This window comes from Arenibacter aquaticus, from assembly GCF_003957295.1.
GTDB lineage: Bacteria > Bacteroidota > Bacteroidia > Flavobacteriales > Flavobacteriaceae > Arenibacter > Arenibacter aquaticus.
The window spans coordinates 230,687-275,972 of record NZ_RQPJ01000003.1; the positions used below are offsets into that span (position 1 = coordinate 230,687).

The following is a 45,286-nucleotide window of genomic DNA, read 5'->3' on the forward strand; positions in this document are numbered from 1 at the left end:
ACAATTCCGTTAGGGTACCCTTAATAGTCTTTGATCCACGCTTAAAAAAGCAAAAAGACAATGATGCCCTAGCATTGAACATTGATGTCCCCTCAACTATCCTGGACTTGGCGGGGGTAGATACACCTAAAGCGTGGCAGGGCAAGAGCCTGATGCCGATCATTAGAAATCCTAAAACCGACTTTGAACGGGACACCGTTTTAATAGAGCATCTATGGGAATTTAAGGACATTCCCCCTAGTGAAGGAGTACGGACAAAAAATTGGAAATACTTCCGTTATGTGAATGACCAATCCTTTGAGGAGCTTTATAATCTAAAGGACGACCCACAGGAAACCAATAATTTGGCGAAAGACCCAAAATATGCTGATAAACTGCAATCTTTTCGAAAAAAGACGAATAGCCTAATTCTTGAACTTTCCGACGAATATTCAAAAGGCCCGTCCAATTTAATCGTGGAATGGATTAGAGATACTAATGGGGTTACTATAATTGATTCCAAACCAGAATACGGTTGGGTGGTCCCCAAGGGGGCGGTTTCCCAATCGGCATACCAAATATTGGTGTCATCCTCCAAAGAAAACATCAACAATAACATAGGTGATATTTGGAACAGTGGGGAAGTGAGAAGCAATAACTCAACTGATATAGAGCATGGCGGAGCCCAATTAAAAAGTGGGGAGACCTACTTCTGGAAAGTACGTATATGGGATCAGGTAAATCGTCTTACTCGCTATTCCCAAACACAATCGTTCACTATGGGGAGCCCAAAAGCCACCATCACTACCCCAAATAGTTTTCAAGTTGATAAAATAAAACCTAGAGTATTCGAAAAAAGAGGTGATAGTTATTTTATGGACTTTGGTAAAGATGCCTTTGCAACCCTAAATTTCACATACAATGCCAAAACCGCGCATACACTAACTGTTCGTATAGGGGAACAATTGGAGGGGGAAAAGATTAACAGGACTCCCTTTAAAAGGAGCCATATAAGGTATCAGGAAATTAAAGTGGCAGTGACACCCGAACAAACCCAATACCAACTTCAAATTAAACCCAACAAACGTAATACCTTACCGGGCAAAGCATTGCCATTACCGGAAGGGTTTCCAGTATTGATGCCTTTTAGATACGCAGAAATAGAAGGATCACAAGAACCTTTGATCGCAGAAAATTTTACCCAATTGGCCCATCACAGTTATTGGGAAGAAGATGCCAGTAGTTTTAAAAGCTCAGATGATATTTTGAATCAAGTCTGGGATCTTTGCAAGTATTCCATAAAAGCCACTACATTCAACGGACTATATGTTGATGGGGACAGGGAACGCATTCCTTATGAGGCCGATGCTTATTTAAATCAACTAAGCCATTATACCACCGATCGAGAATATGCCATTGCCAGGCAGACCATAGAATATTTTATGGAACACCCTACATGGCCTACCGAATGGCAGCAGCATGTAGCGCTAATGTTCTATGCCGATTACATGTATACCGGCAATACGGAACTTATAGAAAAATATTACGATCAATTAAAATACAAAACCCTTTATGAGCTTGCGAACGAAGATGGATTGATTACCTCCAAAAAAATGACCCCGGAATTAATGGCCAATCTTGGATTTCCAAAGACCATGAAGGAAACCTTCAGGGATATAGTGGATTGGCCCTCTGCAGGTTGGGGCGGGGATCCCAACAACAAAGGGGAACGCGACGGTTACGTATTTAAGGATTACAATACCGTAGTGAATGCATTTTACTACCAGAACATGAAAATAATGGCTGAATTTGCCAAGGTTTTGGGCAAGACTCAGGAAGCCTTGGATTATAAATTAAGAGCTATAAAAGCAAAGAAGGCTTTTAACGAAAAAATGTTTGATGCGGAGCGTGGGATATACATTGATGGGATTGGTACGGACCATGCTTCCCTACATGCCAATATGATGCCCTTGGCCTTCAATATGGTTCCCCAAGAACACATAAAGTCTGTAGTAGAGTTTGTTAAATCTAGAGGGATGGCCTGCAGCGTGTATGGTTCCCAATATTTAATGGACGGCTTATACAATGCGGGAGCAGAAGATTATGCCTTGGACCTATTGACCGATACCAGTGACAGAAGTTGGTATAATATGATCCGTATCGGCTCTACCATTACCCTGGAAGCATGGGATTTAAAATATAAAAATAACCTGGATTGGAACCATGCATGGGGGGCTGTCCCTGCCAACGCCATTCCACGTGGACTTTGGGGTATACAGCCCAAAACACCCGGTTTTGGCATTGCCACCATAAAACCTCAAATGGGTAATTTAAAGAATAGCAGTATTGAGGTCCCTACCATTAAAGGAACCATAAAGGCTGATTACAAAAATGTAAGTTCCCGCCAGCAATTATACACCATTGAAATCCCCGCCAATATGGTAGCCGAATTTAAATTGACAAATGCTGCGGGAAAAGAACTGATGCACAACGGAAAAAAAGTACCTACGGCCTTTGGTTCGGTGAGGTTAACCCCTGGCAAACATGAAATAAAATTGGTAATTAATTCCTTTTAAGGGAAGCTGTACCATTGGCAATTGAAAACCCAAGGTTAATAATAAGTTGTATCTATTTGATTGCAATAAGTTATAAATATAGAAAGGTATTTTATTTTACAAAGTAGAAGTTTTGTAATTGGATTAGGTCCTCTTTTATTGCTAAAATTTGAAAATATATTTCTTTATAATCTAAAAAATGCGTGTCCCTGGACACGCATTTTTTAGATTAAGGCTTATTACACAGCTATAAAAATTTGTTAATGGGTGTAAGGTACCGTACCGGTCTCATCTACCGGATATCCCCACTTTTTTATGTATTCCATACCTGGAAGAAACTCATCTCCCGTCTCTTTTAACCGCTGGGCCAGTAGACTCTCCAGGTCGTCTTGTAATGCTGTATACCCCTCGTTGCCTATCAGGTTATTTAATTGGTAGGGATCATTAACATTGTCAAAAAGCAACCATGGCCCGTTTAAATCCCTGGCATAGGTGTATTGTTGGGTCTTAATGGCCCTGTACTCCCTACCTCCTTTAGTTACCCTATTCCATTGTCCAAAAGGTTGTACACAGCTTAGTAAAGTAGCACCTCCCATCTGTTTCCTGCCTTCCATATAAGGCCTATAATCCAACCCTTCAACGGTACTGGGTATGGAAATATCACATAGGCTTAGTAGTGTAGGCATAATATCTTCAGAATTCATCAGGGCATCCCTTTCCCCAGCTGCAATGTTTAGCTTTTCAGGAAGGTAATAAAGCATAGGTACCCTGGCCGATTCCTCATAAGGTTGCTGCTTTTTATAGGCACCATGGGAGCCCAATAGGTCTCCATGATCGGCAGTAAACACAATGATGGTATTTTCAAATTGTCCGGATTCCTTTAGATTTTTTATCACCTTGCCAATCATGTCATCCAATGCCGCTATATGTGCATAATAACCCGCCAAATCTTTTTTTGCCCGCTCCTTTAGGCTATCCGGTACATTTCTGCGGAGTTGAATCTTTTCCGGATCAAATCGGTTCCGGTATTCCACTGGGGCAGTATGGTATGGTGCGTGTGGGGTTCCGTAGGAAAGAATCATCATAAATGGATTCTCGGTAGACTTCCTTTCCTTGATATAGTCTATGGCAGCATCGGTCTGTTCAAAGGTGTCATAGCCCTCCCAAATTTTTCTATTGGGGTCATCGTTGTCATAGTACACAGATTTGTTGTAATCGTGGGTGCATTCGTTGCCTTTCCAGAACTTAAAGCCCTGTCTCCTTTGTCCAGGGGCAACATTCTGCAGCCTTCCATGACCGTCCAAGTGCCATTTACCAATGTATCCTGTATCATAACCTTCCTTATTAAACACTTTCGCAATAGTCACCGCATTGGTATCCAGCTGCACATCGTTCATAAAGACCCCATGGGTCAATGGGCGCTGTCCGGTTAATAGTGATGCCCTAAATGGGGAACAGACCGGCATACCGGAAACCGCATTTTTAAAATTAACGCTTATGGCCGCCAAACTATCCAAGTTTGGAGTACTTATATTGGGGTCTCCAGCATAGCCCGTTGCCTGTGCACGCCATTGGTCAGTAATTAGGATCAATACATTGGGAGGTTCCTTTTCTTGGGCTGCTACGGCCTTCTTCTTTTCTGCACAACTCCCAATAAGGAGGATACCTAATATAGTGATTAAATAACTGCTTTTTTTCATGCTTATTCTTATTTATAATTTAGGATTCCAGGAGGCTTCAATCTTGTTTTTTAAATCATTTACAACTTCTGGTTTTTCATTTGCCAGGTTTACTTGTTCAAAAGGGTCTTTAAAAATATTGTATAGCTGGATTTCGGTATTACTCCCCTCTATTTTTATGTATCACAGGCAGTTTTTGCCCCTAATCTTAACTATGTGAATTTTCAATACCCGGCATGGCAACAAAAAGCACTGTAAGATTGGTCTTCCTATATCATTAACATAATAGTGCACATTGGAAATAGAAATTAATAAAACAATATTAACTTTCGTTCCCAACAAATGCATCCTGTACTATGCTGTATAAACTTTCTTTAGTGATTATTGCACACTTAACCAGCACTGTACAGGATACGTAAATTTACTTCATGGTTTATTTTTATCAAAATTGGAACTCAGCTAGTTTTAGTTTGTTTACATGAATACATAAAAGAAATTAATATGATAAGAAAAGCATTTAAAATGAAAGTCTACCCAAGCCAAATAGAGGAATATACCAAAAGACACAATCCTATTTGGAAGGAACTTGAAGAAGTTTTAAAAAATCATGGGGTTCATCATTACAGTATTTTTTTCGATAATGAAACCCATTCACTGTTTGGTTATGCCGAATTGGAATCCGAAGAAAAATGGCATGCAATTGCGGATACCGAAATTTGTAAAAAGTGGTGGGAATACATGGCAGACTTAATGGAAACCAACCCGGATAATAGCCCGGTTTCGAAAGACTTAAAAACTGTTTTTTATCTTCCATAAAATCAATATTATGGTGAATCTACCTCCCAGATTTTAATATATCTAAAAAAGCCACTATATTAAGCCTATAGCCGATGGTTCTCCAATTTGTTGCCCGTAATAAAAAGGGAGTCCTTTCCTTGGTGATGTTTGTCAAAGGCGTAAGCTGCGGGGAATGGCGTCCAATACAGTAAAGTAGATTAAAAACTAAACACCTTATCCTATGACCAACCAAAAAAAGACCCTTGGAGAATTTATTTTTGAAAATCAAGCTGCCTTTCCATATTCTACGGGTGAGCTTTCCAAACTTATAAACGCTATACGGCTGGCTGCCAAAATTACCAATCACGAAGTAAACAAGGCTGGGTTGGTAGATATTTTGGGCGATGCCGGCAATACCAATATACAAGGCGAGAACCAACAGAAATTGGACGTTTATGCCAACACAAAATTTATTCAAACCTTAAAACAACGGGGTATTGTTTGTGGTATAGCCTCTGAGGAGGAAGAAGACTTTATTGCCGTAAATAGTCAGGATGGTAAAAACAACAATCAATATGTGGTGCTTATTGATCCCCTTGACGGCTCATCCAATATTGACGTCAATGCCTCTGTTGGAACAATTTTTTCCATTTATAGAAGAATTTCACCTGTTGGGCAGCCCGTTCAATTAGAAGATTTTCTTCAACCGGGTAAGAATCAGGTTGCCGCTGGTTATATAATGTACGGTACATCAACTATTTTAGTATACAGTACAGGCAATGGCGTAAATGGCTTTACTTTAAATCCCGCTTTGGGAACCTTTTATCATTCCCATCCCAACATGCAATTCCCGGAAAATGGCAACATCTATTCTGTGAATGAGGGGAACTACGTTCATTTTTCCGATGGAGTAAAGAAATATATCAAATACTGCCAAAAAGAAGAAGGCGATAGACCGTACACTTCAAGATATATAGGTTCTCTTGTTTCGGATTTCCATAGAAATATTATTAAGGGAGGTATATATATGTATCCTAGGATAGGACCAACTCAAAAAGGCAAGCTACGGTTGACCTATGAATGCAACCCTATGGCCTTTTTAACCGAACAGGCCAATGGTGCCGCCTCTACTGGTTCCGGAAGAATTCTTGATGTAGAACCTAAAACGCTTCACCAACGGGAGGCGCTATTTTGTGGAAATAAGGAAATGGTTAAAAAACTGGAAGCCTTTATTGCCGAAAAAGACTAGATATGGCTTTTCCAGCTCGGGGTTGACCCGCACTTTTCTTAAGAAAAATATTGGCACAGTAAGTATGTATATTCCAAAGGAGGGTTAGAGATACCCACTGTGCCAATAAACTTCTATAGGCGTTTTTTCGAATTTCTAAATTCTTCTATTTCCTCTGAGGTAGTAGGTAATTTAGGGCCTAGTATACGACTACCGTCATTGGTGATCAAGAAATCATCTTCTATACGAATACCTCCAAAATTTTTGTATTCTTCCAACCGTTCATAGTTGACAAAATCCATAAATTTATTTTCGCTCTTCCTAAGCTCCATCAATTCCGGGATAAAATAAATACCGGGCTCCACTGTTAGAACCATACCTTCTTCCAAGGCCCTGCCCATTCGAAGGGATTTAAACCCAAACTCCTTGCTTTGTTTTAATTCATCGGTATACCCCACATATTGCTCTCCCAAATTCTCCATATCATGAACATCCAATCCCATCATATGCCCCAATCCACACTGAAAAAACATCGTATGGGCTCCAGCTTCAACAGCCTTATCCGGGTCTCCCTTCATTAAGCCCAATTCCGTTAGCCCAACTACTATTTCCTTACAGGCAGCTAGATGCACATCCCTAAACAATTGTTTAGGTCTTAGCATTTCTGCAGCTGTTTTGTAAGACTTATAGACTATATCATAAATTTCTTTCTGCTTGGCACTGAAGGTTTTGTTCACGGGGAAAGTCCGTGTCATATCTCCTGCATAGCCCGAAAAGTTTTCCGCCCCACAGTCACATAGCACCATATCCCCTTCTTTTAGGAGGTTCCCCCTGTAATGGTTATGCAGAATTTGTCCGTTAATAGTAATTATTGAAGGAAATGAGGTGTTATTACCATTGGCCATGGCAATATTCTGAACGGCCCCAAACAAATCGGCTTCTGTTAATCCTGCTTCGGCCATTTCCATGGCTTTATAATGCATTTCTGCCGTAGTATGTACCGCTTTTTCAATTTCTTCAATCTCGGCATCAGACTTTATAGATCGTAGTTTTACCACTGCTTTTATAAATTCTGCCGATACATTTTTTGAAACTTCATCCGATGGCAAATTCAATAACTCCGATAATTTCAAAATATGTTCTGGTCGATAAGGAGGTAAAAAGTGAATCTGCTGTCCCTTGTCATTTGCAGCGCTTAGATATTCCTCCAGCATTTTGGAAGGGCTCACACTACTAACCCCTACTTCATTGGCTTGTTCCTCCAAGGACCTTATGGGGCCGGTAAAAACAACATCATCTATAGATAGATTATCACCAAATATAATTTCGGTGTCGTTATCCAGATCAATTATTGCGTTCAATCCCGCTAATTGCAGCCCAAAGAAATATATAAAGGTACTATCCTGCCTATAAGGATAGGTGTTGTGCTTGAAATTTATGCCACATTCCCCGTTCCCTAAGAATAGAAGTACACCACTCCCCATTAACTCCTTTAACTTTTTCCTTCTCGTTTTATATTCTTCCGTTAAAAACATGGTACCTTTTATTGTTTTGGATTATAAATCCCAAAATTAATGATATTGCTCCTTTAATTCCCTGTATATAGACCGAATATACTATTTTCCACCAGCGGGTAAGTTATTTTTCCAATAACGTTCCATTGTCTGCCTAAGGTGATACGAGGTGTTCTCCCTTTCATATATAGAATGGGCGCGCATTGGGTAAGACATCATATCAAACATTTTGTTATGCTTTATCAGTCTGTTGACAAGCATTTCAAAACTTTGATAATGCACGTTATCATCTGCTGTTCCGTGAATGATCATTAGATTCCCTTCCAAGTTTTGCGCAAAGTTAATAGGAGAACCATCGTGATATCCTTTTGCGTTATCTTCCAATAACCCCATATATCTTTCTTGATAGGTAGCATCATACAGTCTTTGATCGGATACAAAAGAAACTGCCAATCCAGACGAATAGATTTCTGGATATCTAAACAAGCAGTTCATGGTCATTTGGCCACCGCCACTCCATCCCCAGATCCCTACCCTCTTGGAATCCAAGAAGTCATAGGTTCCCAATATTGCCTTGGCTGCCTTACTTTGGTCCTCTGAAGCCAAAATCCCGATCTGACCATAAATGGATTTGCGCCATTTATTGCCCCTAGGTGTTTTGGTACCACGGTTGTCCACACTCATAACAATATACCCTTGTTGGGCCATATATTGATCCCATAGACTTCCTCCGCCCCAATTGTCCTGCACTGTAGAACCTGCCGGCTCACCGTAAACATAAAACAACAAGGGGTATTTTTTGTTAGGATCAAAATCCTTAGGTTTTATCATCCAAGCATCAAGCACCTCATCTCCTATATCTACCTTAACAAACTCCTTTGGATTTAATTCCAAAGCGTCATACCTTTCCTTCAATTCCTTATTATCCTCCAATACTCTTCTTTCCTTATGATTAGGCAAGCTCACCAAAGAATATATTGGTGGGGTAACAGCATTTTGAAATATTTGTATTCCCCATTTTGCGTCATTGGATATTTGATAGGAACTCTGACCCGATTGGTCAGCTGGTGTTATCCTTTCGGCTTTTCCCTTTCCGTCTATACGACTTCTGTATAAATATCTTTGTGTATAATTATCCGGTGAAGCAATATAGTACACATACCCTCCCTTAGGATCAATACAGTTAATCTTGACCACATCAAAATTTCCTTTTGTTATTGGCTTAATCTCCTTGCCATCCCTGGATACTTTATAAAGGTGTAACCAACCGTCCCGCTCACTAGACCAAGTAAAGTACTTTTCATTATCCAACCAACGTACATCGTCATGTATATCCAAGAAAGCATCATCCTTTTCGGTCAATATATTAGTGAGTTCCATAGTATGGATATCACCAATATAAACCATATTGGTATTTTGCCTACGGTTTAACTGTTGGATCATTACCTCATTGGAATTGGGGATAAAATCCATACGGGCCAAATAATTGTTCTTGGCATCACCGGGAACTTTGAACCATTTTGTTTTGCCATGATCAACCGATACTACCCCTACCTTAACCGTAGAAAGTTCTGTTCCTACCTTTGGATAAGGCATTGGAATAGGTTTTGAATAAATGGAATCTACATTGTTGATCATATAAAATGTCCCAACATCCTTGGTATCGGATTGCCAATAAGCAATATTTTTTCCATCAGGACTCCACCTAAAGCCGTCCCTACAATTTAATTCCTCTTCATACACCCAGTCGAAAGTACCATTAACAATATTGTCACCACCGTCCGTGGTCAATGGTTTTATGGTATGGCTTTGCAGATCCTCTGAATAAATATTCAATTCGCTCACATAGGCCACCTTGGAAGCGTCCGGGGAAAATTTAGCGAACATTAAGGTTGCCGTGGGCAAGGATTTACCTAACCTGGTCAATTTGTTGGTTTTCAAATCCAACACCCAGTAATCTCCACGGGTATGGTACCTCCAAACTTTACGGGTATTGGTAAAAAGAAGGAGTTTATTATTATCTAGGGACCATTGATAATCTGAAATGGTAATAGGCGTGTTTTCGTTCTCCGGAATTAATTTGGAAGCGGAAACCAATACAGACCTAGCGCCACTTTTGGCATCGTAGCGTACAATATCCCTACCTCCAATTTCTTTGTTTACCTCAAGTGTGGAATACCCCTTGTTGTCCTTCATCCAGCGGACAGGACCAAATCCCTTTTGTCCGTAAATATTCTTTTTATATACATCCTGTAACTTCAACTCGGCCCCTTTTTGTGCTTGGGCCGTACCAATAAAAAATAAAAAGCAAAGTATGCTTCCCAAAATCCCTTTTCTCATAACTTTTATTTTATTCTAAACACTATTTTTTATTAATCCAAATCATGACTCCGTTTCATTAAAAAGCTCATGATTTTTATAACGCAACAATATTACAAAGACCCTATTCAGGGCCTATTGCACATTTTAGCAAATGGTGATACTATTTTAGAGTCCGTCCAAAGAATTTGGCTTGGCGCACATATATACACTTGGAATACACCTAACAAGCAGCTTGCCACATTTTTAATTATTAAAATTGGAGCGATATTCCATAGGGGACATACCTGTATATTTTTTAAAGTGTTTATGAAAATTGGAAAGGTTATTAAATCCACTTCCATAACCACAGTCAGAAATACTGTAATCGTTATTATGCAGGAGTTCGCAAGCGCTACCAATCCTAACTTCCGTCAAGTATTGAGAAAATGTTTTCTTGGTCTTGGCCTTAAAAAACCTACAAAATCCGGTTGGGGACATATGGGCCAATTCGGCAATTGTGGAAAGGGTTATTAAATCCCTGTAGTTCTCTTTAACATATGCACAAATCTTTGCAATTTTAGGATCTTCCTCTACCCCTATTTTGCTGGGGGCCGCCTTGGAGGACAACACCGTCACATTATTGTCCCTTGAGGCTTCATTTAATAACTTTAAAAACAACAAAAACCTACTTAACCCTGAACTTAAAGTAAGCTCCTGAATATAATTGGCCAAATAAAGTGCACTATCCCTTTTAACCTTAATACCATAATGGGAGGAATCCAACAGTTTATTGATCCGATAGGCCTCCGGTACATTTCGCAGGGACTCCTTGACCTTATCCTGATCAAAAAATAAGGAGATAGCCTTAGATCCCCCATGGACATTACCCTCAGCAGCATCAGAGGTCTTTAATGCATGTGGCAAATCCCTACCGAAGAAATACACATCCCCTTTTTCATAGGGAACCACCTTATCCGAAACAAAAAGATGTCCGCTTCCCTCTTGAATCATGGTAATCTGAAATTCCTTATGAAAATGAATTTGCGGATAAAACTTACTTACATTCCACTTTTCCACCACCGGCGTCCCGCTCTTGGGTAATGAAACATTATAGGGCTGTGCGTTCATATGATATGGATTAATAATTGATTCTTAAAATAGACTTTGTTAGTTATAATTGGAGGAAACGCGGAGTTTATACTCCGTAGGTGTCATGCCCACTATATTCTTAAAATGTCGATGAAAACTGGATATATTGGTGAATCCCGAATTAAAACAACTCTCGGTAGTATTATAGGTACCCTTTTTTATAAATTCACAGGCCTTGGAGATCCGCATTTCAATTAAAAACTGTATATATGTTTTTTGTGTTCTTGACTTGAAAAACCTACTAAAGGTAGGAGGCGTCATTTTAAAATGTCCCGCTACATCTGACAAGCTTATTTTTTCCTGAAAATGCGATTCGGTATAAGCAAAAATCTCATTGATCCTGAGAATATCCTTATCAACAAAGCCTTTTCCAATCTCACGTTCATCGGAAAGGTAATGACCTACCTTACTCTTGGAAATGGCATCCAAGATTTGCAGCAACCCCAACACCCTGTCAAAACCATCCAAGTCCACCAAATTTTGGATCTTGGATAGTACATCCACAGAATTCTGGCCAGTTAATCTATATCCAAGGGAAGCGTTGTCCAATAAAGTTTTGATTTCCGCTGTTTCCGGATTTTGGACAAACATTGAATCAAAAGCATCCCTTTTAAAAAAAACACTGATTTTACTGGGTCTAATTTCCGATTCCACTTCATCTTCACGGTCATGGGATATAAAACCATGGGGCATGTTGCTGCCGAACAAGTATACCTCTCCCGGCAAAAACTCATAAGTTCCGGTTCCTGCCAAAAGAGAACCTTTTCCCATAATTATACAGGTAAGTTGGCATTCTTCATGGAAATGGACCAAATCATAATCATGTTTATCCTTGCATTCCTCAACACGCACAGACATATTGTTCTGCATTGGCACCTTAAAAGCAATAGGATTTAACATAAACCACTTATTAATTCAACATTAAAAAGTCAATTTACAAAAAAAGTCTTAACTTCGGCTATGATTTGATACAAAAAAATTCACCAAATTACATAGATTTGAAAAATAGGTAATTAACCCACTAAACTTTTGCTGAATTAAGAAAATACACCTTATCAAATAAGAATTTAAATTCGCACATTCGTCAACATAATCCGAAATAAATAAATTAGTTTATAAAACCCCGTAACAAACATAATCATGAAGTCATATCCCAGTATTTTTAATGATGTAATTGGTCCTGTAATGAGAGGGCCATCCAGTTCCCATTGTGCTGCCGCCCTACGGATTGGCAGAATTTGCAGGGACATAATGAACAATGATCTGGAGGAGGTTTATATAGAATTTGACCCTAATGGATCACTTGCCACCACTCACAGTGGTCAAGGGTCGGACATGGGTCTTTTTGGCGGACTACTGGGATGGGAAGCAGATGACGAGCGACTAAAGGATTATGAGTTGCACATCCGAAACTCCGGTATAAAAATAAAAATAGACATCCACCCTATTGGTGCCAATCATCCAAACACCTACAAAATCACCTTAAAGAACAAAAGCGAGACCCATCAGGTTATCGGCCTTTCTACCGGTGGAGGCATGATAGAAATCATAGAGATAGACCAAAGTCCGGTTTCCATGATGGGCGACTTCAATATAACCTTACTTTATAGTGATACAGCTGAAGAGCTTGTGGAACCCATTTCAAAAATGAACCTTGGAGAAGTATCGCTTCACCAAGGGGCCAAAAATTTTGTCGCGATTCAATCAAATGAAATAAACCAAAAGGAACTTATAGAAAAAATTTCCTCCTTGGACTCCATCAAAAAAATACGGACGCTAGACCCCGTACTCCCTATTAAATCGAGAAAAAATCTTTCCGTGCCCTTTATAACCGTGGAAGAGCTACTGGAATACAATAAGGACAAAAACATGAACCTATGGGAGCTGGCTGCCGATTACGAAAGCCAGAGAGGGAATATATCCAAGGAAGAAGTAATGGAGAAAATGGGCCGTATAGTGGATACCATGGAGAACTCCATAAACCTAGGACTCAAAGGGACACATTATGACGACAGAATATTGGGGAGTCAATCCTTAGTATTCAAAAAAAATAAGGAAGAAAAGAAACTAGTACCTGGTGATGTACTGAACAACTCCATAATGTACACCTCCTCCATGATGGAAATAAAAAGTTCTATGGGGGTTATTGTAGCTGCCCCTACAGCTGGTTCTTGCGGTGCACTACCAGGAACCATAATAGGTACTGCCAACACCCTTGGGCTTTCCAGGGACCAAATGGTACAAGCCATGATGGCAGCCGGATTAATAGGGGTGTTTATTACGGCCCATGCCACCTTCTCGGCCGAAGTTGGCGGCTGCATGGGCGAATGCGGGTCGGCTTCCGGTATGGCCGCCGCAGGCGTGGTTGTTTTAAAGGATGGAAGTCTGTCCCAATCTCTTGCAGCAGCTTCCATGGCATTGCAGAGTTCTTTGGGCCTAATATGTGACACGGTGGCGGACAGGGTTGAAGCCCCCTGCCTGAACAGAAATGTAATGGCCGCCTCCACAGCCATCTCCTGTGCCAATATGGCCTTATCCAATTACGACCAAGTTATTCCGCTGGACGAGGTTATAGACACCATGAAAAGAGTTGGAGACGCTATTCCCCATACCTTACGCTGTACAGGCTTGGGAGGGTTGGCAATTACCAAAACTGCTAAGAAAATTGAAGCAGGACTGCACAAAAACAAATCTGCCGCCAGCAAGATCTCCTATAAGTCTTGCTAATTTATCGCAAATCCCAACCCAGTAATTTCACCACTGGCCAGTCAATATTTTTACCACCAAATACACAAAGGGCATCAACTTTTTAGGGATTTAAAGTTTTTGCCCTTTGTTTATTTTGTAAACAACAAATACAAACTACACCGATTGCCAATTTAAAATTCACCCCCTGTTTAACAGGTATTTACCCCTCCAAAACACTTCTTAACCTTTTGTTAATATAGTATACAGATACGCTAAAATACTGGCGATTCCAAGCGCACCAAAACAGTAACTTTAATCCATTCTTAAATTAAGTTTAATAAAGCCCCCTCTTTTGGTTATTCCTAAGGGAACTTCTAGGAGAAACAACATCCCGTTGGGATCCGACTTTCGAATTAAAAAAGGGCCTTGCTTTTCTGGAGACAACAATTAAGATTTCACCAACCAAAGGGCTCATTAAAAAAAGCTTATCTATTGCAATTTATGATCATGGCAATGCAATACAACAACTAGACAACCAAGGAACATTATCTAACATTAAACATTTTATGGTATGAAAAAAAGCAAAAAGCTTAACAACGAATTACCCCGGAAGTTTAAATTGGACATGGTCTTAAAGCCGTCCTTAACACTTCTATTAAGTGCAATGGTTACCCTACCCTGCGGCGTAGCCCATGCCTCGGACACCAAAGTCCACAAGGAATCTTTGAACATCAAGGATTTAGCATCTTATAGCACACTGACCGAAGCGCAACAACAGGTCAGTGGAGTTGTTTTGGACAACAATGGCCTGCCATTACCTGGTGCCAATGTATTGGAAAAAGGAACAGCCAATGGGACACAAACCGATTTTGACGGGAAATTTTCCATTACTGTATCAAATGAAAATGCCGTATTGGTAGTTTCCTATTTAGGATTTGTAAGCAAGGAAATAAGCCTATCAGGACAAACAAACCTTTCCGTTACTTTAGAGGAAGATGCCTCACAATTGGATGAGGTTGTAGTAACTGCCCTTGGTATAACAAGGGAGAAGAAGGCTCTAGGATATGCAGTACAGGAACTTTCTGGCGACGATATAAAGAACACCGCCGAAACCAATGTTGTTAACGCCTTGGCAGGTAAATCGGCCGGGGTATTTGTCAACAGTTCCAATGGCAACGTAGGAGCATCTTCCAGGATTACCATTCGAGGAAACCAGTCCCTTACCGGCAACAACCAGCCTCTCTTTGTTGTGGACGGTGTCCCAATAGACAACAGCATTGTTTCCAGTAGTAGGGGAGGATATGATTTTACCGATATGGGTAATGGCGCTGCCGATATCAACCCTTCCGATATTGCTGAAATGACTGTCCTTAAAGGTGGTAATGCTGCCGCACTTTATGGATCTAGAGGTGCTAATGGAGTTATATTGATCACCACTAAATCCGGGAAAGGCAAAGGCTTTTCCGTATCTGTTGAAAATTCAACAACCTTTAGTAACCCCTTTCTACTTCCTGACTACCAAAATGAGTACGGACAAGGGGGCGGACAACAATTCTGGTATGAAGACGGTCTGAACGGAGGGAAAAATGACGGTGTGGATGAAAGTTTTGGTCCACGATTGGATTATGTTGTCCAAGCAGAGGATATTGCTCCAGGCGGAAAATTATACTGGGCCATTGAAGCAGGTTTTCCACAAACCCCAGGCGAAATCCTAACGCTTCCCCAATTTAATTCCCCTGTTGACCCTGTAACTGGAGAGCGCACCCCCACCCCTTGGGTTTCTAATCCGGATAACATTAAAAACTTCTATGACACAGGAATAACAAGAGTTACCAATGTTTCCTTAACCAACGGTGGCGAATGGGGAAATATGCGACTATCCATAACCAATTCCGATCAAACTGGAATGGTTCCCAATACCGATCAAGTTAAAAATACGATCAACTTTTCCGGTAAGGCTAATCTAACGGACAAACTTTCTTTTGAAGCCAAAGGTTCCTTTATCAATTCCAATGGTAATCTGAATGGATCCGGTTATACCTTTAACAATATAGGTATGCAAACCATATGGACTGCAAGGCAAGTAGATTGGGATTATCTAAAAAACAACGTAGAAAATCCCGATGGCACACAGATTAGCTGGATCAGTAGATGGCACAACAACCCCTATTGGATCCAATACAAGAACCTTAACCCACAGACTAAAAACAGATTCATCGGGTCCAGCTCCATTAAATATCAATTTAACGACTGGTTAAGTCTGTCCACAAGGGCTGGTATAGATTATTCCAATGAACAAGTTGAACTTATCAGAGCGTATTACGGACTAAACGACACCGAAGGAAGGTACGCAGTAAGCAACTACTTTAGACAAGAAATAAATGCTGATGTTTTGCTTTCCGCTGTTAAGAATATTACCGATGACCTGTCATTGACAGCTAATTTGGGGGCCAATGTTATGAACAACCAATATAGATTACAAACATCATCGGTAAACAAATTGGTAGTACCAAACATTTACTCTTTGTCCAATGCCAAAGAAACACCAACAACAACCTTTTATCAAAGGGAAAAAGAAATCCAAAGCGCCTTTGCTTCCGTTTCATTAGGCTACAAGAGTCAATTATACTTGGATTTAACAGGTAGAAATGATTGGTCTTCCACATTACCTACGGGCAACAATTCCTACTTCTACCCTTCGGCCACTACCAGTTGGATATTTTCCGAAACCTTTAAAACCGATAGAAATTTCCTAAGTTTTGGTAAGGCTCGTTTAAGTATTGCCCAAGTAGGTAATGATACTGATCCTTACAGACTGGATGCTACCTATAACGCCTCTACGCCTTATGGGGACAACGCATCATTTAGTTTAAGTTCCACTATGCCAGCGGCAGACTTGGTAAACGAACTTATTACTTCCAAGGAATTGGGCTTGGATTTGAAATTTTTAAACAATAGAATCGGGTTAGACCTAACCCTTTATCAGTCCATTGCCAAAAATCAAATATTGAGCGCACCTCTTACTCCCACCTCGGGATACGGCACCCAGATAATCAATGCGGGCCAAGTGAATAATGAGGGTGTAGAATTGATACTTACCGGAACCCCAATAAAGACCGACAATTTCTCTTGGGATATTACTGCGAACTATGCCAAAAACACCAGTAAGATAATAGCCTTGAATGGCGATGTAGAACGCTTAGAACTGTATACAGCTGAAGGCAATCAGATAACCGTTGTAGCCGAGGTAGGTGGTGAATATGGTGAAATGTGGGGCAAAGGTTTCGTTTATCACGAGAACGGAAAACCTATTGTGGATGCCGACGGGGTGCCACTGACCAGTGATGTAAAAAAACTGGGAAACATTATGCCAGACTGGCTTGGAGGACTAAACAACTCCTTCTCTTATAAGAATTTTAACCTAAGTGTACTAATAGATGCCAAAATGGGCGGGGATGTGTATTCTAGGACCAACCAGGATGGTTGGGCCACAGGAGCTTTAACCAGCACGGTTGGACTAAATCCGAATGGTGTTAATGTACGTGACCCTCTAGAAGACGGCGGTGGATACCTTTTTGACGGGGTATTTGAAGACGGCACTCCCAATACAGTATACAAAGACTTGGATGGCTTTAGGTGGAATTCCTTTGCCAGGGCAGAACGATGGTTATATGACGCCTCTTATGTAAAACTTAGACAAATCACATTGTCCTATTCTTTACCCAAAACTTTGATCAGCAAATTAGGACTTAAAGCCGTGGATCTTTCGGTTTTCGGAAGAAACCTTGCTTTACTGTACAAGAAAAATGAAAATTTTGACCCAGAAGTTTCCAATAGAGATGCCAGCTTATCCTCACAGGGATCAGAATTTGCGTCCAATCCATCTGCTAGAAATGTAGGTTTCAGGGCAAAATTTACTTTTTAAAAATTAAAATTTATTCATTGTAATCTTAAACTTAACATGAGATGAACATACATATAAAACTATTATCAGCAATTACCCTAAGTTCCCTGTTATTTAGTTGTACAGAGGATTTTGAAGAAATGAACACCAGTCCGAACGACCTGACTTCCGTACCTTACAATACATTGATTACCAATGCGGAAATCAGCATTTTGCAAGCCTACAACCCTATACTCAATAATGAGGCTACCTGGACCAGGTATAATGTACGCGATGTATACGTAGATGTTGACCGCTACGGAATTACTGGTAGCAATACCAATTTTAATGCTTATAGTGGACACCTAAAAAACCTACAGCAAGCTATAGATCTTGCGGTAGCCGCAGAGGACAACAATGCTATTGCAGTTGCCCAAATAATGAAAGCATATGCCTTTCAAAATTTAACCGACTGGTACGGTGATATTCCTTATTTCGAAGCCCTAAAAGCCGATGATAAGGATAACCCCATTATATATCCCGCTTATGATTCACAGGAGAGCATCTACGCCGATATCATAGTACAATTAAAGGCCGCCAACGCCATGATAGATACCTCTGAAAGTATGGGTACGGCCGATGTAGTTTTTGATGGTGATATGACCATGTGGAAAAAATTCGCCAACTCCCTTTTGTTACGTGTTTATATGCGTATGTCCTTGGTAGATCCAACAACTGCCCAAAATGGAATAGAAGAAATAATGGCCGACCCTAGTACCTATCCTATAATCGACTCCAATGAAAGTGCTGCCTTTAAATATTGGCTACCAGAAGATGCCACCTATCGCAGCCCATATTATATGGATCCAACCACGGCGGCCCAGCAACAGAACGTAACTTCGGCCTATATGGTAGATTTCTTAAAAACAAGAAATGACCTGGATAGGCTCGCCGTCTATGCAGAACCAGCTGCTAGCAGCGGTGAATATGTAGGACTACCACTTGGAACCTTAGGTCAAAGTACACAGGATCTTTCTATCATGGGAGTGGCCGAGTTTCGCTCAGCCGATTCACCCACAAGGATAATGAGATATTCCGAGGTACTTTTTATTCTTGCGGAAGCCGCCCTAAATGGATGGAATGTTGGAATGACTGCCCAAGAAGCTTATGAAGCCGCAATCACTGCCAGCTTTGAAGAATACGGTTTAGATGCTAGCACCTATCTTTCCGAACCGCTTGTTGATTTCAACGGAGGAGTAGATCAACGTGAGTTGATAGGCGAACAAAAGTGGTGTGCCCTATACCCAGATGCTGCACAAGGCTGGGCAGAAGTACGCCGAACAGGTTATCCAGTTTATGTAGCCACAACAGAACCAGTAGAAAACCTCTTCCCTGGAAAAGGAACCATCAAAAGAAAACCTTACCCATACACCGAGGCCATATCCAATCCTGAAGGATTTAATGCGGCTATAAGTGCACAACCCGGAATCATAGATGAAAAGTTTGGTGCCGGAGTTTGGTGGGATGTAAACTAAACAGCGAAAAATAATATTAATACCTTTTAAAGATAGAGCAATGAATTACCTAAGTCCCTATACCTTGTGTTGTTCAATGCTTGTTTAAGTAAGTTGTTTTATGAGTCAATAGTAGCAATGGATTTTTTCATTGCTACTATTTTTGATTAAGCTAATCATCCCATTGCCAAGCTTAAAAATATACAGATAACAAAATCCTTGATAATGAAGTTGAATAACTCTACACCATTAATACTTTGCATTGGACTAGTTATATTGTGGACCTATAGTGTTTCCTTTAAAAAGGACGAACAAGAAAATCAAACAAAGAAGAAACCGAACATTATCTTTCTCTTAAGTGATGATCAACGCGACAATACTTTTGGCGCCATGGATCACCCTACAATAAAAACACCTAATGCCGATAGATTAATAAAAAAGGGAGTCAGATTTAAAAATACCTATATTGCCGCTCCAGTTTGCAGTCCCAGTAGAGTATCTTTCTTTACCGGAATGTATGAACGGGTCCATGGTGTTGGATTTTCAACCAAGTTCCAATTAACGGAGGAACAATGGATGCAAACATACCCCCAACTACTTAGGTCCAACGGCTACCATTCTGGGTTTGTTGGCAAGTTTGGGGTAGAATATTACACCTTTAAAAGTAAGGCTTTCGAAAAATTTGACTATTGGGGCGCTCATGACGGATGGGCGGAATTTTGGCCAAAAGAACTTGAGAATTGTGAGGAGTATGCCAACGCAAAAGAAGATATTATCACCCCCATTATGGGCGAGAAAATTGAGGAATTCCTTGAAGAAATTCCCGAGGACAAGCCCTTCAGCTTATCAGTCAGCTTTTCGGTTCCACATGGTAGCCAAATGGTATCCATGTACCCGGATAATGAATTGGCCGCTAAATGTAGGATTCCGGCAAATGAGTACCCAAAATTAAAAGGCAGACCTTTTTATGACACCATGTACAGGGATGAGAAAATTACTATTCCCGCTGAAACAGGTACAGATCCTTATGTAAATATTCCAAAAAATATTATGGACCAAAGTAAAGGAAGGGCCACGGGTACCTACATTTACGATTATAGCCGGGAATCCTGTAAAGAGCATTACATACGGTATTATCAGCAAATATCGGGGATGGACAAGGTAATTGGGGATTTAATGAAATCCCTGAAAAAAAAGGGGCTGAGCGATAACACCATTATTATTTTTGCCAGCGACCATGGACTTCTAATGGGTGAATATGGTATGTCCGGAAAAGCACTTCTGTACGATATGGTAGAGAAGATACCATGTTTTATTTATGACCCTCGGCTACCCAAAAATAAAAAGGGAATTACTGTAGACAATTTAGTTTCCAGTCTTGATATTACCTCTACAATTCTGGACTATGCCGGAATAGAACCTCCAGCCAATATGCAGGGAAGAAGTCTAGTACCTTTAATAAATGGTACTGAAAAGGAATGGAGAAATGAACTTTTTCTTGAAAGCCTGTTTACTGGCAGGGATACCCCTTTTAGCGAAGGTATAAGAATGGGCGATTGGAAATACATAAGAATGTATGGACACCATCAATGGAGTTGGGAAGAGAAAGATGTAGATTTTAAAAGCAAAAAGCCAGAATATGAACAACTGTTCAATTTAAAGAACGACCCACGGGAAATGCACAATTTGATAAGTGAATACGAGGGCTCCAAAATTCTAAGTGAATTAAGACATAAAACAGCGAAATATTCGGAAGAAAAGAATCAGGAAAGGAAGAGATACATCCAATCCAATCCATCAGCCATAATGGCTAGGTAGGAACTCCTAATAATGAATTTTGTGGTATTGAGACCCCACAATTGCTATTTACTTGAAGGTGCAAACAGAACCTCTAAACTATACCTGCCCCATCAGGATAAAGAAAGGGATAAATACCCAGGAAAAATGCTAATAGCCGTGAACAATGTAATTACCACAAAAATCGGGATTGAAAATTAAAAACCTCTGCCCATCAAATAAAAAATAAGAATAGTATGATATATAAAAAAAACTTAGAAAAAATAAGAGACTTTTACCCCAATAAAATAGTAGGCATATTGTTGATTTCAACTGTGTTGTTTGCCTGTAACAATTCCAAAAATTCCAAGACACCTACTGAGGAATTACCAAATATTGTATTCATTATGGCCGATGATATGGGCTATGGGGATGTTGGGTATTACAATCCAGAGTCCGCAATACCAACCCCAAATATGGACAAACTTGCATCAGAGGGCGTTATGTTCACTGATGCCCATAGTCCCTCCGCGGTTTGCTCCCCATCCCGATACGGTCTTTTAACTGGACGCTATAGTTGGAGAACCAGATTAAAAAAAGCTGTACTTCTAGGCTATGATGAACCCTCCCTAATAGAGAAAGATAGAATGACTCTTGCTTCCTTACTAAAACAAAAGGGATATACATCGGCCGCTATAGGGAAATGGCATGTTGGATGGAATTGGCAAACAAAAAATGGCTATACATTGCAAGACGACTTAAACAGCTCCGAAGACTATTCCGGTGTTGTTAAGCAGAATGAGGAAAATATAGATTTCTCTAAACCCATTTCCGGAGGCCCTCTTGATCTAGGGTTTGATTACTTCTTTGGTACCTTCGGATGTTCCACCAGCGATCCCCCGTACGCTTTTATCGAAAACAAACACACCGTAGGCAATCCTTCCGTATTAATTCCAGACTCCTTGGATGTGCTGCCGGGGGTGGTAAAAGGGCTAATGGTACCAGATTGGTCTGAAGAAAATGTAGACTTGGAGTTTACAAAAAAAGCAACAGCATTTATTGATAAAACCCAAAAGACACAGGGCAATAAACCATTTTTTCTTTATCTCGCCCTATCCTCTCCGCATATTCCTTTTTTACCTCCCAATTTTGCAAAAGGAAAAAGCCAGGAAGGCCCCAGAGGTGATTTGGTTACCGTTGTTGATTGGAGCGTAGGTAAAATCATGGAGACCTTGGAACACTACAACCTATCTAAAAATACCCTAGTTATTGTTACCAGTGACAACGGCCCTAGAAAAGGAGCCAATGGTCATCTATCCGCTGGGAATTTTAAAGGCTACAAAGGCAACATATGGGAAGGGGGACATCGTATTCCCTTTATAGCCAAATGGCCAGACCATATAAAACAAGGAAGTGTAAGCAATGATGTTATTAGCTTAACCGATATGTTTGCAACATTTTCCAATCTTACAGGCGCAACAGCTATTGGAGGGGAAGACAGCTACAATGTGCTCCCATCTTTCCTAGGGGAACAACTTAGTGGAGCAGAGCAGCAAGTACGGATTTTTCACTCCTATACAGGTAAATTCGCTATCCGGAAGGGAAAATGGAAACTTATAGAGGGTGAAACCAATAGAACAACCTCTGTTATGAACACCGCCACCACCACAAGCATTGGCGAATTATACGATTTGTCCGCCGACCCATATGAAACAACCAATCTATGGGAGAGCCGCCCCCAGAAAGTAAATGAGTTATCAGAACTATTGTTAAGGAGCAAGGAAACGGAATCTGTCATTAATCTGTAACTTATGACCCATACATTAATACCGCAAAAAAAATTTAAACCAATTACATAATTGATGCTAAACAAAGTATTGATCATGTTATTGATTTCACCATCTAAAAAGAATAAAAGATGAAAAATTGGAAAAAGAATATCAATAGGATATTTATGCTCATTATATTTCTGGCCATACATCATTCATCCTTTGCGGACAATTACCCTAAAAACCCCCATATAGATGTTGTTCATTACATCTTTGATATCACATTATCCGATGATACCGACATAATCAAATCTACCGCTACCCTACTGGTTAAATTTAAAACCCATGGCATCCAAACTTTGCGTCTGGACCTGACCAATAAAAGTGAGAAATTGAACAATAAGGGCATGAAGGTAAATCAGGTAAGCTCACAGGGAAAAGCCTTGGTGTACAGCCATGATTCCGATGTACTTTTGATTAATATGCCCCCCAGTATTAAAGACGAGGAGCGAAGTATCACAATTGAATATGAGGGAATTCCAAATGCAGGATTAAAAATAGGCCCTAACAAATACGGTGACAGAACGTTTTTTAGCGGCAACTGGCCCAACAAAGCAAGAAATTGGCTGCCCACGGTAGACCATCCCTATGACAAGGCCAGTTGCGAATTTATTGTCACTGCACCATTAAAGTACCAAGTAGTTTCCAACGGACTAAAATTGGAAGAGAGCATCACAAGTAATGGGCAGCGTTTAACCCACTGGAAACAATCGGTCCCCATTGCTTGTTGGCTTTATGCCTTGGGAGTTGCTGAATTTGCCGTTCAATACGTGGATACTTTTAAGGGGAAATCCATACAAACCTGGGTATACAAACAAGACCGGGCAAATGGTTTCTATGACTTTGCCATCCCTACCAAACAAGCCTTGGAATATTTTAGTAGTTACGTTGGTCCTTTTGCTTATGAAAAACTGGCCAATATACAATCCAATAGTGTTGGTGGTGGAATGGAGGCTGCTTCGGCAATATTTTATGGGGATAAATCCGTTGACGGCACTAGAAGTATTAGGTGGAGAAATGTTGTTATCCATGAAATAGCCCACCAATGGTTCGGAAACGCCGTTACCGAATACGATTGGGACGATGTGTGGCTTAGCGAAGGGCTTACTACCTACTTTACCATGCGGTTTATTAAGCATGCCTATGGAGAGGATGCCTTTCGTGAAGAGCTAAAAAAAGCAAGGAATACTGTCTTTAAATTATCCACAAACAACGAGGATTACCGAATTGTACATGACAATTTAACGGATATGAAAGAAGTTACTTCCGGACTTACCTACCAAAAAGGCGCATGGATTACTCATATGATATGCAATCATATTGGGGAAGAAGCCTTTCAAAAAGGAATAAGGGATTACTATCAAAGAAACTTTAATGGCAATGCCAGTACACAGGATCTTAGGATGGCTCTGGAACGGGCTTCCGGGAAAGAGCTAACCCATTTCTTTAACCAATGGCTTTATCAGGGCGGTAATATAAAACTAAAGGGAACATGGAGCTATAATTCTAAAAACAAGATGATCCAAATTGAATTGACTCAAATGCAGCCAGCAAAATACAGCTTTACCATGCCACTGGAAGTGGATATCTTAACCAATGGAAACAGCCCTATGCACAGGGAAATTATACAACTGAACAAGCGCAAGCTAAAGGTTTCCATTCCCTGCGAATCCGAACCGGAGAATATCTATTTGGATCCGGAAACAAAACTATTGGCCCAATGGGATTTTACCCGTAAAAATTGAGGATAACAAACAACAAAGTTTGCCTGCCAATAGTGAACTTGCCATACCACAACTCTGTTAACCGTAGTCGGTCTTTGCCTATTTAATGTTCCGTGCTCCAATGAGTACGGACTTTAGGGCAAGTACCGACTTATATAGTTGCAGGTTCTTATCCAACAAAGGTTTCTTCACAAATACCAAAATCATATTTTGATTATACATCTTCACTAATTGCTGATGTTGTTTTCTTCAAATATGAATACAGCAAACTCTCCTGATCCTATTTTGTTAAAATAGTATAGTGTTTGGCAAAAAAGTTACGCTCGTTTTCTATTCTATTAAATTATTATTGTACAGATAACATGAATTTTCTGACATGAATACATAATTCTTACAGTAGAAACATTTAAAAATAACCATTTTAATCAATCTTTAATTATGCAAAAAAAACTACCATGTAAACAGTTATTAACCTTGTATCTGCTCGCAATAACATCATCTGTTTTTGCCCAGGACCTTTTTTTTGAACAGTCCAATGGCACTTCAAGCACATTTGGACAAATAGATGTATATCAACAATCCAGCAATTCCTTAAGGGAAAATATTGACGTTAATGCCGCTTTTGACAAAACTGAAGGGTGGGAATTATTAGCTCTGGATGGGTCCAATTATTACTTTCAGATTACAGATATGACATCTAGCAATTATGGGCAAATAGATATTTGGGACAACAAAACAAAAACCAGAAGTAATTATGGCAATTTATCTTCAATTTTCCCAGACCCCACCAATTGGAAATTGGGAGGTGCAGACAATGCTATTTTATACTTCGGTTCGGCTGTAGAAAACAGTGAAATTGTTTCTTGGGACGGTACTACAATAAGTACGTTTGCACACCTAAGAGACGTAGTTGTTTTTCCTAAATATTGGAGATTCGCAGGATTTCATAACGGGGTAATGTATATTGAATGGACCAATGCCAGTAATGCCCGCCCTTCCATAAAAACTTGGAATGGTTCCAAATCTGTAGGCACCTATGATAACACTAACTACTATGACGCCTATGATGATGCCTATCTATTTGGCGTATCCAACTTTATTGTAACAGATAATTCCCAACTTTTGGTTGAGTTGGAAAAAGTTAAAAACCATATTTTGGGTACCGCTACTTTATCAGCAGCCGATTTAAAGGCAGTAGGCAATGCTATTGCTATGGACAATATATTGTTTACAGACAATTATGATGTTATCAATCAAGGGTTGGAGGTAATTGAATTATATGAATCCCAATTTGGAGGATTGTTTACCACAGGTACTACAACCAAAGGAGGTTTTAGTAGAACAGCATCGGGTTATGAGTTAGAGAATTTAATGCTTGTATTAATGCAATCTGTTTTAGATCATTCCTACACTGAAGCTAACCTAAGCGCATACCCTCAATTATTCAACAATAGGTTATTTAAAACCTCCTCTTATTTCCCAGGAGCGGTTGCACAACCTGCTGATCCTTCACAAAGTTTTACCATAAAAATCAATGGAACACATGTACGCAAACCAGGTACACAAGCTAATTATGAAACCGAGGATGCAAGGCGGCCAACAGGCTGTTATTTAGCACCGGGAAGTGTTGCAAAAGTCACCGTTCCGTCCTCATTGGTTGGTATAGGCGCAACCATATTAGTAGGGGCACATACTTGGGATTTATCAAAGAAATCGACCATTAAAAGAATGGATAGGGTGACTACCAAATACGAAATAAATAGTACAACAACTACGATTGCCAATCCATTGGGAGGGGGTGTTTACATAAATGTACCATATCAAAAAGATTTGGGCATCCTTAATATTACCCTGGAAAATGTGGTTCGTTCCCCGTATTATGCGAGAACCGCAGCCAATCAAACAAGCCTCAGCGATTGGTTGAACGTAGAACGATTACGTGGTGCCCCTTGGACAGATATTGAAACGGACAAAGTAATGATGCAGGTGCCCACATCATGGATTTATGCATATGACGATATTGAAACGGCCATGAATGATTGGGATATGTCCATGGACGCTATTTCTACACTTCTAGGAAGGCCTCTCCTTAGATCCAAGACAGTTATCTACATGCAGGTAGATGTCATAAAAAGGGGGAGCGCCAACTTCCCCGGATACCCACAATCAAACGTTTCTTACAACCCTTATAAAGATTATGGCGGATACTACAACAACTACCTAATCAACGGCCCAAGACATGAAAGAGGATATTTAACCAATGTATTGTTCCACGAACAGGGTCACGCAGAAAAGGTCTATAAATTTAAAGGTGAAATTGAGTCTTTTGTTAATTTCCTATGGGTAGCTGTTCATAACAAAAAATTTGGAGTAGAGTTGAACAAGGCTTTTGAAGAATCGTTCAACGGTTACGGTTTATCGCACACTCTTGAAGAAGCAGCCATTAGTTGGATGATAACCGAAAATTTTAGAAATGGGAACCCTATGAGTACCCAAACAGGACAATATCGTCAAGAGCTCTCCTATCAACCAAGAGGCCATGCAAAATATGCCGATTTAGTACGACTTTTTAACTGGGAAGCCTTGGAGCAATTTTATGCCAACACAAGTGAAAGTTACGAGAAAGGGGAAATAGATTATTCGGCCAATGTCAATGCTGTACCTACCGATGACCGACTGCTAAGAATGTCCCAGGCAGCGGGTTACGATTTGCGACCGCTTATTCATTTTTGGGGTATTCATCCAGATGATAATAGCAGCTTGGAAACAGCGATACAAAACAGTAACTTAAAAAAATCTACTGCCATATATGATCAATTATCATATTACAAAACCATAGTCCCTATGGATAACACGGCTTTTAGGGATTTTGGATTGGTAGATTATTCTGAAAATAGAATTCAAAATAGTTCCTATTTTAATCATACTGCGCAAAGTTACTACCCAGGCTTCTTTAAAAAGTGGTGGGATGGTTATAATGAACCAGAAGGGCAGGCAGCTGTAGATCAAATACAAAGTATTTTAGACCTGTACTTCCCTGACGGCAGACCAGAAGAGGAAAATACATCCTGCCTAGAAATTAAACCACTTTCAGTTATATCCAGTTCAGCTACGAGCCCAGAAAACACTTTGGACAATGACCCGGCTACAGCATGGACCGCTCAAGGCAAGGGCGAATACCTGCTTTACGATCTAGGAGAAGTTTATGAACTATGTGACCTAGGAATTAACTTTGAAAATGGACAAACAAGGTTCGATTATTTTGATATAGAAGTTTCTAGGGACAATCAAACCTTTCTAGCTGTAAAACAAGACTTATCTAGCACCAAAACCACCGCTTCTTTTGATACGTATTCTATTTCTAGAAAAGCACGTTATGTAAAGATTATTGGTCGTGGAAATGAAACCGATGACTGGAACAGTATTAGTGATGTAAAGTTCTATTTTAAACGAGAGCTGCCGTTTGCCGATATTGATCCGTATTCAAGAATTGAAGCAGAAGACTATTTCCTAGCCAACAGTGCTGAAGAAGTCCCCACAACAGATGTGGATGGTGATCTAGATTTACACGTTAATGATGGGGGCTGGATCGCTTTCAACAGTTTAGATCTTTCTGAAGCGGGTAGTATAATATTACGTATTGCAAGTACTGTTGATAATGGAATGATAGAAATACGAAAGGGCGCTTATAACGGTGAGCTCGTTACTACCGTTGCAGTTCCCAATACCGGCTCTGAAAATTCCTGGGAAACACTTAAAACCGAATTCCCTTCCCTTGAGGGAGAAGACAACTATTATCTGACTTTTAAAGGAGCCGAAAGCAATGCCTTTAAAATAAACTGGTTGCAGTTCCTTAAACAACCAATAATTATTGAGAATTCCACAACTATTGAAGCAGAGGATTACTTCCTCCAATCAGGAGTTGAAGTGCAACCAACATTAGACTTGGATGGCGGCGAACAAATTGGAACTATAGATCATGGGGATTATATATCATTTGATCTGGATGTGCAATCTTCAGGTGTTTATAATGTGTCCTTGCGAATTTCTCCCCTAGTTGCAGCTAGCAGCATCATTCTCCGTAAAGATGACGGAAGCTATGAAGAAGTGGCTGTTCCAGATGCAAATGACGATGAACCATGGCAAACAATTACAACATACCTAAAACTTGCCTCAGGGGTACAATCACTCAGGTTCGAATTTGAGGGAGGGGATTCTAATTTGCTTAACTTGAACTGGATAAAATTTGATTTGACCGGCCTTGACCTTCAATTGATATCACAAAACAAAGGTTCTGCCACGAATAATAGCATTCAAGCAGATCTGGAAATTGTTAACCTTGGTGCAGATACCATCAACTTGGATGATCTTACTGTTCGCTACTGGTTTACTGCAGAAGATTATGCTTCGTTGGATTTTTGGTGCGATTATGCCCAAATTGGCAATCAAAATATTTCGGCCCAATTTGAAAACAGTTCTCCGCCTAGGTCTGGTGGCCTAACCTATTTAGAACTTTCATTTACAGGTGGAATAGAACTAAACACGCAATCCAGTACCGGTATCATTCAAACCCGTTTTGCGAAAAGCGACTGGACAGATTTTGATGAAACAGATGATTACTCCTATAAGCCTTCCAATAACTTTATAGAAAATGAACAAATTACCATATATAAAGATGGAGCACTTATTTGGGGGGAAGAACCTGAAATAGAGGAAGCCAGTACATCCTTAGTAGCGGAGTACAAACCTGGTAATCCTGTGAAATCATCGGATAATCAAATTAAACCCCATTTTCAGATAAAAAATACAGGTAATACTGCTATACCTCTTTCTTCAATCACATTGAAATATTGGTTTACACCAGAGGGTTCCCAGGATATTAATTTCATAGTAGATTGGGCAAAAATGGGTGAAAATAGTATTGTGGGAATCGTGCATGACTCCAAAGACGGTACCAATAAGTACCTGGAAGTTTCATTCAATAGTAACGACACACTCCACAGTCTGAGTGGTACGGGAGAAATACGCAGCCGTTTGCACAAAACCGATTGGAGCAGTTTTGATGAAACGGACGACTATTCCTATATAGATACCAGAAATTATGAATCGAACCAAAAGATTGCATTGTACGTAGACAATAGCTTGGTTTGGGGCGTAGAGCCAGAGAATAATTTGGCAGCAAATAAAGTATTCACAGCTGAAAAGTCCATAGCGGAGGATAATCCTATTTCCCCCGAATTAAATGAAGTAGCTGTTGATGTGTATCCTAATCCCGTAACGGAATTTGTAACAATAGTAAATAAAGAAAGTGAAAGCAGAATAGAGCTATACGATTATACAGGCCGATTTATTCTCAGTAATAATACTATGAAGCATCAGCATGTAATAGATCTACAATCCCTTGCAAAGGGGCTTTATATTGTATACGTTTATAATAATGAGGGAAGTGTTGTTTTAAAGAAAATAATAAAGAAATAAACCACTGGACAACACATAAATTTATAAAAACAAGGGTTCACGCAGCCCTTGTTTTTTTTTGCGTAAATAAACCATACGTTAACCAAAGAGAAGTATGAACAATTTATGCACAACTAAGACCAAGGAACAAGATGATTTAAAATTATGGTTGTGGAGCAATAATCTCTTTGTGGTTTTATAAAACGGGAAAAGAATTAGGCCCGATAATTGCGGATACTTTTCCAACTAAATTGTTATCAGAAAACCAAAACTATAATTTGTTCTTACGTTCAAAATGTTACTTATTTACTTTTGAAACGACCATAAAAAACTCCCGTGATCCAATTTTATCAAAATAGTACAGTGTTGTGCCAATAAGTTATGCTTGTTTTATTTCTTATAATTATAATATTGTGCTTAAAAAAAGATCCAGAATTTTATGAAGAGAAGCTTTTGATAATACAGGAGCAAACTTCTTAAATCACATTTTAAATAAAACTTTATTATGCAAAAAAAACTACGGCTCAAACAATTCCTAACATTGCCTTTGTTTGCACTAACAACATCAATTTTTGCCCATGATTCGTTTATGGAACAGCCTTACAATACGTCAAGCCCAATTGGGTCAATAAACGTATCCCAATCAACAACCCCTTCCCCAAAGAAAAATATCCAGGTAGATGCCACTTTTAACAAATTGGAAGTGAAGGAGTTATTAGCTGATTTAAAAAAAGTAAAAAAACATCTTTCAGGCAAAACTACCTTATCAGCAGCTGACTTAGAGACCTTGGGCAGTGCTATAGCCCAGGAAAATAAACTTTTTGCAGATAATCATAAGGTTATCACACTGGGATTGGAAGTAATTGACTTGTACGAATCCAAATATGGAGGTTTATTTACCAAAGGTACTAAATCCCAAGGAGGGTTTGATAGAAAAGCATCGGGTTACGAGTTGGAGAATTTAATGCTTGTAATAATGCAGTCTGTTATAGATTACTCTTACACAGAAGCTAACCTGAGCGCATACCCAAAATTATTTAACAATAGATTATTTAAAACCTCAGCGTATTTTCCAGGTTCGGTTACGCCTCCAGCTGATGCCTCTCAAAGTTACACCATTAAAATTAATGGAACCCATGTAAAAGTAAAGGGCACACCATCCAATTATATAGAAGAAGACGCAAGGCGGCCAACAGGCTGTTATTTGGCCCCTGGAAGTATTGCAAAAGTAACCGTTCCGTCCTCTTTGGTTGGCATTGGCGCAACTATATTAGTGGGCGCACATACTTGGGACTTAACAAAAAAACCGACCATTAAAAGAATGGATCGGGTAACTACCAAATACGACATAAATAGTACTACAACAACGATTGCCAATCCGTTGGGAGGTGGTGTTTATATAAATGTACCTTATCAAAAAGATTTAGGTATCCTTAATATTACCCTAGAAAATGTTGTTCGCTCCCCCTACTATGCAAGAACTGTAGCCAATAAGACCAGTCTGAGTGATTGGCTAAATGTAGAACGATTACGTGATGCCCCATGGACAGATATTGAAACGGACAAAGTAATGATGCAGGTGCCCACATCTTGGATATATGCTTTTGATAATATTGAAGCAACCATGGATGATTGGGATATGGCCATGGACGCTATTTCAACACTTATAGGGCGACCTCTGCGAAGGTCCAAGACAGTAATATACATGCAGGTAGATGTAATAAAAAGAGGAAAAGCAAACTTCCCCGGATATCCACAATCAAATGTATCATACGATCCTTACACAGATTACAAAGGATATCATAGCAGTTACCTAATAGATGGCCCAAGAAATGAAAGAGGGTATTTAACCAATGTATTGTTCCACGAACAGGGACACGCAGAAAAAATCTATAAATTCAAAGGTGAGATTGAATCTATGATCAATTTCCTATGGGTTGCTGTTCACAACAAAAAGTTTGGAGTAGAGTTGAATAAGGCTTTTGAAGAATCGTTTAACGGCTATGGGATATCACATTCTATTGAAGAAGCTGCCATTAGCTGGATGATAACGGAAAATTTTAGATTAGGAAATCCTATGAGTTCCAAAACTCGTGACTACCGTCAAGAGTTCTCTTATCAACCAAGAGGCCATGCCAAATATGCCGATTTGGTACGACTTTTTAACTGGGAAGCGATTGAGAAATTCTATGCAAATACCAGTGAAATGTGGGATAGAGGAGAAATAAATTATTCCTACCCCAATCGCGTAAACGAAATTCCTACCGACGACAGAATTTTAAGAATGTCCCAAGCAGCTGGTTATGATTTACGCCCACTTATTCATTTTTGGGGTGTTCATCCAATAGACTTTAAAAGCTTGGAAGCAGAGATCCAAAAAAATAATTTAAAAAAATCTACTGCTATTTACGATCAATTATCATTTTACAAGACCATAGTTCCCATGGATAACACCGCCTTTAGGAATTTTGGTTTGGAAGACTTTTCTGAAGCTAAAATTCAAAAGAGTTCCTTCCATGATCATGTTTCACAAAGTTATTACCCGGGCTTCCTCAAAAAGTGGTGGAATGATTACAATGAACCGGAAGGACAGGCAGCTGTAAATCAAATACAACGTATTATAGACCTCTACTTCCCTGACGGTAGACCGGAAGAAGATAATTCATCCTGTATCAAAATTAACCCTATTTCAGTGAAGTCAAGTTCAGCTACAAGTCCAGAAAACACTTTGGATAATAACCCGGCCACAAAATGGACTGCTAAAGGCGATGGGGAATACCTACTTTACGATTTAGGAGCGCTTTATGAGCTTTGTGACCTAGAGATTAATTTTGAAAAGGGAAAATCTAGATTCGATTATTTTGACATAGAAGTTTCTAGGGACAATAAAACTTTTATGGCTGTAAAACAAGGTTTGTCAAGTACTAAATCCTCAGCTACCTTTGATTCATATTCTATTTCCAGAAAAGCACGTTATGTGAAGATTATTGGTCGTGGAAATGAAACCAATGACTGGAATAGCATAAGCGATGTAAAGTTCTATTTTAAACAAAAAGACACTAAATAAACTGATAAAAACAGGGGGCTTTATGCCCCCTGTTTTTTTTATTTTAAAAGCTTACAAAATACGTCTCATTGGTAAAGACCAGAAAGACGCATCCCATTAGGTAATTCCAATGGCAAACAACAATGAAAAAAGCATCAATTAACAGTAACACATTATGGAATTAAAAAGAACAATACTCTGCGCTATCTTCCTGACGGGATTTTTTTTAATTGCCCAATCCAGTGCAGCTCAGCCAACCCTATCTACAAGCGAACAGGCTTCTTTTGACCCAGCTACGCTGCTTTGGTACAATAAACCCGCCTCCAAATGGGAGGAAGCCCTTCCGGTTGGGAATGGACGCCTAGGGGCAATGGTATACGGTAAATACGATGAGGAAATTATTCAATTCAACGAAGACACTTATTATACTGGCGGCCCTTACAATAGTGTAGTAAAAGGGGGTTATAAAAAGCTTCCGGAGATTCAGAAACTAATATTTAACGGTGAACCCATAAAAGCCCACAAACTCTTTGGCCGTACTATGATGGGGTATCCCGTAGAACAAATGAAATACCAGTCCATGGCCAACCTACATCTGTTCTTCGGAAATGACAGTGTTGAACACTACAAAAGATCTTTGGATCTTAAGACGGGAATTGTTACGGATACCTATACCGTAAACAATGTAAACTACACCAAAGAGGTATTTGCTTCGGCTATAGACCAGACCATCGCCATCCGTATTACAGCCGATAAACCCGGTAGCATTACATTTGATGCCGAACTTAGAGGTGTAAGGAACTCCGCCCACTCCAACTATGCCACCGACTACTTTAAAATGGACGGTATTGGCAACGGTCAATTGCGATTAACAGGTAAGTCGGCCGACTACCTTGGCATTGAGGGCAAATTAAAATATGAGGCACAGATCAAGGCCAAGCCAGAAGGAGGTAGTATGGAAATGGATGATACCATTCTCAGCATAAAAAATGCCGATGCCGTAACCTTATATTTCGTAGCCGCCACAAATTTTGTGAACTATAAGGATGTAAGTGCAGACCAAGAAGCCCGTGTTGCAGACATGTTAACAAATTTGGAGAAAACAAGCTTTACCAAAATTAAAGAAGATGCATTAAATGACTACAAGGGTTTCTTTGATAGAGTTTCTTTAAGCTTACCAACTACCCCAAGCTCTCTTTTACCTACTGATGAACGTTTGAGCAATGCCCCAAGCAGGCCAGACCCCCAGCTGGCTGCCTTATGTTATAACTTTGGACGATATCTACTCATATCTTCCTCCAGGACGGGAACACAACCTGCCAACCTGCAAGGAATTTGGAACAATGATATGAATCCGGCCTGGGACTCCAAGTATACCACCAATATCAACATTCAAATGAATTATTGGGCCGTGGAATCCGGAAACCTTTCGGAACTTTCAGAACCCTTAACCACCATGATAAAGGAGTTAACGGATCAAGGTTCCCAAGTTGCCAAGGAGCACTACGGAGCCAAAGGTTGGGTGTTTCATCAGAACACTGACCTTTGGAGGGTGGCAGCACCTATGGACGGACCTACCTGGGGTACTTTTACCGTTGGAGGTGCCTGGTTAACTACACATATGTGGGAACACTACCTCTTTACGCAGGACGAGGAGTACCTGAAAGAAATTTATCCGGTTATGAAAGGTTCTGTTGAGTTTTTTATGGATTTCTTGATAGAATATCCTGGTAAAGACTGGTTGGTAACCAACCCTTCCAATTCCCCAGAGAATCCTCCTGAAGGAAAAGGGTATAAATATTTTTATGATGAAGTAACCGGTATGTATTATTTTACGACCATTGCAGCAGGCTCTACTATTGATATGCAAGTACTCAAAGACCTGTTTAGTTATTATGCTTCTGCCACCGACATCTTGGACGTGGACGCCGACTTTGCTAAAAAGGTAGCAGAAGCCAGAAAACGCTTGGTTCCATCCCAAATAGGTAAGGACGGAACGCTTCAGGAATGGACAGAGGATTATGGCCAAATGGAAAAAAACCATAGGCACGCCTCTCATTTATACGGGCTCTATCCCGGAAAGGTAATCTCCGTTAACCAGACTCCTGAACTAATAGAACCCGTAAAAAAGGTACTGGAGCTAAGAGGTGATGGCGCCTCTGGATGGTCTAGAGCTTGGAAAACCAATTTATGGGCAAGATTGGGGGATGGTGATAGGGCCAATAAAGTTTTTAAGGGCTATCTAAAAGAACAATGTTTTCCATCTCTATTTGCCATTTGTTCAAGACAGTTTCAGGTAGACGGTTCTTTGGGTGTTGCTGCAGGGATTACTGAAATGTTATTGCAATCCCACGAAGGTTACATAGACCTATTGCCCGCCCTTCCAAGCGAATGGGAAAATGGACATTTTGACGGCGTCTGTGCCAGAGGAGGTTTTGAACTCGATTTTAGCTGGAAGAACAAAACCCTTACTTCCTTGGAAATTTTATCTAAAGCAGGTATGCCTTGTAAATTAAAAACAACCAAAAAGATCAAGGTGTATTCTGATGGCAAACAAATCCCCGTTAAAAAACACAAGAATAATATCATAGAGTTTAAAACAACAAAAGGAAAAACCTATACTATGTCCGGACTATAAACAGGCTGTTCAGGCTAAAAACCTTGGTTGAAAAAAGAATGGTCCTTTGGGGATAATTTCCCAAAGGACCATTCTTTTTAAATGCACCATGGCACAGATCATATGTTACCGAAAGAAATATCGTGCCTTTTAACGAGTACCCCCAATACATGCTTTAACAGGCAAAAACCATATAGTCAGAAAGTATATCTAGTCCTTCTTCCCTTAATCTATAATCAGCATTCCATTAGTTTAAGTACAATATCCACTAGAATATATTTTACCACTGTTACAACTACCTGCTCAAAACATTCTAAATTCTTTAGATAGGGCATACTACAACCCATAACAATACATTTCATTGTTATTTATATCCCATTTTTCTGGCGACTTGTTGAAATAGTATAGGTTAAAGCTAAAATACATAGCCTATACTACCTTACAATTTGATAATTTGAGCTAATTATCAAACCTATAACAGTAAGATTGATAAAATTGGAAGAAATTTCAAAAATTATTACCTATCTGAAATACCCAAGACGTTTGGATTTTTTATGAAGAATAATTGAATAAATAAGTAAAACATAATTTACATTGATTTTTATGAAAAGAAGAATGCTATCTTTTGCCTGCTTGTTCCTCGTAGTTGGGATTTGTTTTAACTGTTCATCCGAAAAGGAGCATCAGGGTATCTGGAATTATGAAATTTTATTACCACAACAGGACTCTAAGACGGGAACCCTTAAACTCATAAAAAACAAGGACGGCTATACCGGAAGCATGGTCTCCCCTGATTTAGGCGTAACCAGTATCCAAAATATAACCTTGGAAGGAAGCAGCATGTCTATGGACATAAAGCTTAACAACAAACAAGTAACAATAAGCGGTGAGTTTAAGGCAGATAGTTTTATAGGTACAGGGTTGGACAATGGCGAAAAAATTACTTTAAAGGCCAGCAGAGCCCCAAACCAAAAAGACATTGTAGAGGAAACCCAGGTAACCTATGTTCTTGATGATTCCGATTTAAACGATTATGAAAAAAACATTGATCACCAGGGAATGATCGAAGCCATCGACAGAGATGCCCTGAAGCGCGGAGGCCTGGTTTATAACTCCAACTGTATAAACTGCCATGGCGTTCCTGAGGTAGAAGGATCCATTCCCAGTTCGCTTAAATTTTGGGCTGAGCCTTTTAAGTATGGTAACGATCCCTATTCCATGTATAAAACGATAACCAAAGGGGCTGGACTTATGCCTCCACAGATGGCACTAACACCCCAAGAAAAATATGATGTAATAGCCTTTATCAGGGAAAACTACATAAAAAACCACAACAAGTCGGCCTATTTTGAGGTTGATTCCGAATATTTGACAAACTTGCCCAAGGGATCCTCAAAAGGACCTGCTACCAAACCCTATCACCCCTGGTCCGATATGGATTACGGAAATTTTCTAATCAACACCTATGAATTGGTAGATTCTGAAACTGGAATTGAACGATTTCATTCACCTGGACCACGACCTTACGCTGACGAGAACTATTTAAAGAACAATTTTGCATATAAAGGAATAGCGGTTAGGTTGGATGAGGGCTCCGGCGGTGTTTCCAAAGGCAAAGCCTGGATGATTTTCGACCATGACCTGATGCGGGTCGCAGGCGGATGGACCGGGGAAGGATTTATAGACTGGGAGGGTATTTTATTGAACGGCCATCATGAAACCTACCCTAGAACCGTTGGCAAACTACATTTTGAAACTCCAGTACAACCGGCATGGGCAGATCCAGAAACCGGGTCATTTAAAGATACACGATTCAAAGCCCGCGATGGTCGTAGGTTTGGTCCACTTCCAAAAAAATGGTCCCACTTTAAGGGAATTTACCACAGTGGTAAAAACATCATTATCTCCTATAGCGTAGGGAAAGCTAATATTCTGGAGCTTCTTGGCATGGAGAAATCGGCCGAACAAATGGTGTTTACCAGAACCTTGAATATTGAGCCTTCAGACAAAACATTGCGGATGAGGGTGGCTCCACAAGGGGTAAAAGTTGAAATTAAAGGAGAAGGAGCCTCGCTAAGCAACTCAGATGGTTTTGTAGTTCTCGAAATTCCAAAGGGTGAAACAGCCAATATAAAATTGTTCATAGCGGGAACCCAAGCAAAGGATTTTTCCAAAATTGTTCAGAATGCCACTGGCCCGGAAAATTTGCACAAACACCTACAGGGCGGGGAACCACATTACAAACAGGAAATTGTCACCACAATTGTAAAAGGAAAGGAAGATGGTCCCATAGCCATGGACCAACTTACGCCTCCCTATGACAACCCTTGGGACAGCCGTTTAAAATTAAGCGGAATAGATTTTCTAGAAGATGCCAACACGGGAATCTTATGCACCACGGACGGTGACATATGGTCTGTGAAGGGGCTTACGGACAAAACCGGCAAACTACGATGGAGAAGAATTGGCAGCGGCCTATTTCAGCCATTGGGCATTAAAGTTGTAAAGGATGAAATCTATGTCACCTGTAGGGACCAACTAGTTAAGTTACACGATCTAAACGGAGATGGGGAAACAGACTTTTACGAGAGTTTCAATAACGATCACCAGGTAACCGATCATTTTCATGAGTTTGCCATGGGCTTACAAACAGACCAACAAGGTAATTTCTACTATGCTAAAAGTGGCCGACACGCTAGAGAGGCCTTAATACCACAACACGGCACTCTGTTGAAAGTTAGTAAAGACGGTTCTAAATCAGACATCATCGCTACTGGATTCAGAGCTGCAAATGGTGTATGCATCAATCCTGATGGGAGTTTTATAGTTACGGATCAACAGGGCTTCTGGAACCCCATGAACAGGATTAATTGGGTAGAGGGCAAAGGCAAGTTCTATGGCAATATATGGGGATACAATCCACCCAAAGACACCACGAGGTTGGGTATGGAGCAACCCATGGCCTGGATAGACATGGAGTTTGACCGATCTCCCTCAGAACTCTTATGGGTAGACAGCGAAAAATGGGGCCCCTTGAACAAAAGCTTGCTCAGCTTTTCCTATGGATACGGCAAGATTCAACTTGTTTTGCACGAAAAAGTTGGAAACCAAAGACAGGCAGGCGTAGTAGACCTTCCGGGCGTAAAGTTTATGACCGGGGTCATGCGAGGGAGATTTAATCAGCAAGACGGCAATCTATATGCCTGTGGAATGTCTGCCTGGGGCACTTCCCAAAACATGAAAGGTGGGGAATTTTACAGACTTCGTTATACCGGGAAGCCACTCTCAACACCTATTGACCTAAGTGCTGAAAAGGATGGCATTGTATTGTCCTTTGCTAGCAAACTGGATGCTGCCAAATCAAAAGTCAGTACTAATTTTGAGGTGCAAACCTGGGAATTGCTCAGGAGCAGAAAATATGGTTCTAAGCGGTACAATGTAAAAACGCTGGATATTTCACAGCTTAGGATAGCGGAGAATGGCAAGAAATTAAAACTTGTCCTACCCGATATAGCCCCGGTAGACGTCATGAAAATCACCTATAAAGTTACCGATATACACGGTAATGAATTACAGGGAAAAGTCCAGAATACTATACATCACCTTAATGAAATTACAATAAGGGAGTAGTATATTACTTACCTATCTTGACACTCTTGGCGATCTGCTATAAGGAAAGAATGGCCTGCGAAAAACTTATTAATATTATAATTATAAGTAACAATAATTATCAAATAATGAGCAATAATTATCATTAAAACGCCCTATACGCAATTTAAATCCACACCTGAACACAAAATTAAGGAGCTATTACATTTACCGCCCATTATACCCACCTACATAACAAAACACTCTTTTACAATATATTACCATTCTTCATTGTTAAAATAATACAGTCATTCGCTAATAGCGAGGAGCTCTAAAAGTTTTTAATAAACTAATTTCATGGATTAATTAATCTAACTTTAATAACACATGAAAAAAACATTTAAGCTCAACCTGATATCCAGGTTGCTTCTACTTGGTATTACACTTGTAGCCCCGGGCCAAACCTTTGCCCAAGATCTGGATATTACGGGAACCGTAAGTGACGAGAACAACGCCCCATTACCTGGCGTAACCGTATTGATCAAAAACACTTCTACAGGTACCACAACAGATTTTGACGGACAGTATACACTTAAAGCCTCCCCTACCGATGTTTTAAGTTTTAGTTATTTGGGTTATATCACCAAAGAGGTTACCGTAGGCTCAAAAACCACAATAGACCTAAGCATGGAGCCGGATGCACAGGCTTTGGACGAAGTGGTGGTAACCGCCCTTGGTATTAGCAGGGAAAAACAAACGCTAGGTTATGCGGTTCAAGAGCTGGGCGGCGATAAATTGACCACTACACCTGAAAGCAATGTCATAAATTCCCTTTCCGGAAAAATTGCCGGTATTCAGGTAACCAATGGCGGTAGTACGGTTGGATCTTCTTCAAGGATTGTAATTCGTGGAAATTCATCATTTTCAGGAAACCAGCCCTTATTTATTGTTGATGGCACACCAATTGACAACTCATCACCAAACCTTGCCGGTAATGGTGGGGTAGACTGGGGTAATACCGCATCGGACATTGACCCCAATAACATTGAATCCGTATCGGTCTTAAAAGGAGCCAATGCCTCTGCCCTATACGGCAGCCGTGCGGCAAATGGGGTAATCATAATAACCACAAAAAAAGGAGGTAAGAATGGCAAATCACTAGGAGTCGACTTTAATTCTTCGGTTGTTTTTGATAAGGCATCCTATTTCCCCAACCTTCAAAATGAATACGGAGGCGGAAGAAATGGAAGTGAATTCATTTATAATAGGTACAATTCCACCAACAATACAAATTTAACCTACAACGAATACGCCAAACAATTTTCATTCAATTATGTAGATGGAATTGGAGGCGGTACAAACGATGCTGTTTCAATAAACTGGGGACCTAGATTGGATGCAGGCCTATTATTGGACCAATGGTCTACCGGTCCTAACAGTCCTTATGTGTCCAGACCTGACAACATTAAAGAATGGTTTGACACCGGTGTCACCATTCAAAACAATGTATCCGTTACTGCTAACGGCGAAAAATCCTCTGGAAGAATTTCTTATACAAATGTAGACACCCAAGGTATGATAAACAACACAGGACAGGAAGAAAACGTTCTTTCTGCCAATGTCAACCTAACACCTTCAGAAAAGTTAACAACCTCTGTTAACTTCACCTACACAAAAAAAGAAAGTGATAACCTTCCCGCGAATGGATATGGCTGGGCAGGTATAATTGCCTGGAGACCCAGGAATTTCCCAACCCAATATGCCAAAGACTTATTTTACGAAAAAGGCAATGAGGAGTATATGAACAATGGTGATAATCCATTTTACAGCTGGAGAAATACCAATGCATTTAACAGGGAAAGAATTTATGGTAATGCCGCGGTAAGTTATAAAATAAATGATTGGCTAACAGCGAACGGCCAGATAGGATTGGATTTTTACAATGAAATAAGAAAAAGCATAACCCAAGCCGGAACAGCCCGAAACACAAGATTGGGTCTTGGCGGACAATTTAGTGAATCGCACATCAATAAAAAGGAAGTAAACACAGATGTTACCTTAAATTTCGATAAGACTTTTAACGATATACGTGTAGACGGACTTATTGGCGCCAACAAAAGGTCAAATTTATACCACAACATTAGACTAAGCGCCTCGGACCTTACCGTTCCGGATCTATACACCATTTCCAATGTTAAGGGTACCCCTGGTACCGGAATGTACGAGAGCGAATATGAAACAAACAGTGCCTATTTTGCTTTGAATGGATCCTATAAGAAGGTCTTTTATTTAGGCATAACAGGCCGAAATGACTGGAGTTCTACCCTACCTAAAGAAAGTAGATCTTATTTCTATCCTTCTGTCAGTGGCGGTTTTGATGTTACCGAGGCCCTATCTTTAAAATCAGACATACTTTCATATGCCAAACTAAGAGGTGGTTGGGCCAAGGTTGGAGGTGACACAGACCCTTACCAATTAAATACCACTTATTCTGCAGGGACCTTTAATGGGGTATCCGTTTTTACCCCTTCACGTACCCTACCGCCATCAGGACTAAAACCTGAAGAGACCACTTCATATGAAATTGGAGCCGACATTCGTTTTTGGAAAAACCGCATAGCACTGGATTTTACCTACTACACCCAAACAACGGTTAACCAAATCCTTTCCGTTACCACATCTACCACAACAGGATACAGTGGTATGTTATTAAATGCCGGTGAAATAGAAAACAAAGGGGTAGAATTAATGTTGTCTGCAGACATACTTCAAAACCAAACAGGTCTTAATTGGGATGTAGTGGTAAACTGGGCCAAAAACAAGGGCATGGTGAATTCCTTATACGGCAATCTGGAATCCTACCAAATTTCCAGTGGTTTTGGCGGGGTAAAAACCTTAGGTATACCCGGTGAAGAATGGGGTATCCTTTGGGGACTACCATTTGTAAGGGATGACAATGGAAAAATAGTAGTAAATTCCAATGGTATTCCAACTACTACCAATGCAGCTGTAAAACTGGGCAATATAACACCAGATTGGACCGGAGGTATAACCAATAGCTTTAGATACAAAGGAGTAAACCTCAGCTTTTTGGTAGATGCACAAATTGGAGGTGACATGTTCAGTACAACAGCATGGCACTCCTATCCTACCGGAGCCTATGAAAACACGGTAAAGAACAACGTTAGGGAAACAGGGTTAATTGTTGACGGAGTTTTTGAGGACGGCACACCAAATGATATTCGGGTTTCCGCAGAAGAATACTTTAACGGTTCCTGGGTTTGGAACAATCATGAATATTCCATTCTGGATGCCACCTACGTAAAACTAAGAGAACTCGCAGTTGGTTATAATTTTAATGTCTCAAAAATAAATGCTATTTCCAGGTTAAACCTATCCCTTGTAGGAAGAAACCTGGCTATCCTTTACAGAGACAAGGAAACCAAAGAATATGGTATTGACCCTGAAGTAGGTTTTGGCGGTGGTGAGTCGGGTATTGGCTATGAAAATTTCCAGATACCGACCGCAAGAAGCTACGGATTTAAATTAACAGCTAGTTTCTAATATCAAAAAAAATATTATTATGAAAATAAACACAAAAAACTCATTTCTAGTACTGTTTACAATTACACTATTACTAGGATCGTGTACAGAGGATTTTGACGCCATGAACGTGAGTCCCAACAGCGCAACAGTAGTTCCTGCGTCCAATGTTTTGGGAAAAGCAATCCTAAACTCCTCACAAATACTTTTTGGAGAAAGACTTGATGTTTACTATGCAGGTACTTTTTCTGGCTATAATGCGGCAATTGGGGCCGGTGACTATGAATATAGAGTTGGGATCAACAACAGTCAATGGGATGCCATGTACGCTTCAATGACCTATGCAGTTGAAGCCATGAAACTTGCCACAGACGAAAATAACGACAATTTATATGCTGCCGCTTTAACCCTTAAAAGCTATATGGCCCATAAGGCTACGGATATGTGGGGGTCAATTCCTTATTCCGAAGCATTCTCACTTGAAAGCAGTGATATCATATACCCAAAATATGATACAGAACAGGAAGTTTACACCCAAATATTAGCCGAGCTTAAAACTGCCGCCGATTTATTCGACGCCAATGCCGAAAGTACCGGGGAAGGCGATTTCCTCTATAAGGGCAACATTGAAAAATGGCAAAAATTTTGCAATTCACTAAGACTAAGAGTAGCAATAAGAATGTCTTCTGCTGATGAAGCCACCGCCAAATTAGAACTGGCCAATGTAGTCAACAACCCAAGCTCCTACCCTATCATGGAAACCAATGATGACAATGCCTACTTATGGTGGCCAGGGGTTTTACCAGATGTAGAACCCTGGTATGCCAGAATGGGTGCTGCAGACGGCAACAAAACGGATGGATACCGTATAAGTAACGCTTTAGTTTCCATACTACTTGCCAATGACGACCCAAGACTCCCTGTATATGCCGACAAAAACCTATATGGTGAATACAGAGGTTATGAATTTGGCCCCAACCAATTAAGTGACACCCTGAACAACGGAAATAATGTTTCCCATATCGGGGACAGGTTTGGCAATGATCCAGCAGGCTTTTCTCCTTTCATGAATACCTCCGAAGTATACTTTATACTTGCAGAGGCCTATGAGCGGGATTTAATTAGTGGAGACATGGCACAGTCCGCTTACGAGACAGGTGTTACCATGTCCTTGGAAGAAAACAACATTGATCCCGCCGATATATCAACATTCTTAACAGAAACAGAAGTTGCATGGGATAGCGGCACTACTAGCAATTTGTACAAAATACGCCTTCAAAAATGGATATCATTATTCAAACAAAGTGTAGAAGGATGGGCAGAAGTCCGAAGAACAGATGTTCCGTTAATCTTAGAGGTATCAAGAGACTATGCCGGCTCCCATAATAGACACCCATTAAGGATGTCCTATCCGGATTCCGAAAAATCACTGAATACAAATTTCCCATTCGATATAGTGGAAAAAGATATTTTTTATGGCACTAAAATGTGGTGGGATAAGCGCGAAGGCGTTGAATAAACCATACCCATAATTAGATTTAGTCTTTGAGTTGAATTGGGGGCGGCATTGAATTACTAATGCTGCTCCCTTTTTTTTTCTGCACTCTATATAAAATTAAAAATCACTACCCCATCTATATTTATACAAGTCAATTCACCAATAAGCAATAGACTTTATGCACCATCACCCGAAACCCCAAAAAAAACCACTAGAATAACCACACTATAGTCATTACTTACAAGCTAAAACAACACTAGACCCCTAACACCTAAAATTGACATAAAAAGGAAATAATACCCTTGAAACCTTTTTCAATTCATAAAACAATTTACCAGGACAACAATGGCCTTAAGATTTCAACAAATAAAACAGCTACTTTATAAAGAAAACATAAAATAGATCCCAATTAATACCAAAGAACTAATTTTTATACTTTTTTACATTAAGTTAATAAGGATTTAAAATTTAATTCCACAATTCTCCAATAGCATTTAAAAACAACACAAGCAATTGATTTAAAATTACTTACAACCAAAAACAACAGTAAACCTATTAAAGACAAGCTTATAAAAGAACAAAAGATGTTAATAAAGTATTACTTAAAGCTAATATAAACCCTAAATAAATGTCTAAAAAGTCATATTTTTACCCTGTTATTAAACCTATATTAATAATCTGTAAAAATAATTGACTGTTCACTATGGTTTTGCTTTAACAAAGCAGTTAACCCTGAATGTAAAAATAGAATTGAAAACAAAAAAGTTTCGTATTAATTTAGAAAGCTAAGCATTGGTGTAACATATTTAAAAATAGTATTTATTGAATTAGTTTGAGTTAGTTCGGAGTAGCGGTGTTCTTTTTTAGCTGCTACTCCATTTTTTTTGATCCAAGTTCTATCCAATACAGAGCAAAATCAAAAAAAAAAAAAAAAAAAAAAA

General features: G+C 39.8%; 20 protein-coding genes (1 of these 20 only partly in view). 15 read left to right on the forward strand and 5 right to left on the reverse strand.

Annotated elements, in window-relative coordinates; genetic code table 11:
* Window positions 1–2,555, forward strand: partial view of a sulfatase-like hydrolase/transferase gene (locus EHW67_RS08120; RefSeq protein WP_126161880.1) — the 3' portion only. 967 nt of this gene lie to the left of the window's left edge; 2,555 of the gene's 3,522 nt are visible here — the last part of the coding sequence; the start codon falls outside the window, past its left edge; it ends in the stop codon at window positions 2,553–2,555.
* Window positions 2,556–2,794: 239 nt separating this feature from the next.
* Here the strand turns inward: EHW67_RS08120 and EHW67_RS08125 are convergent, their stop codons facing one another.
* On the reverse strand, window positions 2,795–4,234 hold the full coding sequence (locus EHW67_RS08125) for a sulfatase family protein (RefSeq protein WP_126161881.1): 1,440 nt from the start codon (window positions 4,232–4,234) through the stop codon (window positions 2,795–2,797).
* Window positions 4,235–4,714: 480 nt separating this feature from the next.
* Between EHW67_RS08125 and rhaM the strand changes: the two genes are divergently transcribed.
* Both rhaM and fbp read left to right on the forward strand, forming a co-directional pair.
* Entirely contained in the window at window positions 4,715–5,029 is a 315-nt protein-coding gene (gene rhaM, locus EHW67_RS08130; protein ID WP_126161882.1) for an L-rhamnose mutarotase, read from the forward strand.
* Window positions 5,030–5,231: 202 nt separating this feature from the next.
* The gene (gene fbp, locus EHW67_RS08135; RefSeq protein ID WP_126161883.1) at window positions 5,232–6,239 is read left to right on the forward strand and encodes a class 1 fructose-bisphosphatase; all 1,008 of its coding nucleotides are present in this window, start codon (window positions 5,232–5,234) and stop codon (window positions 6,237–6,239) included.
* Window positions 6,240–6,352: 113 nt separating this feature from the next.
* Here fbp and EHW67_RS08140 read toward each other — a convergent pair whose 3' ends face one another.
* The 4 genes from EHW67_RS08140 to EHW67_RS08155 all read right to left on the reverse strand — a co-directional run bounded on the left by EHW67_RS08140 (window position 6,353) and on the right by EHW67_RS08155 (window position 12,082).
* Complete coding sequence (locus EHW67_RS08140; protein WP_126161884.1) at window positions 6,353–7,753, reverse strand: aminopeptidase P family protein; 1,401 nt, start codon at window positions 7,751–7,753, stop codon at window positions 6,353–6,355.
* 81 nt (window positions 7,754–7,834) lie between these two features.
* Window positions 7,835–10,072 (reverse strand): S9 family peptidase, encoded by a 2,238-nt coding sequence (locus EHW67_RS08145; protein WP_126161885.1) that lies wholly within the window; start codon window positions 10,070–10,072, stop codon window positions 7,835–7,837.
* Between the two features lie 225 nt (window positions 10,073–10,297).
* Window positions 10,298–11,161 carry an AraC family transcriptional regulator gene (locus EHW67_RS08150; protein ID WP_126161886.1) on the reverse strand — a complete coding sequence of 288 codons (864 nt, stop codon included), beginning with the start codon at window positions 11,159–11,161 and terminating at the stop codon, window positions 10,298–10,300.
* 39 nt (window positions 11,162–11,200) lie between these two features.
* Complete coding sequence (locus tag EHW67_RS08155; protein ID WP_126161887.1) at window positions 11,201–12,082, reverse strand: AraC family transcriptional regulator; 882 nt, start codon at window positions 12,080–12,082, stop codon at window positions 11,201–11,203.
* 240 nt (window positions 12,083–12,322) lie between these two features.
* Between EHW67_RS08155 and EHW67_RS08160 the strand changes: the two genes are divergently transcribed.
* From EHW67_RS08160 to EHW67_RS08215, 12 genes are all read left to right on the forward strand, one after another.
* The gene (locus tag EHW67_RS08160) at window positions 12,323–13,909 is read left to right on the forward strand and encodes an L-serine ammonia-lyase, iron-sulfur-dependent, subunit alpha (protein ID WP_126161888.1); all 1,587 of its coding nucleotides are present in this window, start codon (window positions 12,323–12,325) and stop codon (window positions 13,907–13,909) included.
* Window positions 13,910–14,441: 532 nt separating this feature from the next.
* The gene (locus EHW67_RS08165) at window positions 14,442–17,795 is read left to right on the forward strand and encodes a SusC/RagA family TonB-linked outer membrane protein (RefSeq protein ID WP_126161889.1); all 3,354 of its coding nucleotides are present in this window, start codon (window positions 14,442–14,444) and stop codon (window positions 17,793–17,795) included.
* Between the two features lie 41 nt (window positions 17,796–17,836).
* The gene (locus tag EHW67_RS08170) at window positions 17,837–19,288 is read left to right on the forward strand and encodes a SusD/RagB family nutrient-binding outer membrane lipoprotein (RefSeq protein WP_126161890.1); all 1,452 of its coding nucleotides are present in this window, start codon (window positions 17,837–17,839) and stop codon (window positions 19,286–19,288) included.
* Between the two features lie 204 nt (window positions 19,289–19,492).
* Entirely contained in the window at window positions 19,493–21,085 is a 1,593-nt protein-coding gene (locus EHW67_RS08175) for a sulfatase-like hydrolase/transferase (protein ID WP_126161891.1), read from the forward strand.
* A 215-nt stretch (window positions 21,086–21,300) separates the two neighbouring features.
* Window positions 21,301–22,851, forward strand: a complete 1,551-nt coding sequence (locus EHW67_RS08180) for a sulfatase family protein (RefSeq protein ID WP_126161892.1) — start codon at window positions 21,301–21,303, stop codon at window positions 22,849–22,851.
* 110 nt (window positions 22,852–22,961) lie between these two features.
* A complete protein-coding gene (locus EHW67_RS08185) occupies window positions 22,962–24,617 on the forward strand; it encodes a M1 family metallopeptidase (RefSeq protein WP_126161893.1) in 1,656 nt (551 codons plus the stop codon).
* Between the two features lie 417 nt (window positions 24,618–25,034).
* Window positions 25,035–30,074, forward strand: coding sequence for a carbohydrate-binding protein (locus tag EHW67_RS08190; RefSeq protein ID WP_126161894.1), 5,040 nt, complete (start codon window positions 25,035–25,037; stop codon window positions 30,072–30,074).
* Window positions 30,075–30,558: 484 nt separating this feature from the next.
* On the forward strand, window positions 30,559–33,120 hold the full coding sequence (locus EHW67_RS08195) for a M60 family peptidase N-terminal accessory domain-containing protein (RefSeq protein ID WP_126161895.1): 2,562 nt from the start codon (window positions 30,559–30,561) through the stop codon (window positions 33,118–33,120).
* Between the two features lie 154 nt (window positions 33,121–33,274).
* Complete coding sequence (locus tag EHW67_RS08200; protein ID WP_126161896.1) at window positions 33,275–35,737, forward strand: glycoside hydrolase family 95 protein; 2,463 nt, start codon at window positions 33,275–33,277, stop codon at window positions 35,735–35,737.
* Window positions 35,738–36,319: 582 nt separating this feature from the next.
* A complete protein-coding gene (locus tag EHW67_RS08205; RefSeq protein WP_126161897.1) occupies window positions 36,320–39,346 on the forward strand; it encodes a DUF6797 domain-containing protein in 3,027 nt (1,008 codons plus the stop codon).
* A 345-nt stretch (window positions 39,347–39,691) separates the two neighbouring features.
* A complete protein-coding gene (locus EHW67_RS08210; protein ID WP_126161898.1) occupies window positions 39,692–42,868 on the forward strand; it encodes a SusC/RagA family TonB-linked outer membrane protein in 3,177 nt (1,058 codons plus the stop codon).
* A 19-nt stretch (window positions 42,869–42,887) separates the two neighbouring features.
* The gene (locus EHW67_RS08215; RefSeq protein WP_126161899.1) at window positions 42,888–44,366 is read left to right on the forward strand and encodes a SusD/RagB family nutrient-binding outer membrane lipoprotein; all 1,479 of its coding nucleotides are present in this window, start codon (window positions 42,888–42,890) and stop codon (window positions 44,364–44,366) included.
* Window positions 44,367–45,286 lie beyond the last annotated feature (920 nt).

Coding starts and splice junctions, on each gene's coding strand:
- EHW67_RS08125 (WP_126161881.1), bottom strand. CDS start 4,234: ATGAAAAAAAGCAGTTATTTAATCACTATATTAGGTATCCTCCTTATT.
- rhaM (WP_126161882.1), top strand. CDS start 4,715: ATGATAAGAAAAGCATTTAAAATGAAAGTCTACCCAAGCCAAATAGAG.
- fbp (WP_126161883.1), top strand. CDS start 5,232: ATGACCAACCAAAAAAAGACCCTTGGAGAATTTATTTTTGAAAATCAA.
- EHW67_RS08140 (WP_126161884.1), bottom strand. CDS start 7,753: ATGTTTTTAACGGAAGAATATAAAACGAGAAGGAAAAAGTTAAAGGAG.
- EHW67_RS08145 (WP_126161885.1), bottom strand. CDS start 10,072: ATGAGAAAAGGGATTTTGGGAAGCATACTTTGCTTTTTATTTTTTATT.
- EHW67_RS08150 (WP_126161886.1), bottom strand. CDS start 11,161: ATGAACGCACAGCCCTATAATGTTTCATTACCCAAGAGCGGGACGCCG.
- EHW67_RS08155 (WP_126161887.1), bottom strand. CDS start 12,082: ATGTTAAATCCTATTGCTTTTAAGGTGCCAATGCAGAACAATATGTCT.
- EHW67_RS08160 (WP_126161888.1), top strand. CDS start 12,323: ATGAAGTCATATCCCAGTATTTTTAATGATGTAATTGGTCCTGTAATG.
- EHW67_RS08165 (WP_126161889.1), top strand. CDS start 14,442: ATGAAAAAAAGCAAAAAGCTTAACAACGAATTACCCCGGAAGTTTAAA.
- EHW67_RS08170 (WP_126161890.1), top strand. CDS start 17,837: ATGAACATACATATAAAACTATTATCAGCAATTACCCTAAGTTCCCTG.
- EHW67_RS08175 (WP_126161891.1), top strand. CDS start 19,493: ATGAAGTTGAATAACTCTACACCATTAATACTTTGCATTGGACTAGTT.
- EHW67_RS08180 (WP_126161892.1), top strand. CDS start 21,301: ATGATATATAAAAAAAACTTAGAAAAAATAAGAGACTTTTACCCCAAT.
- EHW67_RS08185 (WP_126161893.1), top strand. CDS start 22,962: ATGAAAAATTGGAAAAAGAATATCAATAGGATATTTATGCTCATTATA.
- EHW67_RS08190 (WP_126161894.1), top strand. CDS start 25,035: ATGCAAAAAAAACTACCATGTAAACAGTTATTAACCTTGTATCTGCTC.
- EHW67_RS08195 (WP_126161895.1), top strand. CDS start 30,559: ATGCAAAAAAAACTACGGCTCAAACAATTCCTAACATTGCCTTTGTTT.
- EHW67_RS08200 (WP_126161896.1), top strand. CDS start 33,275: ATGGAATTAAAAAGAACAATACTCTGCGCTATCTTCCTGACGGGATTT.
- EHW67_RS08205 (WP_126161897.1), top strand. CDS start 36,320: ATGAAAAGAAGAATGCTATCTTTTGCCTGCTTGTTCCTCGTAGTTGGG.
- EHW67_RS08210 (WP_126161898.1), top strand. CDS start 39,692: ATGAAAAAAACATTTAAGCTCAACCTGATATCCAGGTTGCTTCTACTT.
- EHW67_RS08215 (WP_126161899.1), top strand. CDS start 42,888: ATGAAAATAAACACAAAAAACTCATTTCTAGTACTGTTTACAATTACA.